Here is a 57,671-nt window from a genome sequence, read left to right on the forward strand (position 1 = left end):
TACCGGCGTTATCTGGACTTCTCGGCCATCGAAGCGCTGCGCACCATGAAGCAGCTGATCCAGCAGGAAGTCCGGCGCAAGGGCATGGCCGACAACATCAAACTCGGTTCGGGCGGTATCCGTGAAGTGGAGTTCATCGCCCAGGCGTTCCAGCTGATTCACGGCGGCCGCGACTTGAGCTTGCAGCAGCGCCCTCTATTAAAAGTACTGAGCACACTGGAAGGGCAGGGCTATCTGCCGCCAGCGGTGATCAGCGAACTGCGTGAAGGTTACGAATTCCTGCGTTACACCGAGCACGCGATCCAGGCGATTGCCGACCGTCAGACCCAAATGCTGCCGGATGGTGAGCAGGATCAGGCGCGTATTGCGTTCATGCTCGGTTTCGCCGACTGGGAAGCCTTCCACGAAAAACTGATGTTCTGGCGTGGCCGCGTGGCTTGGCACTTCGCTCAGGTGATCGCCGATCCCGACGAAGAGGAAGGTGCCGAAAGCGAAGTGGTGGTGGGCGGAGAATGGTTGCCGCTGTGGGAAGAGGCCCAGGATGAAGAAGCCGCCTGCCGTCAATTGGAAGAGGGTGGTTTCGCCGATGCGCCGAAGGCGCTGAAGGCGTTGGCCGGTCTGCGCGGCAGTCCGCAACTGCGCGCCATGCAGCGACTGGGGCGCGAACGTCTCGATGCCTTTATTCCGCGTTTGCTGGCCCAGGCCGTTGAGCACGCCAACCCGGACCTGGTGCTGGAGCGAGTGCTGCCACTGGTGGAAGCGGTGGCGCGTCGTTCGGCGTACCTCGTCTTGCTGACCGAAAATCCCGGTGCGTTGCGGCGCTTGCTGACCTTGTGCGCCGCCAGCCCGTGGATCGCTGAACAAATCACGCGCTTCCCGCTGTTGCTCGACGAGTTGCTCAACGAAGGCCGACTGTTCAAGCCGCCGTTGGCGCCGGAACTGGCCGCCGAACTGCGCGAGCGTTTGACGCGCATTCCCGAAGACGATCTGGAGCAGCAAATGGAAGCCCTGCGCCATTTCAAACTGGCGCACCGCTTGCGGGTCGCCGCTTCGGAAATCGCCGGCAGCCTGCCGCTGATGAAGGTCAGCGACTACCTGACGTGGCTTGCCGAAGCGATCCTCGAACAAGTGATGGCCCTGGCCTGGCGGCAAACGGTGGCCAAGTACGGTTCGCCGATGCGCCCCGACGGGACCGTGTGCGATCCCGGCTTCATTATTGTCGGTTATGGGAAAGTCGGTGGCCTGGAACTCGGGCATGGTTCGGACCTGGACCTGGTGTTCATCCACGACGGCGATCCGCAGGCGGAAACCGATGGGCCCAAGCCTATCGATGGCGCGCAATTCTTCACCCGTCTGGGCCAGCGCATCATTCACTTGCTGACGGCGCAGACCAACTCCGGCCAGTTGTATGAAGTGGACATGCGCCTGCGACCGTCCGGGGCATCGGGTCTTTTGGTGAGTTCGCTGGGGGCGTTTGCGCGCTATCAAGAAAGTGAAGCATGGACATGGGAACATCAGGCCTTGGTACGGGCGCGGGTGTTGGTGGGCAGTCAGGATGTCGGCCAGGCGTTCGAGAAAGTCCGCGCCGCGGTACTGGGCAAGCCGCGTGACTTGCCGACCCTGCGTCAGGAGGTCAGCGAGATGCGCGCCAAAATGCGCGAGAACCTCGGCAGCAAGGGCACCGCAGCCGGAACCGGTGCCAATGCCTTCGAAGCCGCGGCGCCCTTCGACCTCAAGCAGGACGCCGGAGGTATCGTCGATATTGAATTTATGGTGCAATACGCGGCCCTGGCGTGGTCGCAAACGCACCCGCCATTGCTGCGCTGGACAGATAACATCCGCATTCTGGAAGAGCTGGAGCACGAAGGGTTGTTGCCCGTCGAAGATGCCAGTCTGCTACGTGAAGCTTATAAAGCTTACCGCTCCGCTGCCCACCGGCAGGCCTTGCAGAAGGACGCCGGCGTCATACCGGGTGATCAGTTCGCGGACGAGCGGCGGCAGGTCATGCGGATCTGGCGTGAGTTGGGGTTAAGCTGAAACGGGATATTTGATACGCCAATATCCCCTGTAGGAGCGAGCTTTTGTGGCGAGGGAGCTTGCTCCCGCTGGAGCGCGAAGCGCTCCCAAATCAGCTTGTGCGGTCAGTCAGATGAGAATGCGGTGGCAGGTTTTGGGGCTGCTGCGCAGCCCAGCGGGAGCAAGCTCCCTCGCCACAGGATTTATGCTGACTGACGTGATTGTGTATTGAATTGATCCGATGAGCCCCAGCCGGCTCGTCCAAATGACCTGGCGGTTCACCCCCCGCAGGTGCTGGATTTTCGAGGCGGGGAGGCGTAGGCCTCCCCGGTTCGTTTATGGAAACCACATGAAAATTCTGATCGTTGGGCCCAGTTGGGTCGGTGACATGGTGATGGCGCAGACACTCTTTCAGTGTCTCAAACAGCGCCACCCGCAATGCGAAATCGACGTGCTGGCCCCCGAGTGGAGCCGGCCGATTCTTGAGCGCATGCCCGAAGTTCGCCAGGCCTTGAGCTTCCCGCTCGGCCATGGCGCACTCGAATTAGCCACGCGTCGGCGCATCGGCAAATCCCTGGCCGGTCAGTACGATCAGGCGATCCTGTTGCCAAACTCCTTGAAATCGGCGCTGGTGCCGTTCTTTGCTGGCATCCCGAAACGCACCGGCTGGCGTGGCGAGTTCCGTTACGGCCTGCTTAATGATGTGCGCACGCTGGACAAAGACCGTTATCCGCTGATGATCGAGCGCTTTATGGCGCTCGCTTTCGAGCCAGGTGTCGAGCTGCCAACACCGTACCCGCGCCCGACGCTGCAAATCGACCCGGTCACCCGCGAGGCGGCACTGGCCAAGTTCGGCTTGACCCTCGATCGCCCGGTGTTGGTGCTGTGCCCCGGCGCCGAGTTCGGCGAATCCAAGCGCTGGCCGTCCGAGCATTACGCGAAAGTGGCGGAAGCGAAAATTCGCGAGGGCTGGCAAGTCTGGCTGTTCGGTTCGAAAAACGACCACGCCGTGGGCGAAGACATCCGCGCGCGGCTGATTCCCGGCCTGCGTGAAGAGTCGGTCAACCTCAGCGGCGGCACCTCGCTGGCCGAAGCCATCGACCTGATGTCCTGCGCCGATGCGGTGGTGTCCAACGATTCCGGCCTGATGCACGTCGCCGCCGCGCTGAACCGCCCGCTGGTTGCGGTCTACGGTTCGACGTCGCCAGGTTTCACGCCGCCGCTGGCCGAGCACGTCGAAGTCGTTCGCCTGGGCATCGAGTGCAGCCCGTGCTTCGATCGCACCTGCCGTTTCGGCCATTACAACTGCTTGCGCCAACTGATGCCGCAAGCGGTGAACGAAGCCTTGCAGCGGTTGCAGGGCACTGTGGTCGAGGTCAAATAGTTTGCGCGTTCTGTTGATCAAGACTTCATCGCTGGGCGACGTGATTCACGCGTTGCCGGCGCTGACCGACGCGGCGCGGGCCATTCCCGGCATTCAGTTCGACTGGGTGGTGGAAGAGGGCTTCGCCGAAATCCCGAGCTGGCACCCGGCCGTGGGCAAGGTGATTCCGGTGGCGATCCGTCGCTGGCGCAAGAACATCTGGCAAACCATCAAGAGTGGTGAGTGGAAACGCTTCAAGCAAAGCATTCGCGCCACAAAATACGATCTGGTGATCGACGCTCAGGGGCTTCTGAAAAGTGCCTGGCTGACCCGTTACGTCAAAGCGCCGGTGGCCGGGTTCGACAAGAGTTCGGCCCGCGAACCGATCGCGGCACGCTTCTACGATCGGCGTCTGGCGGTTGCCCGTGGTCAGCACGCAGTGGAGCGGGTTCGTCAGTTGTTCGCCATCGCGCTGGGCTATGACTTGCCCAAAGGCCTGGGCGATTACGGTTTGAGCGTCGAGCGTCTGGTCGAGTTGCCGCGCAAGAATCCCTACGTGCTGTTTTTGCACGGCACTACCTGGGACACCAAACACTGGCCCGAAGCCTACTGGCGCGAGCTGACCGAGCGTGTCGGTTATCTCGGTGTGGGCGTGAAACTGCCGTGGGGCAATCCGGCGGAGAAGGCCCGTGCCGAGCGCATTGCGGCAGGCTTCAAGCACGCCGAAGTCCTGCCGAAGCTGAACCTGGCCGGTGTCGGCAAGGTGCTGGCAGGCGCACAGGCCTGCGTCGCGGTGGACACCGGCCTCGGTCATCTGGCCGCCGCGCTGGACGTGCCGACACTGTCACTGTTCGGCCCGACCAATCCGGGGCTGACCGGCGCCTACGGCAAATCGCAGATCCACCTGGCCAGCGATTTCCCTTGCGCGCCATGCCTGCAAAAGAAATGCACCTATCAACCGACGGCCGAAGATGCCCGTCAGTTTGACCTGAAGCGCGAGTGGCCCCTGTGCTTCACGCGTCTGAATCCCGAGCGTGTCGCCAGCCGACTGAGCACGTTGTTACTGGCTGAGGAGCTGCGCTGATGCAATTGGCATTTGTCCTGTACAAATACTTTCCGTTTGGTGGTTTGCAGCGCGATTTCATGCGCATTGCTCTGGAGTGCCAGAAGCGCGGCCATCAGATTCGCGTCTACACGCTGATCTGGGAAGGCGACGTGCCGCCGGGCTTCGAAGTGCTGGTGGCGCCGGTCAAGGCGTTCTTCAATCATCGACGCAACGAAAAGCTCAGCGAGTGGATGGAAGCGGACCTGGCCAAGCGCCCGGTCGACCGCCTGATTGGCTTCAACAAGATGCCGGGCCTGGACGTCTACTACGCTGCCGACGGCTGTTTCGAAGACAAGGCGCAGAACCTGCGCAATTCGCTGTACCGTCGCTGGGGCCGCTATCGTCACTTCGCCGAGTACGAGCGGGCGGTGTTCGCCAAGGACGCCAAGACTGAAGTCCTGATGATTTCCGAAGTCCAGCAGCCGCTGTTCATCAAACATTACGACACCCCGCTGGAGCGCTTCCACTTGCTGCCACCGGGTATCGCCCAGGACCGTCGCCGGCCGGCGGATGCCGACGAAATTCGCGCCGGTTTCCGTGCCGAATTCAGCCTGAAGGACGATGAGCTGTTGCTGGTTCAGATCGGCTCCGGGTTCAAGACCAAGGGCGTGGATCGAAGCCTCAAGGCGTTGGCGGCATTGCCCGCTGATCTGAAGAAACGCACTCGCCTGTTTGTAATTGGCCAGGACGACCCCAAATTATTCCAGATGCAGAGTGCGACGCTGGGGCTGGGCGACAACGTGACGTTCCTTAAAGGGCGCAGCGATATCCCGCGTTTCCTGCTGGGTGCCGACCTGTTGATTCATCCGGCGTACAACGAAAACACCGGCACCGTTCTGCTTGAAGCCTTGGTCGCCGGGTTGCCGGTGCTGGTGAGCGCGGTCTGCGGTTACGCGCATTACATCGCCGAGGCTGACGCTGGCCTGGTGCTGGATGAACCTTTCGAGCAGACGCAACTGACACAGTACCTGACCGGCATGTTGAATGACGCTCAGGCACGGGCGGCCTGGAGCCGCAATGGTCTGGCCTTCGCCGAGACGGCCGACCTCTACAGCATGCCGCAACACGCGGCCGATGTGATTCTGGCGGAGCAGGCTAAATGAAGTTGATGCTGGCTGAACCGTTCAAGAGCCTCTGGGCTGGACGCGACCCCTTCGCCGAAGTCGAGGGCTTGCAGGGCGAGGTGTACCGCGAGCTTGAAGCGCGCCGAACCCTGCGTACCGAGGTGAACGGTCGCGGGTTTTTCGTGAAGATCCACCGTGGCATCGGCTGGGGTGAAATCTTCAAGAACCTGCTCACCGCCAAGCTGCCGGTACTCGGCGCAGGCCAGGAGTGGAAGGCCATTCAGCGCTTGCAGGAAGCCGGCGTGCCGACCATGACCGCGGTCGCTTACGGTGAAAAGGGCAGCAATCCCGCCGATCAGCATTCGTTCATCGTCACCGAAGAACTGGCGCCAACCGTCAGTCTTGAAGATTTCAGCATCAACTGGATCAAGCAACCGCCGGAGCCAACGCTCAAGCGTGCGCTGATCGCCGAAGTCGCACGCATGACCGGCATGATGCACCGCGCTGGCGTCAATCACCGCGACTGCTACATCTGCCACTTCCTGCTGCACACCGATAAACCGGTGACCGCCGATGATTTCAAACTCTCGGTGATCGACCTGCATCGCGCCCAGACCCGTCCGGCGATCACCCAGCGCTGGCGCAACAAAGACCTGGCGGCGCTGTACTTTTCCGCACTGGACATCGGCCTGACCCGGCGCGACAAGCTGCGCTTCCTCAAGGGCTATTTCCAGCGACCGCTGCGGCAGATCCTGGGCGAAGAAGCCGGATTGCTGAACTGGCTCGAAGGCAAGGCGAACAAGCTCTACGACCGAAAACAGCGATACGGGGATGCGCTCTGATGTCCGGTTGGAGACTGGAACCGGCTTACAGCGATCTGGCAGTGGACTTCGGCAGCCTTGAAGCGGTGTTCTCGCTTCAGGGTGAGCGACTGACCCGCGATCCGCTGTCCGAGGTCATCCGCGTGCGGCGCAATGGCGTCAATTACTATGTCAAACGCTACGTGGGCGCCGGCAAGGGGTTGCGTCGCTATATCGGCAAACCCCGAGTGAAAATGGAATGGCAAAACCTCAAGCGCTTCGCCAAGTGGGGCATTCCCACCGCTGAAGTGGTGGCGTGGGGGCTCGAGCGACGCGGCGCGGCGTACGATCGCGGTGCGATGATTACCCGCGAATTACCCAATACCGAAGACCTGTCGGCATTGGCCGAACGGCGCGATCCCAAACTGGCGGATCGCGCCTGGGTCGACGCCGTCAGCCGCCAGCTGGCCCAGTACACCCGAACCATGCATGACCGTCGTTTCACCCATAACGATCTGAAGTGGCGCAACCTGCTGATCGACGATCAGGCCCGACTGTTCCTGATCGATTGCCCCAATGGTGATTTCTGGCGGGGTTTCTGGCTCAATTACCGCATTACCAAGGACCTGGCATGCCTGGACAAGGTCGCCAAGTATCAGCTGTCAGCGACCCAGCGCCTGCGTTTCTACCTGCAATACCGCAACCGGACCCGGCTCAATGCAGCCGATAAAAAGCGCATCCGGCACGTGGTGAGATTTTTCGAGGGACGCGAATGATTGATTTCCTGGCGGCTGAAGATCGTGCGCTGCTTGAACGGCATGGTCTTGGCACGTTCGATGCGCTCTGGGGCAAGCAACTCGACGCGGTGGATGAGCCCAATACCGGGCGCGGAGGCTGGAGTAGCGTGTTTCGGCTGGACCTGGAAGGTCAGGGTTTCTACCTGAAACGCCAGAGCAATTACATGACCCGCACGTTGCGCGCACCGTTCGGCGAACCAAGCTTCGCCCACGAATTTCGTAACATCCTGCGCTATCAGAAAATGGGCATCCCGGCGATGCAAGCGGCGTTCTACGGCGAGCGAAAGGTTGATGGAGAGGTCCGGGCGATCCTGTTGACCCGCGCGCTGGATGGCTGGAGCGATCTGGATTCGCTGTTGCAGCGCTGGACGGACCTGAGCACGCAACAGCATTCGCACATCCTCAAGGCCTGCGGTGTACTGGCGCGGCAACTGCACGCAGCGCGTCAGGTGCATGGTTGCTTCTACCCCAAGCACATTTTTCTGAAAACAACCGGCAGCGGCTATCAGGCTCAGTTGATTGATCTGGAAAAGACCCGGCCGTTACTTTACGGGCAGCGTGACCGGGTCAAGGACCTGGAACCGCTGACACGCCGCGCCCCTCAATGGGACGAGTCTCAGTTGCGTGAATTGCTCGCCGCTTATCTGGATCAAGGCCAGGAAAGTGCTCTGATCGATAGCTGGTTGCAGCGCCTGATGGCACGCCGTAGTCACAAAGGGGCGCATTGATGCGTTTGTCTGAACTGAAAACCGCTGGCCGTCTCCCGGCCCTGCCACTGACTGTGTCACTGGCCGACGCCGCTGGCCCCGCCGATCTGCAACTGTTGAGCTTGCTGCGGGTGTTGCCGGGGCAGCGCTATGTCGGTGCCGGCGTCTGGCGTGGCCGGCCGGTGCTGGCCAAGTTGCTGGTCGGCACCAGGGCGGCGCGGCATTTTCAGCGCGAGCTGGATGGCGTTCGCTTGCTTGCCGCCCAAGGGTTGACCACGCCGCAGTTGCTGGCCGATGGCCTGGAAGAAGGCGAGGGTGGCTGGCTGTTGTTCGAGTTTCTGGAGCGAGCCGAAAGCCTGGGCGATACCTGGACGCAGGTTGAGCGCCAGCCCGTACTGTCCGATGGGCAAGGGGCGGTACTGGCCGAGGCTTTGGGCGCGATCGGGCAAATGCACCGCAAAGGCCTGTGGCAGGAAGACCTGCATCTGGACAATCTGTTGCGTCAGGGCGGTCGTCTGTACTTGATCGACGGCGGTGGTATCTGCTCGGAAACGCCGGGCCAGCCGCTTTCACGGCAGAAAGTCCTGGAAAACCTCGGTGTGTTTTTCGCGCAGTTGCCCAAAACGCTGGAGCCGTTCACCGAAGAGTTGCTGGTGTATTACCTGCTCAGTAACGGCGAACACGCCTTGCCCATGGAAGCGTTGCAGAAGCAGATCGACAAGGTTCGCCAATGGCGCCTCAAGGACTACCTGGTCAAGGTTGGCCGCGAATGCACGCTGTTCAGTGTGCAGCGCGATGCGTTCGGCTTGCGGGCGATTCGTCGCGAGGAAGAGGCGGCCATGTTGCCGGTGCTGGAGCAGGCCGATGCCTTGCTCGATCAGGGGCACCTGTACAAGACCGGCGGCGCAGCGAGTGTCGGCAAGGTCGAAGTGGATGGCCGCACGCTGGTGATCAAACGCTACAACATCAAAGGGTTTGCTCACTGGCTCAAACGCTTCTGGCGCCCGAGCCGCGCCTGGCATTCCTGGCGCGAAGGCAATCGCCTGGCGTTCCTCGGGATCGCCACGCCCAAACCGCTGGCGATGCTGGAAAAGCGTTATCTGTGGTTGCGCAGCCGGGCTTATTTGATCACCGAGTATTTGCCCGGGCCGGACATCATCGAGCGCTTCGCGCCGTATGTTGAGCGTGGCGATGCACCTGAGTCCGAGTTGGCCGCGCTGGATCATCTGTTTGCCGAGCTGATTCGCGAACGTATCAGTCATGGCGACTTCAAGGGTCACAACCTGTTCTGGCAGGGGGATCGCTGGGCGCTGATCGATCTCGACTCAATGTGTCAGCACAGCTCCGTCGGCAGCTTTGCCCCGGCCTATGCACGGGATCGCGCGCGGTTTATGCGCAATTGGGCCGAAAGCAGTGCGCTGTATCAGAAAATCAATCAGCGTTTGCCCAAGGATGCTTTCAGCGCTGCCTGAATAGGGCCGAGAGCGGCGACAAGCGCTTGGGATCCGTCCTACATCAACTTCAGAAGCCATGAACTGTGGCTGAAATCGCCACGATGCTAGCTTGCCTGACGTTCTCGGAGGGCAGGCTGTGACGATAAAAATGGCGGTTTCATCAGGTGTTCTATCACTGGCTTTGGGCGGATGCGGGACGGCGGCGACGGTCTTGCAGGATGACGCTGAGGCGGCGCAGGACCTGCGCAGGCAAAAGACCTATTGCCAGTCCATTCCCCGGGTCTATAGCGGCCTCGCTTACGACTTCTGCGTGCTGAACGCACCGCCTGACCCCACAGGTTTCCTCGTTCCGCTCATTCTGGTGGACCTCGCCCTGTCAGGTGCGCTGGATACCGTTGTCTTGCCGTACACGATCTATCGGCAGGGCGTGGACGGAAACCTCTCGATTTACTGGCGGCCGTCCCGTGGATAAGCACCGGTTAGACCATCGCTTCGGTGCTTGCCGCTTGCAGCTAGAGGTTTGCCACTGCTTTTAAGTTATAATCCCGCCCTTTAGCTGTCTCTCGCCCATTGCGAGGGCACATTAATTTTTGAGGCGCTTGTCGCCTGCACGCAGACTTAAGAGGCTAGACCCCTGTGGCATTGACGATTCTTGGCCTGTCCGGCGCCCTTAGCCATGATCCTTCCGCAGCCTTGTACATCGACGGCAAGCTGGTCGCGGCGGCTGAAGAAGAGCGCTTCGTACGCGATAAACATGCAAAGAACCGCATGCCCTACGAATCGGCGAAGTTCTGCCTGGAACAGGCCGGTATCAAACCTTCCGACGTTGACGTGGTAGCGATCCCGTTCGCTCCGATCAGCCTGTTCGGCAAGGCCCGCTGGCAGTACGCCAAGCGTTACTGGTACGCCCCGGACCGTGCCCTCGACGCGATCCTGATGGGCAACCGTCGCTACAAGCGCTATCGCAACAAGATCGTCTGGTGCCTGGAGCAATTGGGTTTTGATCCGAAGAAGATCAAGATCGAGCCGGTCGAACACCACCTGGCCCACGCCTCCAGCGCTTATCACTGCTCCGGTTTCAAAGAGAAAACCGCGATCCTGGGCATCGACGGCAAGGGCGAGTACGCCACGACCTTCTTCGGTTACGGCGAAAACGGCAAGATCCACAAGATCAAGGAATTCTTCGATCCGGACTCCCTCGGCGGCCTGTACGGCGCGATCACCGAGTTCCTCGGTTTCGACATGCTCGACGGTGAGTTCAAGGTCATGGGCATGGCGCCGTACGGTGACGCCAGCAAATACGATTTCTCACGCCTGGCTTCGTTCGAAAACGGCGAGCTGGTAATCAACACCGACTACGCCAACGTCATCGGCCTGCGTCGCTACAAAGAGAAGGGCAAGGGTTACTACTTCTCGCCGAAGCTGATCGAGTGGCTGGGTCCAAAGCGCGAAGGCGACATCGCCGACGAGCCGTACATCCACTACGCCGCCAGCATTCAAGCGCTGTTCGAAAAAATTTCGCTGCAGATGATCGACCACTACCTGGGCGACGTGCTCAAGGAAACCGGCAAACTGGCCTATGCCGGTGGCTGTGCGTTGAACGTCAAGCTGAACCAGAAAATCATTGCCCGCGACGACGTCAAAGAGCTGTTTGTGCAGCCTGCATCCGGCGATGCCGGTACCGCAGTCGGCGCCGCCGCCTATGTGTCCCACGCCCGTGGCGTTCCGGTCGAGAAGATGGAACACGTCTACCTCGGTCCGTCGTACAGCAACGAAGACGTGATCGCAGCCTGCGCCCGTCATGCCGACAAGCCGAGCTGGCGCAAACTCGACAACATGCCTGAGCAGATAGCCAAAATCATGGTCGATGGCAACCCGGTGGCCTGGTTCCAGGGCCGCATGGAGTTCGGTCCGCGTGCATTGGGTGGTCGTTCGATCATTGGTTGCCCGAGCATTCCCGGCGTGGCCGACCGCATCAACCACCAGATCAAGTTCCGTGAGCGCTGGAGGCCTTTCTGCCCGTCGATGCTCGACACCGTGGCGTCGCAGATGATCAAGATCGATCACCCGGCCCCGTTCATGACGTTCACCTTCGAAGTGGCGGAAGAGTGGAAAACCCGCGTGCCGGAAGTCGTCCACGAAGACGGCACTTCCCGTGCCCAGGTGCTCAAGCGCGAATACAACCCGCGCTACTACGACATGATGAAAGCGCTGGAAGTGCTGACCGGTAACGGTGTGTCGCTGAACACCTCGCTCAACCGTCGCGGCGAGCCGATGATCTGCTCACCGACCGATGCGCTGAACATGTTCTTCGGTTCGGATCTACAGTATCTGATCATGGAAGACATCCTGGTGGTTAAAGAGGGCGCAAACGCCTATGACACGCTCGGCTGAACGCCATGTATTGCAGTTCTGCCACGGCTATGACGGCCCGTTTCTGGACTGCGCCCGGCAGTACGCCAGCCTGTTCGCGGGGACCGGTTATCGGGTGACCACGGTGTTTCTCACCGGGGTCGCCGATGCCGATGTCGCCGAGGGCTGCGCTTCCGATGAAGTGCTGTTCATGGAGTACAGCTCCAAGGCCATTCGTGGCCTGAAGCTGGGCGCCATCGGTGATCTGCGCAAGATCGCCGCTTCGCGCAACTTCAGTTTCTGCATCGCTCACCGCTTCAAACCGATCTATATCGCCTTGCTCGGCACGTCGTTGCCGGTAATTGGCGTGCACCACGCGTTTGACGATTACAAACGCGGCAGTCGCAAGCTGTTCGCGCACCTCTTGCGCAAACGCTTGAGCTTGATCGGCGTGTCCGATGCCGTGCGCGACGACATGCGCAGCTGCCTGCCGAAATGGCCGGCGTCGCGTATTCAGACGTTGTACAACCGAATTGATGTGGATGCCTTGCAGGCGACCCAGGTGTCGGCTCGTGAGGCCCGTGAAACCCTTGGCCTGGCGGCGGACGCCTGGATTGTCGGCAACGTCGGACGCCTGCATCCGGACAAGGATCAGGCCACGTTGCTGGACGGATTTGCCGAAGCATTACCGGGGTTGCCGGCCAATAGCCAACTGGTGATCCTCGGTTCAGGGCGGCTGGAAGAGGATCTCAAGGCGCAGGCCCGTGAGCTTGGCATGGGTGATCGGGTGCTGTTTCTCGGTCAGGTCCCCGATGCACGTCGCTATTTTAGTGCCTTTGATGTGTTTGCCCTGAGTTCCGACCACGAACCGTTCGGCATGGTGTTGCTGGAAGCCATGGCTGCCGGTGTACCGTTGCTGGCCACTGCGTGCGGTGGGGCCAGGGAAGTGGTCGAAGGCGTCGGCATTCTGTTTCCGCTGGGCGATGCCAAACACCTGGCTCAAGGTCTGCAGCATCTGGCCGCAATGGACGAGCATCAGCGTCGCCAGTGTGCCGAGCTGATGCTCGAGCGCTTGCGCGAGCGCTTCTCTGACCGTGCGGTTCGCGATGCATTCTGGCACTTGCCCCACGTTACCGAACTGGCACAGAGGGGCTGATGCTCAACCGATTTCAAGGCTGGCGTGAACGTGGCTGGGCGGTCGTCGACGCTTCGGTTTACAGCCAAACCTGGCAGCGATATGGCGGCAGCGTCGCAACGCACCCTGTTGTGGTCGAACGTTTGGCGAAACTGGCCGGCATCCCGGTGCGTTACCTGGCCTGGATGCAGGACGGTGACGTCAAGGCAGCCATTGCGACCTGGGGCCGCGACCTCGCCTTGTCCAAGGACGTACTCAAGCGCCATGGCAAGAAAGGGCTGTTCGACCTGGGGAATGCCGAGATCATTCTTCCGGCAGCGGCTGATGCCCAAGCGCCTTTGCGTCATCGCGCACGCTATTTGTCAGCGCTGAACGAAGGGCGTTTCACCGGTATCAAGTTGCAGGCCGAACAGTTGGCCATGGCCCGCACACCGGAAGAGCTGTCCAAGAAATTTCGCTACAACCAGCGCCGTGAATTGCGTTTGCTGGAAGAGGCGGGTGGTGTGGTGCGACCGGTATCCGAATTCTCCAGCAGCGAACTGGCCGCGATTTATTGCGATCTGTTCCAGCGCCGCTGGGGTTTCCCGGCGACTGGTGCCGAACGCATGGCCGAGGTCATCGAGTTGCTGCGTGAGTTGCTGATCGGCTCGGTGATTTTCCTCAACGATGCACCGATTGCGATTCAACTGGTGTACCGCGTCGAGACGCCGCAGTGGATCAGTGTCGAGTACATCAATGGCGGCGTTGATCCCGAAACCCGCGAGTTCAGCCCCGGCAGCGTATTGAGTTTCCTCAACACGCAAAGCGCCTGGGAACATGCCCGTGCGCAGGACAAACCGTTGCGCTTTTCCTTTGGTCGCGCCGACCGTGAATACAAGGACCGCTGGTGCAACCCCGTGCCGGTCTTCACCGTATGAGCCAGGTCATGAGCCGCAAACAACAATTGCTCAAGCGCCATCGGCGCAATAAACGCATTGGCCTGATGATTGCGCTGGTGCTGTTGGCTGTTATTGGCACATTGGTCGCGTGGTGGGTGCCGCTGGTGCTCGCGGTGCTGGGCTGGATCGCCCACGAGGCCTGGTTTGCCGACCATTTGTTCTACTCGCCCGCTGACGATTACGACTACAGCTTCCCGCCTTACACGCCACAGCCCAAGGTCCACTTGAGCGGCGAACATCTGCGGCTGGACGACGGTGTCATGCTGGTCGAGGATGCGACGCTGGTGTTGGCGTTGCGCATCAAAAGCACTTGGCTGGGACGCTTCCTCGATCCGGTGGTCGAGTTGTCCGGGGGCGATAACCCGGATCGGCAAACCTTCGAGCGTGGTGTGAACGGCCTGCGTTATCTCAATCTCAGTGGTCAGGCGCAGACGCTGTCACAAGGTGACTTGCGTCTGCGTGGGCGTTTTTGTCGATTGCTAGGCGAACCCGTGTTGTGGGCCTTCGAGCATCCGGATTACCGTCGTCAGCGAGTGATGGTCATCGCACCTCATGCCGATGATGCGGAGCTGGCGGCCTACGGCCTGTACAGTCAGGCAGATGAAGCCTGGATCGTCACGTTGACGGCCGGTGAAATTGAAGCCGAACACTATCGGCAGATGGGGCTTGATGGGGTCGAGGCTGCACGGTTGAAGGGTTCGCTGCGCGCCTGGGACAGTGTCAGTGTGCCGTTGTGGGGAGGGGTGCCCCAACAACGCTGTATCCAGCTGGGGTATTTCTGTCTGCAATTACCCTTGATGCAGAGCGAGCCAGGCGAAGCCGTTGTGTCCCGCGAGGCACAGCTTGGTGATACGCGTTTTTTCCGGCAGTTCAATCCATTCGCCCTGGGCAGTGATGCTGATGGTGTCCCTTCCTGGAACAATCTGCTGGGTGACCTGAGCGAGCTGATCGAGCGTATTCAGCCCCAGGTCATTGTTTTGCCACATCCGCGTTTCGACCCGCATCCGGACCATATCTGCTCCCAGCAGGCCGTCATGCAGGCGCTGAGCGCTACTGTCTGGCAGCCCGGAACACTGTTGCACTATGCCAATCACTTGCATGACAACGATCGTTGGCCAATGGGTGACGCTGGCACGGGTGTGGCGTTGCCGCCGCAGCTCAATGCTGATGAGCCCTTGCGGCCATGGGCACCCAGCCTGTCGATGGAGCATCAGTGGAGTAAAGCAATGTCGTTGGGCATGATGCATGACCTCCAACCTCCACTTTCCCTCAAGCGACTTCTTCGGCGGTGTATTCAACGTTGCCTTGCAGGCCGTCGCTGGCCGGCTTTTGGTGAAAACGAGTTTTTCCGTAAAACAGTGCGACGCCATGAGCTGTTCTGGGTCCAAGAGCAGCCTGGCAAGCAAGAGAGAAGCTAATTGAAAGTCCTGTTTCTGGTGCAGAAAGAGCAACGAGCGATCCTCGATCGACTGTACGACGGTATCGCCGAGTCCTGCGATTGCGACAAGCGTGAGCTGAGCAGTGCCGAGCAGGACGACTTGCGTGGGTATTTCCGCAAGCATGTCGATGTGTCTCTTTACGATCGAATCGTGTTTTTTCTGCGCTTCAAAAAAGAAATCAGACAGGTGCGGTTCATCCAGACACTGCCGAATCTGGTTATCCTTGAACACGACGCGTATCAGAATTACATCCCGTGCAAATACACCGGAAAATTCAGTGCTCATTACCGCAAATTGCCGTGGGCGCGGGTGATCAGCTCGGGATACATGGTCAGCCAGCGTTTGTGTGACGAAGGTTTTGATGCCCATTTCGTACCCAAGGGTTACGACCAGTCGCTGCTGCAAAACCGTCAGCGTGAGCGTGATATCGAGCTGGGTTTCGTCGGCAGTCTCAACAGCGTTGCCTATGCCGGGCGCAAAGCCATGCTCGAATCGGTGGCCGAGGTCGAAAACCTGTTGATCACGCGCACCAAGTCGGGCGAGGAATACTGCGAAACGTTGAGCCGGATCCGTTGTTTTGTCAGTGCCGACGTTGGCATGGGCGAGTACATGATCAAGAACTTCGAAGCCATGGCCTGCGGTTGTGTGTTGTTTGCTTACGACCAAGGGGAAGAAGAGAATCGCGCCCTGGGTTTTGTCGATATGCAAAACATTGTGCTTTATCGAACGCGCGAGGAAATTCGCGAAAAACTGGCGTTGTTGCGTGAGTCACCGCAGCTGACCGAGACCATTTCGGCGGCTGGCCAAACCCTGGTAGAGCAGCGTTACACGTTCCGTGCGGTAGGGCATGCAATTGTCGAAGCGATGCGGGAGCCGCTGCGCGAGCGAGCTGCGCTGAGCTGGAAAGAAAAATTACGCTTATCGCTGGGGCTGTAAAGCCTGGCGATTCAACAATAAAGAGTGCGGTGTAAACACATGCTGTTCAGCGAGACTAGCGATATTTCGGTTGTTATCACCAGTTGCGGCCGCTTCGACCTGTTGAAGCGAACCCTCGAAACCTTCGACCGGTACAACACGGCCCCCATCCGTAAGGTCTTCATTACCGAGGACTCTGGTGACAGTGCCGTCGAAGCTTGTATTCCGGAACATTGGAGGGCGCATACCCAGTTTTTCATCAACAATCCGCGTCTGGGTCAGTTGAAGTCGATTGATGCCGCTTATGCCCAAGTGCAGACGTCCTGGATTTTCCATTGTGAAGATGACTGGGATTTCTATCGCGAAGGGTTTATCGAAGAATCCCAGTGCCTGCTGGAGGAAGATCCGCAGGCGCTACAGGTTTGGCTGCGCAGCTTCAATCATGACCTCATGGTTCACAGCCCTTACGTGTTCCTGAACGAGCGCAAGATCAGCCAAGGCATTCCTTTTTACGTATTGGGTTCACACAAGGTGGACTGGCAGGGCTTTTCCTTTAACCCTGGGTTGCGGCGGCGTGCAGACTATCTGCTCCATGCACCGTATTCCGCGTTTTCCGGAGAAAAAGACCTGTCGCGCCTGTATGCCGCGCAAAATCGCTATGCGCTGATCCTGGAAAACGACGCGGTGTTGCACACCGGCTTCGGCGGGCACGTGGAAGTTCCAGAGGAACGCGTGAACAAATTGCGACGCAAGCGCCTCGATCGATTCAAACTGGTCGCGGTCCTTGTTTTCGGCCTGATAGCAGGTTGGGTGCTTCATGGGGTTTAACGGTGTAAAGCTGCAAAAGCTCACCATGACGAAGTATTTCGGAATAGCGCTCTGTCTGTTTCTGGGGAGTTACATAGCGGGCTGGTCTTCGAAGTGGACCAACAATCTGTTCTACGGCCTGATCGTAGTGCCGGGGCTGGTGTTCCTGATCAAGGAACGAGGTGCAGGTTTGTTCAGGCAGCCGCTCGCACTGGGGTGGCTGGCTTTTACGCTATGGTTTCTGGTGCCGGCGACTATTGCCGGGCACATTCAGTTTTTCAAGCACATCTTCTACGTGATGATGTTCGTCATGGTGGTCGGTGCCTTCAGTGATCCACAGTTTTTTCGTAGCCCGACGTTTGTCCGTGGACAGTTCTGGCTCCTGGCGTTGTACATCTTCAGTTGCGCGTTCTATAGCTGGATCACTGGCGAGTACCCGTTCGGGTCTCGGGTCGCGCTGCTGCCGGCACGCCTGGAGAATGTGATCTACGCCAGTATCTGGCTACTGTGTGCGCTGGCGCTGGCAGTGCCTTACTGGGTCAGGACGCATCGATGGATCGAGAGTGCATTGGCGGTTGTTTTATCGATCTTCGCAGTGACCTTTGTATTGCAGACGCGTACGGCGTTGGTTGGGGTGGCGTTCCTGTTGGGCGTATGGCTGCTTTACGGTCTTTACCGCAAGCCGCGGCAGGTTGGCTGTGCGCTTGCGATCAGCTTGGCGGTGATCGGTGTGCTGTTTCTGATAGTGCACCAAGAAGCCTGGTACCAGTCGCTGTGGACTCGCGGCGATTCCTATCGCATTGAGCTCTTTCACATCATGGTAGGCGAGTGGCGGAACTGCGGCTGGATGCTTGGCTGCGGTGTCACCTTCCACACCAGCCAGTTACTGGGCGGCTGGATGCCGATTCAGCATCCGCACAACATTTATGTGGCGTTGGGTTTGTACAGCGGCGCGGTGGCGCTGGTGCTGTTTCTCGGGCTGATGACCGCCTCGCTTTGGCAGGCCTGGCGTCTGCGTGACGCCTGGGGAATGTTTCTGGCATGTGCGCTGGTCATGCTGAACTTCGATGGCAGTTTGCTGATCGGAAACCCTGACGAGTTGTGGCCATTGGTGTTGTTGCCTGCAGCAATGATCCTCGGGCGAGGATTGCAGGCGCAGCGTAACGGGGCGGCATGACGCTGACCTTCGCCTCCTCGTTGGGGGCGAAGGGGGCAGGTTATTTTTGCAGGGCGCTGCTCAGCTCTTCCGGGGAGCAGGTGCTCTGGGTCTGGGCATAATGTTGCATGAAGATCTCCCCCTGTCTGTCGAGCAACCATTGCCGATCCTGGGGGTAGCGCACCATATGCTTGAAATTGCGCAATCGCAGTCCCTTACGCAACGGACGGCGATAAACTTGCAGGTCGGCAATGTCGATCAGGCCCAACTGATGTTCAGGCGTGAGCACGATGTTGCCCAGATGCGCTGACCGGAAATAGATCCCGCGTTCATGCAAGGTGGCCATGAAGGTCCCTAGCTTGCCGCGTAACGGATCTGCGTCATTTTGGGTGTCGAGCAGCTGGCGCAAGGTCTGGCCCGGCAGCGGATCGTAATGCACGGCATCACGTTCGATACTCGCAATGCGGTAGACCTGACGGATCGACGGGCAGGGAATCTGTCGCTCACGTAGCGCAATGCAATTATCGGCAAAGCGTTTTGCATACGGATACCAGGCCGCTGACGTCAGCAGGCGCTTGCGACGAAACAGCTTGAGAATCGAGCCGTCTGTCAGCCGCAAAACCTTATCCCCCGAACCATCGGCTTCAAGGACTTGCGCTCCCTCGCGCAGGGCAAGGTATCGACTGTAATCAAGGGCTTGCATCTATACTCCGGGACGACGCCATGAGGCATGGATAGCCGGCCATGTTACCGCAGCTCAGCGACTAAAGTGGCCTGTGTTACAATCGCGGGCTCTTTTCTCACACAACGGGTTCACATGACCAGCCCTGATTCGCCTGCGCCGTCGAGCTTGAAAATTTACCTGCGCCTGCTGTCGTATGTGCGCCCGTACTGGGGCATGTTTTCGATCAGTATCGTCGGCTTTGTGATTTTTGCGTCGACGCAGCCGATGCTGGCGGGGATTCTCAAATACTTCGTCGATGGTCTGAGCAACCCTGAAGCAGTGCTTTTCCCAACGGTTCCCTATCTGCAGGATTTGCAGCTGCTGATGGCCGTACCCTTGCTGATCATTCTGATCGCCGCGTGGCAAGGTCTCGGGTCATTTCTGGGTAACTACTACCTGGCGAGGGTTTCGTTGGGCTTGGTCCATGACCTGCGCGTCGAGTTGTTCAACAACTTGTTGGTCCTGCCAAATCGTTATTTCGATACCCATAATTCCGGACACCTGATTTCGCGTATCACCTTCAACGTGACCATGGTGACCGGTGCCGCTACCGATGCCATTAAAGTGGTCATTCGTGAAGGCCTGACGGTGGTCTTCCTGTTTGGTTATCTGCTGTGGATGAACTGGAAGCTGACCTTGGTGATGCTGGCGATCCTGCCGTTGATCGCGGTCATGGTGAGCAGTACCAGCAAGAAATTTCGCAAGCAGAGCAAGAAAATCCAGGTGGCCATGGGTGACGTGACTCATGTGGCGTCCGAGACCATTCAAGGCTATCGCGTAGTGCGCAGCTTCGGTGGTGAAAGCTACGAGCAGCAACGCTTTGCCGCCGCCAGCCAGGGCAATACCGACAAGCAATTGCGCATGACCAAGACCGGGGCGGTCTATACGCCGATGCTGCAATTGGTGATTTACTCCGCCATGGCCGTGCTGATGTTCCTGGTGCTGTTCCTGCGCGGTGATGCTACCGCCGGTGATCTGGTGGCCTATATCACTGCCGCCGGTCTGTTGCCCAAGCCGATCCGCCAGCTCTCGGAGGTCAGTTCGACCATTCAGAAGGGCGTTGCCGGGGCCGAGAGCATTTTCGAGCAACTGGACGTTGAACCGGAAATTGACAACGGCACGGTTGAACGTGATCGCGTCAGCGGCCACCTGCTGGTACGCAACCTCAGCTTCACGTACCCGGGGACCGAGCGTGAAGTGTTGAAGAACATCAACTTCTCGGCGGCACCGGGACAGATGGTCGCGTTGGTCGGGCGTTCCGGCAGCGGCAAGTCGACCCTCGCCAGCCTGATTCCACGTTTTTACCATCACGAGTCCGGGGAAATCCTGCTCGATGATGTTGAGATCGAGGACTATCGCCTGCGCAATCTGCGTCGGCATGTGGCGCAAGTCACGCAGCATGTCACCCTGTTCAACGACACCATTGCCAACAACATCGCTTACGGTGACTTGGCCGGCGCCCCTCGTGCCGACATCGAAAAGGCCGCCACGGATGCGTTCGCCATGGACTTCATTTCGCAGATGCCCCAAGGCCTGGACACCCAGGTCGGTGAAAATGGCGTGCTGCTGTCTGGAGGCCAGCGTCAGCGTCTGGCGATCGCCCGGGCGCTGTTGAAAAATGCGCCGCTGCTGATCCTCGACGAAGCGACGTCGGCACTCGACACCGAATCCGAGCGCCACATTCAGGCGGCGTTGGACCAGGTCATGAAGGGTCGCACCACGCTGGTGATCGCTCACCGCTTGTCGACCATCGAGAAGGCTGACCTGATCCTGGTGATGGATCAGGGCCAGATCGTCGAGCGAGGCACTCACACGCAGTTGCTGGCCCAAAACGGCTATTACTCGCGCCTGCATGCGATGGGCCTCGACACGCCGGCCGAAGACATCGCCTGACCCCGATAGCGTCAGGGTGAGCCGGGCTCACCCTGACGTCGCTTTTTGGCTTGTTCTTTGCTCAAAAAACGACCAATAAAGCCCGGCAAATCATCCCGTTGCAGCCGTCGCACAAGCCGATGCCAACCCTGTGTTAATATCGCGCCCCTGTTCATTTTGTATGTGGGTTGCTCCATGAAGTTGTCCATGCCGCGATTCGATCAAGCCCCTGTCTTGGTGGTCGGCGATGTCATGCTCGACCGTTACTGGCATGGTGGTACCTCACGGATTTCTCCTGAGGCACCGGTGCCGGTGGTCAAGGTCGATCACATCGAGGACCGCCCGGGCGGTGCCGCCAACGTTGCCTTGAACATTGCCGCGCTCGGCGCGCCAGCCTCGCTGGTCGGTGTGACCGGCGACGATGAAGCTGCCAACAGCCTGGTCAATAGCCTCAACGGCGCAGGTGTGCGGGCCATATTCCAGCGCATCGCGCACCAGCCGACCATCGTCAAGCTGCGGGTCATGAGTCGTCACCAGCAACTGCTGCGTATCGATTTCGAAGAACCGTTCGCCACCGATGCCCTGGCATTGGCGGCGCAGGTCGATGAGTTGCTCGAAGGCATCAAGGTGCTGGTCCTGTCCGACTACGGCAAAGGCGCGTTGAAAAACCATCAGGCGTTGATCCAGGCCGCGCGTGCCCGTGGCATTCCGGTCCTGGCCGATCCCAAGGGCAAGGATTTTTCGATCTACCGTGGCGCGAGCCTGATAACGCCGAACCTCAGCGAATTCGAAACCATCGTCGGTGGTTGCGCCGATGAGCATGAGCTGGTGAACAAGGGCGCGCAGTTGATGCACGACCTGGATCTGGGGGCCTTGCTGGTGACCCGTGGCGAGCACGGCATGACCCTGCTGCGTCCCGATCACCCGGCACTGCACCTGCCCGCCCGTGCCCGTGAAGTGTTCGACGTGACCGGTGCCGGTGATACGGTGATTTCCACCCTGGCGGCCGCGATTGCTGCGGGTGAAGAGCTGCCCCACGCGGTGGCCCTGGCCAATCTGGCGGCGGGCATCGTGGTCGGCAAACTGGGTACGGCGGCCATCAGTGCGCCAGAACTGCGTCGCGCGATTCAGCGTGAGGAAGGTTCCGAACGCGGTGTGCTGGGGCTTGAACAACTGCTGCTGGCCGTTGACGATGCTCGCGCGCATAACGAGCGGATCGTCTTCACCAATGGTTGCTTCGACATCCTGCATGCCGGCCACGTGACCTACCTTGAGCAGGCGCGAGCGCAAGGCGATCGCCTGATTGTTGCGATCAACGACGATGCGTCGGTCAGCCGCCTCAAAGGGCCGGGTCGTCCGATCAACAGCGTCGACCGGCGCATGGCTGTGCTGGCAGGGCTGGGTGCTGTGGACTGGGTGATCAGTTTCTCGGAGGGCACCCCGGAAAACCTGCTGAGCGCGGTCAAGCCGGATGTACTGGTCAAGGGTGGCGATTACGGGATCGACCAAGTGGTCGGTGCAGACATCGTCACCGCTTACGGTGGCACCGTGAAGGTGCTGGGTCTGGTGGAAAACAGCTCGACCACGGCGATTGTCGAGAAGATCCGCAAGTCCGAGTGACGCAATCTATGTAGGAGCTGGCTTGCCAGCGATGGTCGTTAACGATGACGCGTATCTGCTGAGAAAACGCGGCGTCCTTGAATCCTTCGCTGGCACGCCTGCTCCTACGAGGTTGTGCGTACACCCGTCGGAGCTGCAGCAGTTTGCTTTCAGGAACTGACTTTTTTACGCGGAACGATTTTTTTCAGCAGCAATTTGGCCTTGCCGCGTAACCGCGCCAGACCAGAATCCTTCCTCGGCGGGGTCAGACCTTGCTGACTCACCCAATCCTTCCAGCGAATTCGCTCATCGTGAACCAGCCAGCCTTCCTGCCGGGCAAAACTTTCGGCCAGGTAAAGTCCGCGCGTGCTGGCCGGGTACAGCTGATCTTTTTTCAGGGTGAAGAGCTCGGCCGTGGGGTGACCGTCCTTCAAGGGCATCAGGTACAGGTCAGGGCGTTTGCGATCGAGGCGGGCGACGAGTTGATCGCCTTCCAGCCTTTCGTCGACGTGAAACAGGCTCAAGGATTTGGCTTCCTTGGGGACATCCAGGCGCAAGTCGTAAATCAGTTGCAACGATGCTGTCGGCAAATGCACGTAGGCCCGCGGTCGTTCGATCAACATCAGATTGGCGCAACGCACCGGCCGCGCGGAACCGGACAGCGGCGTCAGGCGAAACGGCAAGGCTTCGCGGTAATGCAGGGCGGCGGAATAGGGCGCCGGCAACCACGTTTCATTGAAACGACCACCGAGCCAGCCTTCAGGGGTTTCCAGCAGGCATTCCTCGGCAACTTCCTGAATCGCCGTGTGCAACGGCAGGTTCAGCTCATGGGCCGGTACATAGCCGGAGATCAACTTGAGGACCACGTCGCCGCGGTCCTGCCGACGCTGGCGAACCAGCACCCAATAGTCGCGATTCTGCCAATGCAGCGTCAGACGCACCGAAACCCCGAGGTTGGCCAGTTCCAGGGCAAACTTTTCGCTGTCGCCAACCGTCACGGGGCGGCGCCGTTGCAGGGTCTGGGAGAAGTTCAGCGGCCTCCCGACGCTTTGGTAAGTCAGGCCTTCGGGGGTCGCTTCGACGAATAACGGCAGGGTCTTGAAGTTGCTCGGGTTCTTTCTTATGAGCGTGCGCGGCATGTCGGCTCCTGCTTAAGGCCGCGTGGGGCGGCATCAGTTGCTACGTAGGACCTGGGCAACGGTCGCGACGTTGTGGGCGAGGTGCAGCGGATTGATGGTCCCGACAATAGCACTGGCCACACCCGGATGATCAAACAACAGCTCGAAACTGGCGCGCACCGGATCCACACCCGGACTCAGGCAGACATGACCGCTGGCCAAGGCTTTCTTGACCAGAATGGCTTTGCCGTGTGCAGCAGCATAGTCAATCACGGCCTTCTCGTTTTGTTCGTTCAGATTGTAGGTGACCATCGCGCAGTCACCTTGTTCCAGAGCTTTCAAGCCACCTTCGACGGTTTTGCCGGAAAAACCAAAACCACGAATTTTGCCTTCGGCCTTGAGTTCGGCGAGGGTCTGGTAGGCCTCGCAATCATTGAGAATTGCCAGGTCGTTGCCGTCGGAATGCACCAGCACCAGATCGATGAAATCCGTTTCCAGGCGTTGCAGGCTGCGTTCCACCGACAGGCGTGTGTGAGCGGCGCTGAAATCGTGGCGGGACTGACCGTCGGCAAATTCTTCACCGACCTTGCTGACAATTACCCAATCCTGACGCTGGCCGCGCAGCAATGGGCCCAGGCGTTCTTCACTGCGACCATAGGCCGGGGCGGTGTCGATCAGGTTGATGCCCAGGTCGCGTGCGAGTTTGAGCAGCATACGTGCTTCATCGTCGTCGGGGATCTGGAAGCCATTGGGGTACTTCACCCCTTGATCCCGACCCAGTTTCACCGTGCCCAAGCCCAGCGGCGACACCCGCAGGCCGGTGCTGCCCAGCGGGCGATGCAGGTCGTGCAATGTCGGTTGGCTCATGGCAGCAGTTGCTCCCACGCCGGGACGCCCATCGGCGGCTTTGGCAGCTCAGGCAGCGGTTCCGGGTGGCTTGGCTGGATGCCATCGCGGGTCAGACTGGTCATCACGCGGTCAGCGAAGTCTGGCGCCAGGGCCAGCTTGGTTGGCCAGCCGACCAGCAAACGCCCCTCTTCGGCGACGAATGCGTTGTCGGGTCGGACAAGGCCCGATTGCAGCGGTTCGGCGCGATCCACGCGCAAAGTCGCCCATTGCACCGTGCTCAAGTCGATCCATGGCAGCAACTGGCCGATTTCTTTCTGTGCCGTGGCGATTTGTTCGGCAGGCTCTCGGGCCACACCCTCGGCTTCGGCGATGTCGCCTCCGAGGTACCAGACCCATTGGCCATCCGCTGCCGGGTGCGTGGTCACGGTGATGCGTGGTTTGGTGCCGCCACCCAGGCAGTGGGCATACAGCGGTTTGAGGCTCGGGCCTTTGGCGATGATCATGTGCAACGGCCGACGCTGCATGGCCGGCCGGCTCAACCCCAGCGCTTCAAGCAGTGCCGCCGTACCAGCGCCGGCGCTCAGGACGATGCGCTGGGCGCGGATTTCGCGGTCATCCACTTTCAGGCCGACCAGCACGCCGCCATCCAGCAGCGGTTCGATCGTCTGCCCGGCGAGCAGGCCGTCACCGGCCAGATCGGCCAGGCGCTGGATCAGGCTCGGCACGTCGATCACCAGTTCCGCCAAGCGATAGACCTTGCCCTTGAAGCGCTTGTCTTGCAGGGCGGGCGGCAATTGGTCGCCCTTGACCTGATCGACGCGACCGCGCACGGCTTTGCTGGCAAAGAAACTGGTGAGGTTGCCGGCGAGGGTGCCGGGGGACCAGAGGTAGTGGGCTTCGGACAACAGGCGCACGCCGGACAGGTCCAGTTCACCGTCACCGGCCAGGGCTTCGCGCCAGCGACGCGGCATGTCGGCAATGGCTTCCGAAGCGCCGGTCAGCGCGCCATGCAAGGCGTACTTGGCGCCACCGTGGATGATGCCTTGGGACTTCACGCTCTGCCCGCCGCCGAGGCTGGAGTTCTCCACCAGCACGGTCGAAAAGCCTTCGCGGCGCAGGCGTGCATTAAGCCAGAGGCCGGCGACACCAGCGCCGACAATCAGAACGTCGGTGGAAATAACGGATGGCATTCGGCGACCTCAGTGTTCAAGACGAGGGCGCAGTATACAAGGCATCTTCAGGATGCAGGTGAGCCTGTAGGAGCCGGCTTGCTGGCGATCCGGCCAACGCGGTGTGCCGGATGCACCGCTATCGCCAGCAAGCCGGCTCCTACAGCGTGTCAGTGTCCGGCAGTTTTGGAGAAGAGTTGAATGACGACGACGCCCAGCACAATCAACGCCATCCCCAGCATCGCCGGCACATCCAGTTTCTGCCCGTAGATAAACAGCGCCGCGACGCTGACCATCACGATGCCCATGCCGGCCCACACCGCGTATGCCACGCCCACCGGCACGCTGCGCACCACCAGCGTGAGCATCCAGAACGCAATGCCGTAGCCGACGATCACCAGCAGCAGTGGCAATGGCGTGCTGAAGCCTTTGACGGCTTTCATCGAAACAGTGGCAATCACTTCGGCGCAGATGGCTATGGCCAGGTAGTAGTAAGCGGTCATGGGTCAATCCTCGTGTGAAGTGTTGCTTTCTGAGCTCGGCATTCTAGTGATTCTCCAGATGCGGTAAAGTCATTACCTATCTGCTATAGAGATGGGTCAGTCCATGAACATGCAATGGAATCTGGAACAGCTGCGGTTGTTCGTCAGCGTCGCGGAACAACGTTCGTTTTCCGCCGTGGCGCGGGATCAGCGCAAGGCGCAGTCGGCAGTCAGCAGCGCGATTGCGTTGCTGGAGGAAGACCTCGGCGTCAGCCTGTTTGATCGTAGCAGTGGCCGTCAGCCGAAGCTCACCGAAGCCGGCGCTGGATTATTGGAGGAAGCACGGGAAGTGCTGCGCCAGTGCGAACGCCTCAATGGCCGGGCACTGGCGATGATGCGCGGTCAGGAAGCGCGCCTGCGCCTGGCCCAGGATGAGGCGATGCCTTATCAGCCGATCATTGAAAGCTTCGAGGCTCTGGCGGAAAAGTTTCCCAGCCTTGAAGTGCAATTGACCAGCGCCGCTCAAGGCGATGTCGCGCGCAAACTGGTGGAGCGTCGCGCCGATCTCGGTTTGTTGTTCTACCACGACCAGATTCCCGAAGCCCTGGAACGTCGCGTGCTCGGCAGCGTGGAGATGGTCACCGTGTGCGGTGTTGATCATCCGCTGGCGAAGCAAGGGCGAATCGACTGCCAGCAGTTGGCGCAGCACCGACAGTTGTTGATGTCGACCCAGTCCAGCGTTTATCCGGGCAGTGAACCGGCCAGCCCGCAAGTCTGGCGTGCCGACAGTTTTTATGTGATGGCTGAATGGTTGGTGCGCGGCCTCGGCTGGGCCTGGCTGCCGCGCCACGTGGTGCAGTACCCGACCTATCAGAACCAGATGGTCGAACTGGCCAGCGAATGGACGCCGCCAGCCTTGGTCGTTGAGCTGGTCTGGCGCCGGGACGAACCGCTGGGGCCGGCCGCTCGCTGGCTCGCCGAACGTTTTGCCGTGCACTTGCAGGCGATCGGCGAGAAAAGCCGATAAACTCCGGCGCCATGAATAGAACTCTCTACACCGCGCTGTTTTATCTGGGGCTGCCATTGGTAGCGATTCGGCTGTGGCTGCGGGCGCGCAAGGCGCCGGCATATGCAAAGCGCATCGGCGAGCGTTTCTCGTATGGCCTGCCGGCGATGCAGTCGGGCGGCATTTGGGTGCACGCGGTGTCGGTGGGCGAAAGCATCGCCGCGGCGCCGATGATCCGCGCGTTGTTGGAGCGCTATCCAGCGTTGCCGATCACCGTGACTTGCATGACCCCGACCGGGTCGGAACGCATCCAGGCGTTGTTCGCCAATGAGCCGCGCATCCAGCACTGCTATTTGCCCTACGACTTGCCGTGCGCTGCCCGGCGTTTCCTTGATCGGGTCCAGCCAAAATTGGCGGTGATCATGGAAACCGAACTGTGGCCCAACCATATCCATCAATGTGCCAAGCGCGGGATTCCGGTGGCGCTGGCCAATGCGCGGCTGTCCGAGCGATCCGCCAAGGGCTACGGTCGTTTCCACAAATTGACCCAGCCGATGCTCGCCGAAATGAGCCTGTTCGCGGTGCAGACCGAAGCCGAAGCACAACGCTTCCGTGACCTGGGTGCCCGGCCCGAAACCGTCGACGTCACGGGCTCGATCAAGTTCGACCTGACCATCGATCCGCAACTGCTTCAGCGTGCCGGCGAGTTGCGTGGGCAATGGCAAGCCCTGGAGCGTCCGGTGTGGATCGCCGCCAGTACGCACGAAGGTGAAGATGAAGTGGTGCTGGCGGCCCATCGCCAGTTGTTGGCCAATCATCCCGATGCCTTGCTGATTCTGGTGCCGCGTCATCCGGAACGCTTCAATTCGGTGTACGCGTTGTGTCAGCAGCAAGGGTTCGCCACGGTCCGTCGTTCCGCGGGGGACGCGGTCGACGCAGGCACGTCGGTGTTGTTGGGCGACACCATGGGCGAGTTGCTGTTTCTCTATGCGCTGGCCGACAGTGCGTTCGTCGGCGGCAGCCTGGTGCCCAACGGCGGGCATAACCTGCTGGAGCCGGCGGCATTGGCCAAACCGGTGTTGAGCGGGCCGCATCTGTTCAACTTCCTGGAAATCGCCGCGCAATTGCGCAGCGCCGGGGCGTTGCAGGAAGTGGAGGATGCAGAAGGCCTGGCACTGGCGGTACAGCGTCTGTTTGAGTTGCCGCGGGATGCACAGCGGATGGCTGAGGCGGGATTGAAAGTGATGCGCACCAACCAGGGCGCGTTGCAGCGTTTGCTGGATGGGTTGGGGCGGTTGATCGACAGATCTTGAGCCTGATGGTGATCCTTTGTGGCGAGGGGGCTTGCCCCCGTTCGGCTGCGAAGCAGTCGTAATTCCTGCGGCTGCGGTGCCGCAGAAAAATGCTATTGCAGATTTTGGGGCCGCTTCGCGACCCAACGGGGGCAAGCCCCCTCGCCACAGGAATGACTTTTACTGGCCAGGTCGCGCTTTCAACTGCTCTTCTGCCGCCTTGGCCAGATCCGGTGGCAGGAAATCCTTGTCCGGGTTGTAGTTGGGATTGAGCCAGCGTGCCAGGTCTTGCAGATCCCCTGGGTTCAACGTGCCGGCCTGTTGCTTGAGGCGCAGGTTGTCGAGGATGTAGTCGTAGCGGGTGTTGTTGTAGTCGCGTACCGACGTGTAGAGCTGACGCTGTGCATCCAGCACGTCGACGATGTTTCGTGTACCCACCTGATAACCGATTTCGGTCGCTTCCACCGCGCTCTGGTTGGAAATGATCGATTGCTTGCGCGCCTGTACCTGCTCGACGTCGGTATTCACCGCGCGGTGCAGGTCGCGGGTGTTTTCCACGATGCTACGGCGCAGGGATTCGCGTTGTTGTTCGGTCTGGTCCAGTTGCGCATACGACTGACGGACCTGGGAGTTGACCAGTCCACCGCTGTAGATCGGGATGTTCAGTTGCAGGCCCACGGTCGTTTGCTCGACGTTGCCGCCGTAGGGTTGGCCCAAGGGGACCGGGTTGCTGAAGCCCAGCGCATCGTTGTCGCCTTTCTCGTACTGCGCGATGGCGTCGAGGGTAGGCGCGTGGCCGGACTTGCGTTGCTTGATGGTTTGTTCGGCGGCACTGACGGCGTAGTTGCTGGCCAGCAGGTTCAGGTTCTGGCGAGCTGCGGTTTCGACCCAGGCTTTGGCGTCATTTGGCGCCGGTGGCAGGATCGGCAGGTTATGGCTGATACCCTGAATCGATTTGTACTGACGGTTGGTCAGGGTGACCAGGGCTTCGAAAGCATCATCCACCTGACGCTGCGCGACGATCCGGTTGGCGCGTGCGGTGTCGTAGCTGGCTTGCGAGTTCAGCACGTCGGTCTTGTCCGACAGGCCGACGTCAAAGCGTTCCTTGGACTGATCGAGCTGGCGTTTGAACGCGGCTTCTTCGGCCTTGTTCGAGGCCAGGTTATCCTGGCTGCGCAGCACGTTGAAATAGCTGTCGGCGGATTGCAGGATCAGGTTTTGCTGGGTCGCCGAGAGTTGCAGGGCAGCCTGTTCATTTACATCCTTGGCGGCCTGGAACTGGAACCAGCGATCAGCGCGGAACAGTGGCTGCGCCAGGGTGGCCTGGTAGGAATGAGCGTTGCGGTTGGCCGTGGACGAAGGCTGATCGAGCGCCGTTCGCACACTGGAAACATTGGCGCCGCCCGAAAGGTTGGGCAGCAGCCCGGCGCGGGCCTGCGGGACGATTTCCTTTTGCGCGCCATATTGAGCGATGGCAGCGGCGAGGTCGGCGTTGTTGTCCACCGCTTCCTGATAAACGCTGACCAGGTCCGTCTTGGTCGATAAGGGCGCTTCTGCTGCCCAGACCATTCCGTTGGACGCACAAGACACGGCAAGGGCCAGTGAGAGTTTGCGCAGCATAGACGATCCCTAGATTAAATATTACACGGGTAATTTGAACGCCAAGGCTAAGGCGCGGTTCGCACCGCGTCAATGCGCAGCTTGGCGTAGCGAGTGTAGTTGCGCATGAGGGCGGCAACAATCCTGGTTCGGCGTGTTATTGCGCCATTCATCATGGTATTTGCAACGGGGTTGGCGTTCTTTGCCGGTTGTGTCTAGACTGGCCGGGTTCTTGTCGGGGTGCCTTGCTATGAGGCTGAGATCGAATAATTTCGGATCCCGTTGAACCTGATCAGGTTAGCGCCTGCGTAGGGAACAAGATTTCTCGTCACCCGGCGAGTCCTCTTGTGCTTCGTCCGGGATGTTGTTCGACAATCGAACACCCCTCGAGCACTGAGCACAGCACAGCTGGTATCTCCAGCGCCCGTGCGTCCATTCGTTTACAGGTTCGCTCCGACAAAAATCCACTGCCTGGATGTGTGTCTGGAGAGCCCGTGATGACTACAAAAGCAAAAATCGCCACCAACCTGAGTGACTCGGCCAAGGTCGATCAGCAATCGGTGCAGCCGTTTACCCGCTCGCAAAAAATCTATGTTCAGGGCACTCGCCCGGACATCCTCGTGCCGATGCGCGAAATCAGCCTTGATGTGACGCCGACCGACTTCGGCGGCGAGGTCAATGCACCGGTCGTGGTGTACGACACCTCGGGCCCGTACACCGATCCCAATGTCATCATTGATGTGCGCAAAGGCCTGGCCGACGTGCGTTCGCCATGGATCGAGTCCCGCGGCGACACCGAGCGCCTGAGCGGTCTGAGCTCGAACTTCGGCCAGGAACGCCTCGCTGATGCCGAGCTGACCAAGCTGCGCTTCGCCCACGTCAACAACCCGCGCCGCGCCAAGCCGGGTGCCAACGTCAGCCAGATGCACTACGCGCGCCAGGGCATCATCACCGCCGAGATGGAATACGTCGCCATCCGCGAAAACATGAAGCTGGAAGTGGCCCGCGCTGCCGGCCTGCTGGACCAGCAACACGCCGGCCACAGCTTCGGTGCCAGCGTGCCGAAAATCATTACCCCTGAATTTGTCCGTGACGAAATCGCCCGTGGCCGCGCGATCATTCCGGCCAACATCAACCACACCGAACTGGAACCGATGATCATCGGCCGTAACTTCCTGGTGAAGATCAACGGCAACATCGGCAACAGCGCTCTGGGTTCGTCCATTGAAGAAGAAGTGGCGAAACTGACCTGGGGCATTCGCTGGGGTTCGGACACGGTCATGGACCTGTCCACCGGCAAACACATCCACGAAACCCGCGAGTGGATCATCCGTAACTCGCCGGTGCCGATCGGTACCGTGCCGATCTACCAGGCCCTGGAAAAAGTCGGCGGTGCGGCCGAAGACCTGACCTGGGAACTGTTCCGCGACACGCTGATCGAGCAGGCCGAGCAGGGCGTCGACTACTTCACCATCCACGCCGGCGTGCTGTTGCGCTACGTGCCGATGACCGCCAAGCGTGTGACCGGCATCGTCTCCCGTGGCGGTTCGATCATGGCCAAGTGGTGCCTGGCGCACCACAAAGAGAACTTCCTCTATACCCATTTCGAAGACATCTGCGAAATCATGAAGGCCTACGACGTCAGCTTCTCGCTGGGCGATGGCCTGCGTCCGGGCTCGATTGCCGACGCCAACGACGAAGCGCAGTTCGGCGAGCTGGAAACCCTCGGCGAGCTGACCAAGATTGCGTGGAAGCATGACGTGCAGTGCATGATCGAAGGCCCTGGCCACGTGCCGATGCAGTTGATCAAAGAGAACATGGACAAGCAGCTGGAATGCTGTGACGAGGCGCCGTTCTACACCCTCGGCCCGCTGACCACCGACATCGCGCCGGGCTACGACCACATCACCTCCGGCATTGGTGCGGCGATGATCGGCTGGTTCGGTTGCGCCATGCTTTGCTACGTCACGCCGAAGGAACACTTGGGCCTGCCGAACAAGGATGACGTGAAGACCGGCATCATCACCTACAAGATTGCCGCCCACGCCGCCGATCTGGCGAAGGGGCATCCGGGCGCGCAAATCCGCGACAATGCCTTGAGCAAGGCGCGTTTCGAATTCCGTTGGGAAGACCAGTTCAACCTGGGCCTCGATCCGGACACCGCCCGCTCGTATCACGATGAGACGCTGCCGAAGGATTCGGCCAAGGTCGCGCACTTCTGTTCCATGTGCGGGCCGAAATTCTGCTCGATGAAAATCACCCAGGAAGTCCGCGAATACGCGGCCAACCAGCGGATCGAAGCGGTCGACGTGGAGGTCGCCCAAGGCATGGCCGAACAGGCCGAGCGCTTCAAGCAGGAAGGCAGTCAGCTTTACCAGAAAGTTTGATGCCAACTGTAGGAGCCGGCTTGCTGGCGATTGCGGCGCCTCTGATGCACCGCGTCGCCTTTGATCCTGGCAAGCCAGCTCCTACAGGACTGTGCAGACCACAACAACAAATGTCCCTCTGAGATAACACCCTTGAGCATTCAACCCAGCACTTACTCCCCCGATATCGCGGTGCCGAGCGACAAACGCGTCTTCGGCGGGCGCGATCTGTTTTCCCTGTGGTTCTCCCTCGGCATCGGCCTGATGGTCCTGCAGACCGGCGCATTGCTCGCGCCGGGCCTTGGCCTGTCCGGCTCGTTGCTGGCAATTTTCCTCGGCACGCTGGTTGGCGTTCTGCTGTTGGCCGCGGTTGGCGTGATCGGCAGCGACACAGGCCTGTCGTCGATGGCGGCGCTCAAACTCAGCCTCGGGACCAAAGGTGCGAGCCTGCCGGCGGTGCTGAACCTGCTGCAACTGATCGGTTGGGGCTCGTTCGAAATCATCGTCATGCGCGATGCGGCCAGCCTGCTGGGTGCAAAGGCGTTCAGCGACGGTAGCTTGCTGTCTAATCCGATCATGTGGACGCTGTTCTTCGGTGCGCTGGCGACTCTGTTGGCGGTGAGCGGTCCGTTGACGTTCGTGCGCCAGATCCTGCGTAAATGGGGCATCTGGCTGCTGCTGGCCGCGTGTGTCTGGCTGACCTGGAACCTGTTCGCCAAGGCCGATCTGGCCACGTTGTGGGCTCAGGCCGGTGATGGTTCGATGCCGTTCGCCGTGGGCTTCGACATCGCGATTGCCATGCCGCTGTCGTGGTTGCCATTGATTGCCGACTACTCGCGTTTCGGCAAACGGGCGAAAAACGTCTTCGGCGGCACGGCCATCGGCTTCTTTATCGGGAATTTCTGGCTGATGAGCCTGGGCGTGGCCTACACCCTGGCGTTTGCGCCGAGTGGTGAAGTCAATGCGTTGCTGTTGGCGCTGGCGGGTGCCGGCCTGGGGATTCCGTTGCTGCTGATTCTGCTGGATGAGTCGGAAAACGCCTTTGCCGATATTCATTCGGCGGCGGTGTCGAGCGGGATTCTGTTGCGCTTGAAAGTCGAGCACCTGGCGTTGGTCATCGGTGTGATCTGCACCTTGATCGCCTTGCTGGCGCCATTGGCCCAGTACCAGAACTTCCTGCTGTTGATCGGTTCGGTGTTTGCGCCGTTGTTCGGCGTGGTGCTGGTGGATCACTTCATCCTGCGCAAACGCAGTGGCCAGGTGGCGTCAGCCGCGTTGCGCTGGCCGGCGCTGCTCGCCTGGCTGGGCGGGGTCAGCACCTATCATCTGCTGGCCAACCTGTATCCGGACGTCGGCGCAACCCTGCCGGCGTTGGTCCTGGCAGGGTTGCTGCAACTCGTGCTGGGCCGGGCCTTCAGTTACGGCCGGGAAACAGCTCGGGCTTGATGATGCCGTTGAGGCGAGGGTAGGGGATCTTCAGTTCGACATGGCCCAGCGCGTAAGGCGCGATGCTGCTGGTTTCGTACTTGAGGATCACCCCGCCATAGGTCAGCGCCACGTTCTGGGTTTTCTGGAACGGCCAGCTCTTCACGAACTCCGGTTCCTGATCGAGCTTGGTGCTGATCAACCAGCTGTTGTGCGCGACCTGCGCCGCTTTCCAGAACGCGTCTTCCTGACCCGGAACCAGCATGTCCGACAGCGTCAGCACTTTCTGCTGCTGGCGTGAATAGTTGATGAAGCCGCGACCCGGCGTGCCATGGGCACCGCCTGTGTCCAGGTAGCTGGACAATTCGATGATCACCAAGCCGTCATGCTGCTCACGTACTTTCGCTTGCAGGTAGATGCTGTTGCGCGGACCGGCGGTGCGCAAAAACTGTTCGCGATAGGCCGCCAGCGTCGGTGCTACCGGCGCGTCGGGCGAGGTGCGGGTCATCTGCAACAGGCGCTTTTCGACGATGCCGTCCAGCGCAGGCTCGTCCGGAAAGTGCAGGGTGTCGATGTTGACCAGCGGGCAATCCGCGTTGGCGCAACCCGGTTGCAGTTGTTCCGACGCGTCGCGGGTAGTTTCCAGCGGCGCCCGGTAGTTGGGTTGGAACAGGCTCTGGCAGGCGCCCAGGGTCAGGGCGATGGCGGCCACGGAGGCAGTTTTGAAAAGCGACATGGACGTCCTTTCTGAAACAAGGGAAGACAAAAAGTTACCGCTTCGACTCTAAACGAAGCAGTCAGTTCGCCACTAAGCTAATTAGAGTGGGTTTCTCCCTCACCGTCCATCCCGATGACGGTAAAGGGGCTGCATCAAACGTCACGGGCGCGTTAGGATGGCGCGAAGTCGAGGCTCCAGGAAAAAAAGGAACCTCGTATAGGATTGCAGCAAGAGGATAGTCATGACCGATTTCACCACCGCCATTCCGACCGCCGTAGAGATCGTTCGGCGCGAAAAGTGCTTCGAGGGCTTCTACAAACTCGACCGCGTGCACTTGCGCCACGAATTGTTCGCCGGGGGCATGAGTCGGGAAATCAATCGTGAATTGTTCGTACGCCACGATGCGGTGTGCATGCTGCCGTACGATCCACAGCGTGACGAAGTGGTGTTGATCGAGCAGTTCCGCGTCGGCGCCCTGGGCAAGACCGAAAACCCTTGGCTGATCGAATTGGTCGCTGGTCTGATCGACAAGGATGAACAACCGGAAGAAGTTGCTCACCGCGAAGCGCAGGAGGAAGCTGGGCTTGAAATCGGGGCGCTCTGGCCGATGACCAAATACTTTCCATCGCCGGGCGGCAGCAACGAATTCGTGCATCTATACCTGGGGCGTTGCGACACCACCGGCGTTGGCGGCCTGCATGGGCTGGAGGAAGAGGCAGAAGATATCCGCGTCACGGTCTGGGCCTTCGAAGATGCTCTGCAAGCCGTACGCGACGGACGTATTGCCAACGCGGCCACCATCATTGCCTTGCAATGGCTGGCTTTGAACCGCGTTGAAGTGAGGGGGTTATGGTCGTAAACAAGCTGCGCGATCGCTATCGGGTAGACCTGGCAGGGCTGCAAGCGTCCTGCGAGGCCAACTATGCACGCCTGATGCGACTGCTGCCGGACATGCGCAGCGAGCCGGCCGCCAGGCGCATCGCCGTGACCCATGGCGACCAGATGCTTGGCGTCCTGGCGCTGGAAGTGCTGCAGGTCTGTCCCTACACCACCACCTTGCAAGTGCGGCAGGAGCACAGTCTGCCGTGGCTGCCGGTGCCGCAACTGGAAGTGCAGGTCTATCATGATGCCTGCATGGCCGAAGTGGTCAGCGCCGAACATGCACGACGCTTTCGCGGCATCTATCCTTACCCGAACGCCTCGATGCATCAGCCGGACGAAAAGGCCCAGCTGAATATGTTTCTGGGCGAATGGCTGAGCCATTGCCTGGCGCTGGGGCATGAGTACGAAGTGGTACGGTAACTCTGATCAGCAGTTGTGAACTGCGTCAGGTTCACAGATTTCCTCTTTCGATCGTCCCCCAGCATAATTGCGCCACCTATCCATTCCCGTGATCACGTCCTGGGAGATTACCTTGCCGAGCGTATCTACCTTGACCACCGCCGATCCGGCGCTGCTGGTGCAACTCTCCGACAGTCATCTGTTCGCCGAAGCGGACGGGACGTTGTTGGGCATGAACACCCGCGACAGCCTGCAAAAGGTCATTGAGCTGGTGCGCACGCAACAGCCGCGAGTCGATTTGATCATCGCCAGCGGTGATCTGTCCCAGGACGGTACGCTGGAGTCTTACCAGCAGTTTCGCGACATGACGCGCCAGCTCGATACCCCGGCGCGCTGGATCCCCGGCAATCACGATGAGCCGCTGATCATGGCCGAAGCGGCGGTGCAGAGCGCTTTGCTCGAACCGGTGGTGGATATCGGCAACTGGCGCATTACATTGCTCGATTCGGCGGTGCCGGGTTCGGTGCCGGGGTATTTGCAGGATGAACAGTTGCAGTTGCTGGCCCGTTCGTTGAGCGAAGCGCCCGAGCGTCATCATCTGGTGTGTTTCCATCATCATCCGGTGTCCATCGGCTGCGCCTGGATGGAGCCGATAGGCTTGCGCAATCCCGACGCGTTGTTTGCCGTGCTGGACCGTTTTGAGCAGGTGCGTGCCGTGTTGTGGGGGCATGTGCATCAGGAAATCGATCAGTTGCGCAACGGCGTGCGCTTGATCGCCTCGCCGTCGACCTGCATTCAGTTCGAGCCCCGGAGCGAGGATTTCAAAGTCGGGGAGCAGGCGCCGGGTTATCGCTGGCTGCGTTTGCTACCCGATGGGCGGCTGGAAACCGGGGTGGAACGGGTGACCGGGTTCGCATTTACCGTGGATTACGGCTCCAACGGCTACTGACAACGCCATTCCGCCGTAGGAGCTGCCGAAGGCTGCGATCTTTTGATTTCGTTTTATAAATGCAAGATCAAAAGATCGCAGCCTCGTTGCACTCGACAGCTCCTACAGTAAACTCCGCTTCTTTAGCCGACGCTCAGGGAGCTCAAATGTCCGGTTCGATCCTTTATATCCACGGCTTCAACAGCTCGCCATTGTCGAAAAAGGCCTGCCAGTTGATCTCTGTGATGGAGCGTCTGGGCCTGAGCGATCATCTGCGTGTGCCGGCCTTGCATCACCATCCCCGCGAGGCTATTGGCCAGCTGGAACAAGCGATTGCCGAGCTGGGTCGGCCGCTGCTGGTCGGCAGCTCGCTCGGCGGCTACTATGCGACTCACTTGGCCGAACGCCTTGGCCTGAAGGCATTGTTGATCAACCCAGCCGTCAGCCCGCACAAACTGTTCGACGGGTATCTGGGGACGCAGAAAAACCTGTATACCGATGAAGCCTGGGAACTGACCCACGACCACGTGACGGCCCTGGCCGAGCTGGAAGTGCCGGCCCCCCAGGACTCGCAGCGCTATCAGGTATGGTTGCAGACCGCTGACGAAACGCTGGACTATCGCCTCGCCCAGCAGTATTACCGGGCCTGCGCCTTGCGCATCCAGGCCGGTGGCGACCATAGTTTCCAGGGTTTTGCCGCGCAATTGCCGGCCATGTTGAGCTTTGCCGGTATCGGCGCAGATTTGTATCAGGCCATTGATTTCACCACATTGTGATTCATTGCCTTTTTTCGCAGATTTCCTTTTTCACTGAACACTGACGACGAGACCCCATGGCCACTCCCAGCGCTAGCTCTTATAACGCAGACGCCATCGAAGTCCTCTCGGGCCTCGACCCGGTGCGCAAACGCCCCGGCATGTACACCGACACCAGTCGGCCGAACCACCTTGCCCAGGAAGTCATCGACAACAGCGTCGACGAAGCCTTGGCCGGGCATGCCAAATCGGTACAGGTCATTCTGCATGCCGACCACTCCCTGGAAGTCAGCGACGATGGTCGCGGCATGCCGGTGGACATTCACCCCGAAGAAGGTGTTTCGGGCGTAGAGCTGATCCTCACCAAACTCCACGCGGGCGGCAAGTTTTCCAACAAGAACTACCAGTTCTCCGGCGGTTTGCACGGGGTAGGTATTTCGGTGGTCAACGCCTTGTCGACCGAAGTCCGGGTACGCGTCAAGCGTGACGGCAACGAATACCAGATGACCTTTGCCGATGGCTACAAGGCCACCGAGCTGGAAATCGTCGGCACCGTCGGCAAGCGCAACACCGGGACCAGCGTGTTCTTCGCGCCGGACCCGAAATACTTCGATTCACCGAAATTCTCCATCAGTCGCCTCAAGCACGTGCTCAAGGCCAAGGCCGTTCTGTGCCCGGGGTTGCTGGTCAGTTTTGAAGACAAGGCCACCGGCGAGAAAGTCGAATGGCATTACGAAGACGGCCTGCGCTCCTATCTGGTCGACGCGGTCACCGAATTCGAGCGCCTGCCGGACGAACCGTTCTGCGGTGCTTTTGCAGGTAACAAGGAAGCCGTGGACTGGGCGCTGCTGTGGTTGCCGGAAGGCGGCGACGCGGTGCAGGAAAGCTACGTCAACCTGATCCCGACCGCCCAGGGCGGTACTCACGTCAACGGCCTGCGCCAAGGCCTGCTCGACGCCATGCGCGAATTCTGCGAGTTCCGCAGTCTGCTGCCGCGGGGCGTGAAGCTGGCGCCGGAAGACGTCTGGGAGCGCATCGCCTTCGTCCTGTCGATGAAGATGCAGGAACCGCAATTCTCCGGCCAGACCAAAGAGCGCCTGTCGTCCCGTGAAGCGGCGGCGTTCGTCTCCGGTGTGGTCAAGGATGCGTTCAGCCTGTGGCTCAACACCAACCCTGAAACCGGGATGCTCCTGGCGGAACTGGCGATCAACAACGCCGGCCGTCGCCTGAAGGCCAGCAAGAAGGTCGAGCGCAAACGCGTCACCCAAGGGCCGGCGCTGCCGGGCAAACTGGCTGACTGCGCCGGGCAGGACCCGATGCGTTCCGAGCTGTTCCTGGTGGAAGGTGACTCCGCCGGCGGTTCGGCCAAGCAGGCGCGGGACAAAGAGTTTCAGGCGATCCTGCCGTTGCGCGGCAAGATCCTGAACACCTGGGAAGTTGACGGCAGCGAAGTACTGGCCAGCCAGGAAGTGCACAACATCGCCGTGGCCATCGGTGTCGACCCGGGCGCGGCGGACATCAGCCAGCTGCGCTACGGCAAGATCTGCATCCTCGCCGACGCCGACTCCGACGGTCTGCACATCGCCACGTTGCTGTGTGCGTTGTTCGTCCAGCATTTCCGCGCGCTGGTGGATGCCGGTCACGTCTACGTCGCCATGCCGCCGCTGTACCGCATCGACTTGGGCAAAGAGATCTATTACGCCCTCGACGAAGCCGAGCGCGACGGCATCCTCGACCGACTGGTGGCCGAGAAGAAACGCGGCAAGCCGCAGGTCACCCGATTCAAAGGCCTGGGTGAAATGAACCCGCCGCAACTGCGTGAAACCACCATGGATCCAAACACCCGGCGCCTGGTGCAACTGACGCTGGATGATTTCGAAGCGACCTCGGAAATGATGGACATGCTGCTGGCGAAGAAACGCGCCGGCGACCGCAAGAGCTGGCTCGAATCCAAGGGCAACCTCGCCGAGGTGCTGGGCTGATGCGTCTGGGCTTTGCCCTGGCCTGTGCATTGCTGCTGACCTCGAACACGGTGTCTGCCGAGCCGGCACCGGAGTTGCGCCTGTTGTCCGGGCATGTCGTCGATGGCATGCGCGGCGGCAACCTCTCGGGGCTGGCCCGTTGTGGCGATGAATTGTGGACGGTGTCCGATCGCGATGACGATCAGATTTACCGTCTCGATACTCGCGAGAGCGTCTGGAAGGCCGAAGCCGTGGCTATCGATATGCCGACGGTGCCTGAAAGCGGTTTGCCGTGGGGACTGAAGTCCCGCGTCTGGGGAGCGTCGTTCATACGTGGCGGCGATCTGGATTTCGAGGGCATCACGTGCGACAGCGTGGGCAATCGCTACGTGGTCAGCGAAGGTCATGCCGCGGTGCTGCAAATACCGCTCGTCGGGCCTGCAACCTGGTTGAAGATTTCGCCTCTGATGGTGCGCGAAGCGCGGGCCAGTGGTCTGTTACTGAACTTTAATGCCTTGTTCGAAGGGATTGCGATCAATCCGGCCGGTGATCAATTGTGGCTGGCGGCCGAGCGCGAACGCCGCGGTTTGTTGCTGATCAAGCGTCAGCAAACGGTCTGGGACTGCGATGGGGGCTGCGTGCTGTTGAGTGAAGGCGGTGTGGAAATGCAGCCGGAGCAATTCCCAAACGCCAGAGCGGTTTCCCGGGATTTTGCCGATGTTTCGCTGTTCAACGGCAAACTGTTCACGCTTGAGCGCAATGCCTACCAGATCTGTCGCCGTGATGCGCAGACGGCCAAGGTCGAGCGCTGCTGGTCGTACGCCGCCGAGTTACTGCGCAAAGAACGCCGTTACCCACAGAACTATGGACTTGAAGAGGGGCTGATCGTGGAGGCCGATGGCGCCTGGATCGGTGTCGATAACAACAATGGTGACCGCGCCGATGGCGAGGGACGGCCGGTCGTCTGGCGCTTTGCCGCGCCGGACGGTGGCTGGAGCGCCAAGCCATGAGTCAGCAAACGCCGGGGCGGCGCGCCGGTCGGGTGTTGATGATTTTGGCGTGGTGCGCTGGGTTGTTTCTGGCCACGCGATTTTTCGGCCAGTGGGAAGCGCGTCAGCAAAACCCGAACGTGGTGGTCAGCTCGGAGCAGGGCGCGGGTTTCGTAGAAGTGAAACTGGTCAGCAACGTGCAGGGGCATTTCGTCGCCAGCGGCCAGATCAACGGCCAGCCAGTGGAGTTCATGCTCGACACCGGCGCGACCGATGTGTCGATTCCGGCGGACCTGGCCAAACGATTGAAGCTGGAAGAAGGTTTTGGGGTAACCCTGAGCACGGCCAATGGCCTGAGCCAGGGCTATCGCACCCGTATCGAACGCCTGCAACTGGGTGACATTGTGCTGCGCGATGTGCGCGCACTGGTGGCGCCGGGGCTGCATGGCGATCAGGTGTTGCTCGGCATGAGCGCACTGAACAAACTTGAATTTACCCAGCGCGGTGGCACCATGCTGTTGCGCCAGACAACGAACCGATGAGGCCCGCATGAGCGACTCCCTTGATCTCAGCCTGGACGGTGTAGAACGCCGGTCACTGGCTGACTTCACCGAAAATGCCTACCTCAACTACTCCATGTACGTGATCATGGACCGAGCCTTGCCGCATATCGGCGACGGCCTGAAACCGGTACAGCGCCGCATCATTTATGCGATGAGCGAGTTGGGGCTGGACGCTGATTCCAAGCACAAAAAATCGGCGCGTACCGTCGGTGACGTGCTCGGCAAGTTTCACCCCCACGGCGACTCGGCCTGCTACGAAGCGATGGTGCTGATGGCCCAGCCGTTCAGCTACCGCTACACGCTGGTCGACGGCCAGGGTAACTGGGGTGCGCCGGACGATCCCAAGTCTTTCGCCGCCATGCGTTACACCGAAGCGCGGCTGTCGCGCTATTCCGAAGTGCTGCTCAGCGAGTTGGGCCAGGGCACGGCGGACTGGGGGCCGAACTTCGACGGTACGCTCGACGAGCCATTGGTGTTGCCGGCACGTTTGCCGAATATCCTGCTCAACGGCACCACCGGTATCGCCGTGGGCATGGCCACCGACGTGCCGCCACACAACCTGCGCGAAGTCGCCACGGCGTGCGTGCGTTTGCTCGATGAGCCAAAAGCCACGGTCGAACAGCTCTGTGAACACATTCAGGGCCCGGATTACCCGACCGAAGCGGAAATCATCACCCCGCGCGCCGATCTGCTGAAAATGTATGAAACCGGCAAGGGCTCGGTGCGCATGCGCGCCGTGTATCACATCGAAGACGGCGACATCATCGTTACCGCGCTACCGCATCAGGTTTCGGGCGCCAAGGTGCTGGAACAGATCGCGGCAATGATGCAGGCCAAGCCGTCCAAGGCCCCGCAAATCGCCGACCTGCGCGACGAATCCGACCACGAGAACCCATGCCGGATCGTGATCATTCCGGGCGCCCGCAAGAATTTTGACCACGACGCGCTGATGCAGCACCTGTTCGCCAGCACCGAGCTGGAGTCGAGCTACCGGGTCAACGTCAACATCATCGGCCTGGATGGCAAGCCGCAGCTGAAAAACCTGCGTGCGTTGCTGGTCGAATGGCTGGAATTCCGGGTTCAGACCGTTCGTCGTCGCCTGCAATTCCGCCTCGACAAGGTCGAGCGTCGTCTGCACCTGTTGGACGGCTTGTTGATCGCTTACCTCAACCTGGATGAAGTGATTCACATCATTCGTACCGAGGAGCATCCGAAAGCTGCGCTGATCGCGCGTTTCGCCCTGAGCGAAATCCAGGCCGACTACATCCTCGACACCCGTCTGCGTCAGTTGGCGCGACTGGAAGAAATGAAGCTGCGCGCCGAACAGGATGAACTGCTCAAGGAACAAGCCAAGCTGCAAGCCCTGCTGAGCAGCGAAGCCAAACTGAAGAAACTGGTGCGTAGCGAGCTGATCAAGGACGCTGAAACCTACGGCGATGACCGTCGTTCGCCTATCGTCGAGCGTACAGAGGCCAAGGCCCTGACCGAGCACGATCTGCTGCCGAACGAAAAAGTCACCGTCGTGCTGTCGGAAAAAGGCTGGATTCGCTCTGCCAAAGGGCATGAAATCGACGCCACCGGGCTTTCCTACAAGGCAGGGGACGGCTTCAAGGCCCTGGCGGCCGGGCGTTCCAACCAGTTTGCGGTGTTTATCGACTCCACCGGGCGCAGTTATTCGGTGGCCGCGCACACCTTGCCGTCGGCCCGTGGCCAGGGCGAACCGCTGACCGGTCGCTTGACGCCGCCGCCAGGTGCGACGTTCGAGTGCGTGTTGATGCCCGAGGACGATGCGCTGTACGTGATCGCATCCGACGCCGGTTACGGTTTCGTGGTCAAGGGTGAAGACCTGCAAGCCAAGAACAAGGCGGGCAAGGCGCTGTTGAGCCTGCCGAACAACGCCAAAGTGATCCTGCCGCGTCCGGTGGCCGACCGCGAGCAGAACTGGCTCGCCTCGGTGACGACCGAAGGTCGCCTGCTGATCTTCAAGATCAGCGACCTGCCACAATTAGGTAAGGGCAAAGGCAACAAGATCATCGGGATTTCCGGTGAGCGCGTGGCCAGTCGCGAAGAGTATGTGACGGACATCGCCGTGATCCCGGACGGTGCAACGCTGGTGTTGCAGGCCGGGAAACGTACCTTGTCCTTGAAGGCGGACGACCTCGAACACTACAAAGGTGAGCGTGGGCGTCGGGGTAACAAGCTGCCGCGGGGCTTCCAGAGGGTAGATGCGCTGCTCGTCGAAAACCTCAATTAAGCGTCCTAGAGCGCCAGGTCTACGATTTAACGCGTAGATCGGCGCTTTCGCGCTGGAGTCGGAGCGCATATTCACGGATGATATGCCCTTTCAAGCGCCGGCGTGGCCGCGCGTTCTTCATATTTATTGAGTATTTTCACTGTGATCAGCCTTGTGGCGATCACCTGGATGGGACGATGACTGCTCTGCGCCTTCCTTTTTTTCTGATGCTCGCCGGCTTTTTTGGCCTGACGGGCTGCAGCGTTCACCAGCCGGTGTCGCTGTATCAACTGGACAGCGGAAGTCCGGTTCAGCCTGCGCAAAGCGCAGGCATGGCTGTTTTGTTGGGCCCGGTCACCGTGGCCGACTATCTGCAACGCGAAACCCTGTTGCAGCGTCAGCCAGATGGCAGCCTGCAAGCCGCGACCGACGGTCGTTGGGCGGGCAGCCTGTCTTCGGACATTGATCAGCTGTTGTTGCGTCGGGTCGCCGGTAATCTGGACAGCCAACGCGTGGTGTTGGCCCCGGCAACCGCTGGCTTCACCCCGGATGTTCAAGTATTGCTGACCATCACGCGCCTGGACTCGGGTGAAAAGCAGCCGGCGATCCTTGATGCGCAATGGCGCCTGATCGACCGACGTGGACAGGTGCGTGACAACCGCATCATTCATCTGCAGGAACAGCACGCCGGTACCACGGCCGCACAGGTTCACGCTCAGGGTGTGTTGTTGCAGAAACTGGCCGAACAGCTGTCGACGGCGCTCAAGCCGCTGGCCAACCAGCCACCGATCGCCGAAGCGCCGCGTAAAGCAGCCGCCAAGCCTGCTACGCCAGCAGCAGGGCAGGAAAAACAGCCGAAAATCCCGATGGCTTCGCCGATCCGGACCGATATGGAAGTGTTCCGCTTCTAAGACTGGATCGAGTCAAACCAAAGCCCGCCTTGTGCGGGCTTTGTTGTTTCTGCGGGATGGAGCGCTCTAGTGCCTGTCCTGGCCTCATCGCTGGCAAGCCAGCTCCTACGAGGAATGCGTACACCTGCAGGAGCTGGCTTGCCAGCGATGAGGCCGGCACAGGCAACAAAAAAGCCCGCAGGTGATCGCTCATCTGCGGGCTTCAATGTTTAAAAGGCTAAATCGCAGCCTTCGGCAGCTCCTGCGGCTTACGCCCGACGCTCATGCATCCGCGCCAGTTGCCGCTCCAGCATCGACGGATAAGGCTCCATCAAGCGCTCCACGCAGCAGGCGCCCTCAGGGCTGGCAATCGGGCGGATCCGTGCACGCTGGCGGATCAGCGCGTCATCACTGATCTTGCGCTCAACCAGCAACAGGTTGCGGCTGTGCTGAGACAGGGCCAGTGCGTCCTGAGCGGGGTCGGTCAGCAGCAGGTCGATCTGGCTCAGGCCGAACAGTTCGTCGCCGAGGGTCAAGCCCAGCTGCAATTGCAGGGTGATGCCGCTGTCGGCGACTTCGATCTGCAACTGATGGCCCAGTGCGCGCAATAGCTCGCCGCAGCAGATCGCGTTGGTCAGGTAGTCGTCGCCGCTGTCTTCGGTGTGGAACAGCATCAAGGTGCTGCCGTCGTTCAAGGTCTGCACTTCGCCTTGATACAGCGAAGCGGCCTGGTCCAGGCAGTCACGGTAGCGTTTGAGCAGTTCTTCCAGTCGAGTGCGCGGCAAGCGTCGCAGTTGTTCCTGGGAGCCCAGTTGCACGGCCAGTACGGCGCTGTGCTGCGGCACGTTGGATGCCGCGGGTTTGGCGACAGGTTTTGCTGCGCTGTCTGGCGAATCATCGAGCAAGTCGGCAAAGGCATCGTCGTCATCGTCTTCAACGGTGCTGACAACGCGTCGTGGCGCAGCCTTCATCGCGGCCATCGGACGGCTTTCATCGAAGCTCGGATCGCGCAGGTTACGCACTTCGAACTCGGGCTCGGCATCGTCGTAATCGCCGTCATCAAGCTCGGGTTCAGGTTCCGGCTCGGCGGGTTCCGGTGCGAAACTGGCGTGCAGCTGGCGCGCCAGGTCACCGATCTCGTCATTACGTTCGGTGGCCGGGGTGTGTTCATCGATATTGCGCAGCCATACCCGCAGTTGCAGCAGCGGCGTGGAGAGGTAGCGGCCCATGCGCAGGCTCAAGGCCAGGGACAAGGCCAGCAGGATCGCGCTCAGAATGCCCATGCTTTGCAGGCTGATGGTCATCGGCTGCTGGAACTGATCCATGTCCAGGCTGATGCGCAGTTGCCCGGCGGTCACGTCCTGGAAGGTGATCTTGCTCTGGTAGATGCCCTCGGCTTCGCCCAGCAGGCCATGTTTTGGACGCTGACCGGCTTCGGCGAGGATGCGGTTATCCATGCTGTAGATGGCAGCGTGGGCCACCAGCTTGTTCTTGGTCAGGTTGTTGAGCAGCACGTTGAGGCTGAGGATGTCATTGGACACCAACAGCTCGGTGGCCGAGGTGGCCGTCTGCGTCGTCAGGCTTTCGCCCAGCGCATCCGCCTGCTCGTGCATGGCCTGCTTGAACTGCAAACCCATCACACCGGCATAGATGACCAGGGCCAGGGCGACCAGGATCACGTTATGGCTGGCAATGCGTAATGCAATCGGTACACGGCGATGGCGCAGTGCCCGGAAGATCAGCAGAAAGAAGTTATCGGTTTTTACTGGCGTAGGCCGGTTCACTTGAGCTCGGCTCTTTGTCCGTGAAGTTGACGCGCAGTATAGCGACAGGCCCTAGGCCGTCAAAGCGCTCACGGTGCCCGATGGTCACTGAAAGTGGGTAGAATGCGGTTTTTTTCCACCTGCGGGGGTGCGCCTTGCGCGAAATCGTCCTGATAAACATCACGGGAGTCGACCGTCCGGGTCTGACTGCGGCCATTACCGGCGTTCTGGCCCAGGGTGGTGTGAACATTCTCGACATCGGTCAGGCGGTGATCCACGACACCTTGTCGTTCGGCATCCTGGTCGAAATTCCCGACACCGAACAAGGCAAGTCCGTGCTCAAGGACATCCTGTTCAAAGGCTATGAGCTCGACCAACAGGTGCGTTTCACGCCGGTGTCCGAAGAGGATTACCAGCAGTGGGTCGGCAATCAGGGCAAAAAACGCCACATCGTGACCCTGTTGACCCGCAAGGTAACGGCCGGTCAGTTGCAGGCCGTGAGTTCGATCACCGCCAAATATGGCCTGAACATCGACCACATCGATCGTCTGTCCGGGCGCATGCCGCTGGACACGCCGGCCGACAAGGGCAAGGGCTGCATCGAGTTTTCCGTGCGTGGCGAAGCGGCTGACCCGCAGGCGTTGCGGGCCGAATTCCTCAGCGTTGCTCAAGAATTGAACGTCGACATCGCCTTCCAGGAGGATTCGCTGTTCCGTCGTAACCGTCGTCTGGCGGTGTTCGACATGGATTCGACCCTGATCGAAGCCGAAGTCATCGATGAACTGGCCAAAGCGGCAGGTGTCGGCGACAAGGTCTCGGAAATCACCGAACGGGCGATGGCCGGTGAACTGGACTTCCGCGCCAGCTTCAAAGAGCGCCTGGCCTTGCTCAAAGGGCTGGACGTCAATGTGCTCGACTCTATCGGTGCCTCGTTGCGCCTGACCGAAGGTGCCGAAACCCTGTTCGCCGAACTCAAGCGCCTGGGTTACAAAACAGCGATCTTGTCGGGCGGCTTCACCTACTTCGCCAAGCAATTGCAGGCCAAGCTGGGGATCGACTATGTGTTCGCCAACGAACTGGAAGTGGTCGACGGCAAAGTCACCGGTGTCGCCATTGAGCCGATTGTCGATGCGCAGCGTAAAGCTGATTTGCTGAAAGAACTGGCACACAAGGAAGGGTTGCGTCTGGAGCAGACCATTGCGGTCGGTGACGGTGCGAACGATCTGCCGATGCTGGCGATTGCCGGGTTGGGTGTGGCGTTCCGTGCCAAGCCGCTGGTCAAGCAGTCGGCGAAACAGGCGATCTCCACCCTTGGGCTGGATGGCGTGCTGTATCTGCTGGGCTTCCGCGATCGCGACGGCCAGCTGTAACACGTAAATCCACTGTAGGAGCCGGCTTGCTGGCGATGGCGTCCTCAATGGCCCCATCGCCAGCAAGCCGGCTCCTACAGGTTTAGCGCATGGGTTTATGCTTTTGGCGAGCCCATGCCTTGGCCCATCTGCACCGCAGTGCCAGCGGTCATGTCTTCAGCCCACTTCACTTGATCCGGCCCGAACAGTACGACAGCGGTTGAACCCAACTTGAAACGACCCAGCTCTGCACCCTTTTCCAAATGGATCGGCGCGCGGGCGGCTTCGTCGTAGCGGAAGGTTTTCAGCTCGCGCTTCGGCGGCGTCACCAGGCCGGCCCACACGGTTTCGATCGAGGCAACGATCATCGCACCCACCAGCACCACGGCCATCGGCCCGCGCTCGGTGTCGAAAATGCACGCCACGCGCTCGTTGCGGGCGAACAGTTCCGGGACGTTTTCAGCCGTGGTCTGGTTGACCGAGAACAGGCGGCCAGGGATGTAGACCATCTCGCGCAGGGTGCCGGCCAGCGGCATGTGCACGCGATGGTAGTCCTTCGGCGACAGGTAGATAGTCGCGAAATCACCGCCCATGAACGGCGCAGCATTGGCGGTATCGCCACCCAGCAGTTCCAGCACGCTGAAGCTGTGGCCCTTGGCCTGGAACACGCGACCGTGTTCGATCGGGCCCAGTTGGCTGATGGCGCCATCGGCCGGGCTGAGGATTGCGCCCGGTGTTTCGTCCAGTGGGCGCGCACCGTCTTTCAAGGCGCGGGTGAAAAACGCATTGAAGTGCTCGTAGGCAGTCAGGTCTTCGACCAGTGCCTGGGACATGTCCACCTGATAACGCTTGGCGAACCATGCAGTGAAGGCATTTTTGAACCAGCGAACACGGCATTCGGCGATGCAGCCGGCCAGTCGCGAAAGCAAGTTGTGGGGCAGCAGGTACTGACTGAGGATAAACAGACGCTTGTTCATTAACGGTCCTTAAAAATCTTAAATTTCTACCGGGGTGTCGGGGTGGTTGCCCCATTCGCCCCAAGAGCCGGCGTAGCCCTTGACCCGCGGATAACCGAGAGCCTTGGCCACCAGATAGGTGAAGCCAGAACGGTGGTGAGTCTGGCAGTGGGTAATCACTTCTTTGTCTTTGCTGATCCCGAGCTGTTCGAGAATCTGCGGCATGTCGGTGCGGATGCGCAGTTGGCGTGCCTGATCCATGCCGGCGGTCCATTCGAAATTGACCGCGCCGGGGATGTGCCCGCCCTTTGCTGCGAGGACTTTCTCGCCGGAATACTCCAGCGGCCCGCGTGCGTCCCAGATCGCCAGGTCGGTGGCGCCGAGTCGGCTTTGCAGGTATTCGCGGGTAGCGGTGGGTTCGTCGTGCAGGGTCAATGCAACCGGACCGCCAACGGGTGCCGGGACCTGGATCGACATAGGCAAACCTTCTGCCAGCCAGGCAGTCAGGCCACCGTCGACATAGTGGTATTTGCTGTGGCCGATGACATCCAGCAGCCAGATAAACCGCCCGGCCCAACCGCCGCCTTCGTCGTCATAAACAACGTAGACCGCATCGCGATTGTGCCCCAGCTCACCAAACAGGGCTTCCAGCGCCGCGTGCGGTGGCATCAGGCCCGGCGCGGGTGGCTGGCCGAGTTGCGTACGCTTGGGGTCGACAAAGCGCGCACCGGGAATATGCCCTTCGGTGTAGCGCGCACTGCTGGTCAGGTCCACCAGGATCAGTTCGCGGGAGTCGAGGCGAGGGAGCAAGTCGCTCGGTTCGATCACCAGCGGCAAGCCAGAGAAGTCAGACATGTGAGGTCTCCAGAGCACAAAAGGGAGGATTGTAACGCAGCTTATTGGCCACGGTGGCTAAAGCTGTGCAGCGCTTTTTCAATGCATTGCGCGGTTTTGCCGAAGGCCTGGACGGTGGTTTCCGAAAACGGCCCGCCACCCTGGTCTGCCACGACAATCATGATCACCCGACCATTATTGACCAGCGAACGCAGCAGCAAGTGTTCACCGCCGAAATGCGCGCGCAGGTTGCTGGGCAATAAGGCTGAAAATTGTGCATTGTTGACCGGTGTCAGGCGCACTTGGGCCTGCTGTGCGAGCAATCGTTGCAGCAGGTTGCTCTGACTGACCACAAAATTCAGTCCGGCCGCTTCTTTTGGTAAGCCTGCCGTCTGATGGACCCGTAAATTGGCGTGGGTGCGGTCGGCCATCAGGATCATCACCCGACGCATGCCGCAAGCCTGCAGGGCATCCCGTGCGGCGATGGTCAGGTGCATGGCATTGGTAAAGCGACTGGGCTCGACCAGCAGTTCGGCGCATTGTTTGCGCCACTTTGCCAGGTCTTCGGCGCTGGGTGCCGCCGCCGGCAGCAAACCGGCGTGGACACGGTTCGTGCCCCACGGCCAGATCAGCGATTCGGCGGGATGCCAGAGGTCGGGCATCGAGTGATGGCGGGCGCTGTTGGCGGCCTGTTGGTGCAGCTGCTGCTGAACCTCGTCCATCGGCATCTGCAGGTAGAGACTGGTCAGGTATTGCCAGCGTTCACTGTGCGGGCTGTCCCAGGCGTGTTGCGCCGACAGCGCCAGACCATTGGCCAGCAATACGGTGTTGGCCGGCTGATTGAGCCAGCGGCGCAGGGTCGGATCGTCATCGAGGCGGTTTTGCTGGCGCAGTGGATGCTCACTGTCACGGGCGATACGCAGAACTTTCACCAGCTCCCGCTGCTCGGTCAGCAACAGCCGATAGCCCTGCTGGACCCAGATCGGCAGGCGCCAGACTTCGACCAGCGCCTGGCCGATTTCCAGCAGGCGCACGCCAAACAGCTGTTTCTCGACGATAGGTGCCGACTCGCCTTTGTGGATGACCCGCAGCTCCCATTCCTCGAGCAACTTAGGGTGCGTCAGCGCCAGGGGCCACAGCGGCGACAGAAACAGCAGGCTGCCCCAATGAATGTCCTGCCACAGCCGCGCCAGGCGACTGGAAAAAAAACCGTTGGCCTGTTGCGTGGCGTGCTGGCTGATCATCTGCACCTGACGCAAGGCCTTCGGGATCTCGGATGGCGGCAGGGTGGGCAGGCGTTCGAGCAGTTCTTCGGTGCGTTTCAAACCGAGGCGGTTGATGGCGACTTCGAGGTTTTCTGCCGGCTCGGTCATGCTGCCATGGGTATGCCGGTTGGCTTCGCGAATCACGCTCAGGGCCAGGGCCGGGCTGTCCTGCATCAGGTCGGCAATGTCACGCAGCGAACGGCGATCATCGTTGATGGCCCTGCACACAAGGTCATGGCTGGCTTGCGGAACGGGCAGGCGCACACCATCGAGAAGCTTGACCCAGCCTTCAAGTGTCGTCGGTTTTGGTGTTGGAACGTTCGTTTCGTTAGCCATGATTGAAGGCGATCATCGTCAACATTCCCTAAGCCCGGAGTGGGTCAAATTGGCTTTTCGCCTGAACTGGCTATAGTCTGGCGCAGTTTTGCCGATAAGTAGAAGAAGAGATTTTTTAACTTCCGAATATGACCTTGAACCCGACTCAGTAAGTATCTCCTACCTATGGCTAAAATTATCGGCATCATCGTCGTATTCGCGAGCGTGCTCGGCGGATACGTGCTCTCCCACGGCAAGATTGCCGCCCTGATTCAGCCTTTCGAGGTCATGATTATCGGCGGTGCAGCCCTCGGCGCATTTCTGCAAGCCAACCCCGGCTACATGACGATGCACGTGCTCAAGAAGTCCCTGAGCATGTTCAGTTCGCGTTTCACCCACGCCTTCTATCTTGAAGTGCTGGGCCTGATCTACGAGATCCTCAACAAGAGTCGCCGCGAAGGCATGATGGCCATCGAGGGCGACATCGAAGATGCCGCCGCGAGCCCGATCTTCGCCAAGTACCCAACGGTCCTCAAGGACGAGCGCATGACCGCGTTCATCTGCGATTACCTGCGCATCATGTCCTCCGGCAACATGGCGCCCCATGAGCTGGAAGGCCTGTTCGACATGGAGTTGTACAGCCTCAAGGAAGACCTGGAGCACCCGTCCCATGCGGTGAACGGCATCGCCGACGCCATGCCTGGTTTCGGTATCGTTGCGGCGGTACTGGGTATCGTGGTGACCATGGCTTCGCTGGGCGAAGGCGACCAGAAATCCATCGGCCTGCACGTGGGTGCGGCCCTGGTCGGTACCTTCTTCGGTATTCTCGCCGCCTACGGTTTCTTCGGTCCGCTGGCCCATTCCCTGGCCCACGATGCCAAGGAAGAACTGAACGTCTACGAAGCCATCAAGGCCTCGCTGGTGGCTTCGGCTTCCGGCATGCCGCCATCGCTGGCCGTGGAATTCGGGCGCAAGGTGCTGTACCCGGCGCACCGTCCAAGCTTCGCCGAGCTGGAACAAGCGGTTCGCGGTCGATAGTGCTTTGTTTCGCAAATACGTTCCTTTTTTGGCGAGTGACTGTTGTTGCCAGACAAGGCGCCGCGACGAGTCATAGCCCGCTATGGCGAGGAGCGGCAACGCCGTATGGCGACAACAGGCACCGTCAAAAAGGAACAGTATTTGTGAGACAGAGCACTCTGTATGGAAAATAATCAGCCGATAATCATCAAGCGCGTCAAGCGCATCGCCGGCGGGCATCACGGGGGCGCCTGGAAAATCGCCTTCGCCGACTTTGCCACGGCGATGATGGCGTTCTTCCTGGTGTTGTGGCTGCTGTCCACCGCCACGCCGGAACAGAAGATCGCCATCGCCGGTTATTTCAAGGACCCGATCGGCTTTTCCGAAAGCGGTACGCCTTACATTATCGATCTGGGTGGCTCGCCGACCCTGGCGCCGGAAAACACCCTCAACCCCGAGGTGAAGTCCCAACCTCAGCCGGACAAAGTCACCGTCGACGCCGAACAGGTCGAAGGCATGGCCGAAATGGTCGAGAGGGAGCGCCTCGAATTGTTGCTGCAAGAGTTGCAGAACAAGGTCGAGGAGAATCCTCAGCTGCAGAAATTCAAGGACCAGATCCTGTTCGAGATCACCCAGGACGGCCTGCGTATCCAGATCATGGATGCGGAAAATCGTCCGATGTTCGACTCTGGCTCCGCTCGCTTGAAACCGTATTTCGAAGACATCCTGCTGGCCATGGCCGACACCATCAAAGCGGTGCCGAACAAAATCAGTATCAGCGGTCACACCGATGCCAAGCCGTACACCGGGACCGGTGATTTCGGTAACTGGGAACTGTCGGCCAACCGCGCCAACGCCGCACGCCGTGCGCTGGTCGCGGGCAGTTATCCGGATGCGCAAGTGGCGCGGGTGGTCGGTTATGCCTCGTCGGCGTTGTTTGACCGCGAGAATCCGTTCAACCCGGTCAACCGCCGAATCGACATCGTGGTGCTGACCAAGAAAGCCCAGCGTGCCATCGAAGGCTCGCAAGGGACGGAACCGGCACCCAAGGCGCCGCAAGGTTCGGCTGCCCCAGGCGCAGCGCCGGCCACGCCCGTCGACCCGAACGCGTTGCCCGCGGACAAGCAGCCGTTACCGGCTCATGAAGTGCGAGAGCGTCTGAACCTGTTTGATGATCCGGCACCGAAGTCGGGTGAACCGCCCAAGCAGTAGTCCACAAAGAAGCCGACAGCGATGTCGGCTTTTTTGTGCGTTTTGTCCTGGTTTGGAGGTCGCTTCATTGTAGGAGCCGGCTTGCTGGCGATGGATTCAAGTGCGCCAAGTGAATTCAGGCAACACGCGTTACCGTTAACGACCATCGCCAGCAGGCCGGCTCCTACAATGTTGGGCGAGAGTAAATCCAGCCTTTCAAGGCAAGAGGATGGACCTGCACGTCAGAAGCCACGAAAAATTCTGGACTTGAGATCCGTATGGAATCGATCGGCATTCGTCCTGTTGACGCTATACACCGACTCACTGCCGGTCACCGAATCCAGTGACATCGAGCGCTTGAGCGTCGATTCGTTGCGATAAGCATCAATAAAGAACTCGATATCCCTTTCGTTTTTCAGTTTCGGCCATTTGTCCAGGTACAGCGGTAGCTCTGTCGGGCCGGTCTTGTACGAGCCGCTATGCCGATCGCGACTGTGTCGACCAATCCGCCACTAAAAAAGGAAGCGTCCTACATACAAGCTGTTTCGTTAGCGACTTAATTGCCGCCTTTGGGTTTCGCCAGGAGCATGGACGTGCAGGTCCTGGGGCGACTACGGGTTGCTTATGCCGCAGGAAGTTTGTTAATGGAACTGACAAAAATATTCTCGCCACAGAACCGGCGTCTGATCAGGTTCACCTCCCCGCTCAAAGACCAGCAAGCACTGCTGCTCGAGCAATTTTCCGGTGCCGAGGGTCTGTCAACCCTGTTCAGTTTCGAGTTGTCGCTACTCAGTCAGGATGCCCGGCTGGAACTCAAGTCATTGATCGGGCAACCGGCGTCACTCGAGATTGAGTTGGCGAGTGGCGAGGCACGTTACATTCATGGCTACATCAGTCGATTCAGCCTGCACAGCAGTGACGGTGGCCTGGCCTACTATTCGGCCACCTTGAGCCCCTGGCTGTGGATGCTGTCGCGACGCTTCGACTCGCGGATCTTTCAAGAGCAAACCATCGAAGACATTCTGCGCACGGTGTTCGCCAACTATGGCGTGCTGCCCAGGTTTGAGTTCCGTCTGGAGCAGCCGCTCAAGTCGCACAGCTACATCACGCAATACCGCGAGAGCGATCTGGATTTCGTCTTGCGCCTGCTGGAGCGTGAGGGTCTGTTTTTCTACTTCGATCATACGAAGGACGAACACCGCCTGATCATCACCGACCACTCACGCAACCTTGAGGCGCTGGCCCGGCAACCGCGGATCCGCTACCACAGCGCCTCGGTCACCGAGACCGCCGATTCGATCACTCAATGGAGCAGCCATCGGGTTTTGCAGTCCGGCGGGATGGCCATCCAGACCTTCGACTACCGGCAACCGCGCAATCCGCTGCCGGTGAGCATGCCCAGCCTCAACGCCCAAGGTGAGGTGCCAGCCTACGAAATCTACGACTTTCCCGGTCACTACAGCCACGGGATGCCCGAAGATGGCGAAGCGCTGGTGCGTCATCGACTCGAAGCCCTGGAGGTACAGAGCAAGAAGTTTGAGGGCGCCAGTAACTGTCGCGCCATGCTGCCCGGCTATACCTTCGAACTGACCCAGCACTTCGATCACGATGGTGATCCCGTGGATGATCGCCATTTCCTCCTGCTCAAGGTGGAGCATCGAGGCGGCAACAACTACCTGACGGATCAACCGGCGAGTTACGACAACAACTTCGTCTGCATCCGCCACAAAATTGCGTATCGCCCACCGATCATGACGCCGCGACCGACGATTTCCGGCCCGCTCACCGCCATTGTGGTGGGCCCGGAAGGCGAGGAGGTGTTTACCGACGAGCTGGCGCGCGTGCAGGTGCGCTTTCATTGGCAGCGGGGGCAGGACCCTGCCCAAGGCACGACCTGGCTCAGGGTCGCCATGCCCAGTGCTGGCTCCGGTTTTGGTCATCAGTTTTTGCCACGCATCGGTCAGGAAGTGCTGGTCACGTTCCTCGGCGGCGACATCGACCGCCCCCTGGTGACGTCGGTGCTCTACAACGCCGACCATTTTCCGCCGCACTTCAGTAACGCCACGGGCTTGCCGGGCAATCGAACCTTATCGGGGGTCCGGACCCGGGAACATCAGGGCAAGGGCTTCAACGAATTACTCTTCGACGATACACCCGGTGCGCTGCGCGCCCGGCTGGGCACGACCCATCAGGCCACGGCGCTGAATCTGGGCAAGCTCGTCACGCCGCGAACCGATGGGCAGGCCCAGGCACGCGGTCAGGGCGCTGAACTACGCAGCGATGCCGCGATTGCCCTGCGGGCGGCCCAAGGGATGTTGTTGACCACCTACGTTCGCCACGATGCCCAGGGCTCACAGCTGGACCGTGAGGAACTGCTCAAGCTCTTGGCCGAGTGCGGCGAGCTGTTCCAGTCCCTCGGCCAGACCGCCGCCGCCCGTGGCAGCCGGCAAGTCGACCCCCAAGGCATCGAGGCGTTGCGCCAGTCCTTGAACCAATGGCCTGCCCCTGCCAGCGACAGTCCGGGTGAGCCGGTGGTCGCGGTGGCAGCTCAAGCCGGTATCGCCAGCGCCACGCCACGTTCGCAGGTGCATTACGCCGGTGAAAACCATGACACCACCGCCCAGGATCACCTGCAGTTGACCAGCGGCGCGGCCATGCGCCTGCAAGCCGGCAAAGGGATCAGCGCCTTCGCCCAGGACGAGGGCATCAGCGCCATCGCCAATCGCGGCAAGGTGCTGCTGCAAGCCCAGGACGACGACATGGTGCTCAACGCGCAAAAGAGCCTGCACCTGTCGGCGGCCGAAGGCGAGGTGCTCGTCACCGCCCCCACCATCCGCCTGGTGGCCGATGACGGCAGCTACATCAGGATCGGTGGCGGGGTCGAGATTGGCACGCAGGGCAAGGCCATTGTGCATGCCAGCGAGCATGACTGGGTGGGGCCGAAAACCGACAGTGCCTCGTTGCCTACGTTCGGTCGAGACCCCGCCGCGCAACGCCTGGTCATTCATTACCCCGGCCACGGCGACGACAGCGCCCGACTGGCGGCCGGGCATGCTTACCAAATCAAACTGGAGGACGGCAGCACGGTGCAAGGATTGACGGACTCAAGCGGACTGACGGAGCGGGTAGAGCGCGAGCTGATGCATCAGGCGCAAGCATCGGCGTTGCGTGGCAAAGAGCAGAACGGTGGCGACCAATGAGCAGCGAAGATATGTACTGCGTGGCGCAACTCACCACCCGCCTGATGCCCAACTGCAACACCGAGCGCAAAATGGAAGTGCCCGCCGACCTGCCGGGCGTGGTGATCTTCCTGCACGGCGTGAATGACCCCGGGGCGTCGTATGAGTCGGTGGAAACCGGGTTGTGTCAGGGGGTGAATGAGCGGCTGGATCGACCGGATCTGAAGGCGGGGCGGTATGGCACTAAATTCCACAAGGCCAAGGAAGCGCCTCGGGAAACGTGGAAAGATAAAGAGAAGCAAATACTCGATGACCCTGACACTTATCTTTATCAGCGCGACACGGACGATCCCAAAACCCGCAGTCTGATGATCCCGTTCTACTGGGGCTATCGCGCCGCACCGGAACACGTTAAGCGTGATGACGCCGGTGATCCGTTCAGGATGCGCAACCAGTTTCAGGATATCCGGGGCAATCGCCTGGACCGCCACTTTGCCAAGGCCGGTGGTTTTTTTGTCAATGCCACCAACAACCTGCAAGAGATGTATGGCGAGGGCTTCAAGGCCAACCGGAAAACCGGCATGGTCGAATTTGCCAAGCCGAACAATTTCCTGCTCTTCGCCAATGCGCCGCTGCGGCATTACTTTGTGCTGGCTGCTCACCGTCTGGCAATGCTGGTCAGTGAGATTCGCCGCGTCTCTCCCGATGAAACCATCACCATCATGGGCCATAGCCAAGGCACCCTGATCGCGTTACTGGCGCAGGCCCTGTTGGTGGACAAGGGGCAGCGCTGCGCCGACACCCTGATTCTCGTGGACACGCCTTACAGCGTGCTGCCCAAGGTCACCCCCCAAGACCATGACACCCTCGCCACCCTGATTGGTATCGTCACGGCGGTCACGCAAACGCCCCATGCCCAGCCAGCGTTATCCGCGCTCAGGGAAGCCAAAACCTATGGCGGTCGCAGCGGCCCTCGATGGTCACCGACGCAAGGGATCCGCCAGGACAAACTCGGCCACCTCACCGTGTTCCCCGAACGCGACAATCGCGGCAAGGTGTACCTGTATTTTTGCCCGGACGACACCACCGTGGCCCTGGACGACGTGCAAGGCATCGGCACCTACGGTGTGCCGGATGCAACGCCGGATGGCCGACCGGCGATGATGGCTCTGCAATCTTTGGGCTTTTATCAGCGGCTGTGGACCAAGCGTCATCGTGACGGCGATCCGGTGCTGGTGGGCAAGCCGCCACAACCGGAATTCATCCGCGCACCGGGTGAACACCGCTACCCGGGCGCGTCCTTTGTCACCGGGGTGGCCTCGCAAGCGCCGATAGCCAAGGGGCAGGAACGCCTGATCAATGCCGAGGCCCTGCACCCGCCCCATGCGCCGCAGATGTTCGGTGGCGAAGCGATAATCGGCAGCCCGACCACCGCAGGCCTGGACAAACCGGATGATGTTGCCAAGAGCATTGCGCTGGGCAAAGACGCCGCGACCTTTTTGTGGATAAAAATGCCCGCCGAGTATGACGCCCCGAACACCACGCAGCAGGAGGCGTTAGCTCGTTTTAACGGGCTATCCGACGATCCGGAGGACCATACGCGCGCCGTACGAAAAGGCGCGGCCTGCTCCAGTTTCAGCTCTTGTCACGAGCGCGAGGAGACCCCGCGAGAGGCCCGGGCGCGCATGGAACATGACCAGGGGACCTGGGGCGCCAACTCCTACCACTCGGCGATCCTGCGCAGCCCGGAAAACCAGCGTTGGGTCACGGCGATGGACATTGCGATTGGCCAGGCGCAGTGCCTCGATGACCCGGCCATGCGCGAGGTGTTGGTGGCGATTGCGGATTGGAAGATGGATGAAGTGCAATACAGGATAGTTAATAAACTGCCGGGGTGGTCGCGGCTTAGTGCTGAGGCTCAGGCGCTAGTGAAGT

At 60.3% G+C, this 57,671-nt stretch carries 47 protein-coding genes, 1 pseudogene and 1 riboswitch (2 of these 49 cut by a window edge); of the genes and pseudogenes, 36 read left to right on the forward strand and 12 right to left on the reverse strand.

Translation table 11 applies throughout. The annotated features are described in order from the left end of the window. The 16 genes from glnE to CKW15_RS17415 form a co-directional block, all read left to right on the forward strand. Positions 1–2,037, forward strand: partial view of a bifunctional [glutamate--ammonia ligase]-adenylyl-L-tyrosine phosphorylase/[glutamate--ammonia-ligase] adenylyltransferase gene (glnE, locus tag CKW15_RS17340; protein ID WP_095152483.1) — the 3' portion only. Its footprint begins 903 nt before the window's first position; only the last 2,037 of its 2,940 coding nucleotides appear in the window; the start codon falls outside the window, past its left edge; it ends in the stop codon at positions 2,035–2,037. A gap of 328 nt (positions 2,038–2,365) precedes the next feature. Further along, positions 2,366–3,400: a lipopolysaccharide heptosyltransferase II gene (gene waaF, locus CKW15_RS17345; RefSeq protein ID WP_095056418.1), complete on the forward strand. Its 1,035-nt coding sequence runs from the start codon at positions 2,366–2,368 to the stop codon at positions 3,398–3,400. A gap of 1 nt (position 3,401) precedes the next feature. Beyond that, positions 3,402–4,463 (forward strand): lipopolysaccharide heptosyltransferase I, encoded by a 1,062-nt coding sequence (waaC, locus tag CKW15_RS17350; RefSeq protein ID WP_095152484.1) that lies wholly within the window; start codon positions 3,402–3,404, stop codon positions 4,461–4,463. Further along, positions 4,463–5,587 carry a glycosyltransferase family 4 protein gene (locus tag CKW15_RS17355; protein ID WP_095056416.1) on the forward strand — a complete coding sequence of 375 codons (1,125 nt, stop codon included), beginning with the start codon at positions 4,463–4,465 and terminating at the stop codon, positions 5,585–5,587. The genes waaC and CKW15_RS17355 overlap by 1 nt, the downstream gene beginning before the upstream one ends. Then, positions 5,584–6,390: a lipopolysaccharide core heptose(I) kinase RfaP gene (rfaP, locus tag CKW15_RS17360; RefSeq protein ID WP_095056415.1), complete on the forward strand. Its 807-nt coding sequence runs from the start codon at positions 5,584–5,586 to the stop codon at positions 6,388–6,390. Before CKW15_RS17355 ends, rfaP begins: the two co-directional genes overlap by 4 nt. After that, the gene (locus CKW15_RS17365; RefSeq protein WP_095056414.1) at positions 6,390–7,124 is read left to right on the forward strand and encodes a lipopolysaccharide kinase InaA family protein; all 735 of its coding nucleotides are present in this window, start codon (positions 6,390–6,392) and stop codon (positions 7,122–7,124) included. The genes rfaP and CKW15_RS17365 overlap by 1 nt, the downstream gene beginning before the upstream one ends. Further along, on the forward strand, positions 7,121–7,873 hold the full coding sequence (locus CKW15_RS17370; protein ID WP_095056413.1) for a lipopolysaccharide kinase InaA family protein: 753 nt from the start codon (positions 7,121–7,123) through the stop codon (positions 7,871–7,873). Before CKW15_RS17365 ends, CKW15_RS17370 begins: the two co-directional genes overlap by 4 nt. Beyond that, complete coding sequence (locus CKW15_RS17375) at positions 7,873–9,324, forward strand: lipopolysaccharide kinase InaA family protein (RefSeq protein WP_095152485.1); 1,452 nt, start codon at positions 7,873–7,875, stop codon at positions 9,322–9,324. Before CKW15_RS17370 ends, CKW15_RS17375 begins: the two co-directional genes overlap by 1 nt. Before the next feature lie 118 nt (positions 9,325–9,442). Next, entirely contained in the window at positions 9,443–9,778 is a 336-nt protein-coding gene (locus CKW15_RS17380) for a YceK/YidQ family lipoprotein (protein WP_095152486.1), read from the forward strand. A 164-nt stretch (positions 9,779–9,942) separates the two neighbouring features. Then, positions 9,943–11,700: a carbamoyltransferase gene (locus CKW15_RS17385; RefSeq protein WP_095152487.1), complete on the forward strand. Its 1,758-nt coding sequence runs from the start codon at positions 9,943–9,945 to the stop codon at positions 11,698–11,700. After that, positions 11,684–12,814: a glycosyltransferase gene (locus CKW15_RS17390; RefSeq protein ID WP_095056410.1), complete on the forward strand. Its 1,131-nt coding sequence runs from the start codon at positions 11,684–11,686 to the stop codon at positions 12,812–12,814. Before CKW15_RS17385 ends, CKW15_RS17390 begins: the two co-directional genes overlap by 17 nt. Then, complete coding sequence (locus tag CKW15_RS17395) at positions 12,814–13,710, forward strand: antimicrobial resistance protein Mig-14 (RefSeq protein WP_095056409.1); 897 nt, start codon at positions 12,814–12,816, stop codon at positions 13,708–13,710. Before CKW15_RS17390 ends, CKW15_RS17395 begins: the two co-directional genes overlap by 1 nt. A gap of 8 nt (positions 13,711–13,718) precedes the next feature. Beyond that, positions 13,719–15,149 (forward strand): PIG-L deacetylase family protein, encoded by a 1,431-nt coding sequence (locus tag CKW15_RS17400; protein ID WP_095152507.1) that lies wholly within the window; start codon positions 13,719–13,721, stop codon positions 15,147–15,149. Beyond that, positions 15,150–16,106: a glycosyltransferase gene (locus CKW15_RS17405; RefSeq protein ID WP_095152488.1), complete on the forward strand. Its 957-nt coding sequence runs from the start codon at positions 15,150–15,152 to the stop codon at positions 16,104–16,106. 39 nt (positions 16,107–16,145) lie between these two features. Next, positions 16,146–16,913, forward strand: coding sequence for a glycosyltransferase family A protein (locus CKW15_RS17410; protein WP_095056407.1), 768 nt, complete (start codon positions 16,146–16,148; stop codon positions 16,911–16,913). Continuing rightward, a complete protein-coding gene (locus tag CKW15_RS17415) occupies positions 16,903–18,069 on the forward strand; it encodes a hypothetical protein (RefSeq protein ID WP_095152489.1) in 1,167 nt (388 codons plus the stop codon). Before CKW15_RS17410 ends, CKW15_RS17415 begins: the two co-directional genes overlap by 11 nt. A gap of 40 nt (positions 18,070–18,109) precedes the next feature. On the opposite strand, the gene CKW15_RS17420 is transcribed toward CKW15_RS17415, so the two are convergent. Further along, positions 18,110–18,751, reverse strand: a complete 642-nt coding sequence (locus CKW15_RS17420) for a toluene tolerance protein (RefSeq protein WP_095056405.1) — start codon at positions 18,749–18,751, stop codon at positions 18,110–18,112. A 114-nt stretch (positions 18,752–18,865) separates the two neighbouring features. On the opposite strand from CKW15_RS17420, the gene msbA reads away from it, so the two are divergent. Beyond that, entirely contained in the window at positions 18,866–20,665 is a 1,800-nt protein-coding gene (msbA, locus tag CKW15_RS17425; protein WP_177408767.1) for a lipid A export permease/ATP-binding protein MsbA, read from the forward strand. Between the two features lie 174 nt (positions 20,666–20,839). Then, positions 20,840–22,264 (forward strand): bifunctional D-glycero-beta-D-manno-heptose-7-phosphate kinase/D-glycero-beta-D-manno-heptose 1-phosphate adenylyltransferase HldE, encoded by a 1,425-nt coding sequence (gene hldE, locus CKW15_RS17430; protein ID WP_095056403.1) that lies wholly within the window; start codon positions 20,840–20,842, stop codon positions 22,262–22,264. A 149-nt stretch (positions 22,265–22,413) separates the two neighbouring features. Here the strand turns inward: hldE and CKW15_RS17435 are convergent, their stop codons facing one another. The 4 genes from CKW15_RS17435 to CKW15_RS17450 form a co-directional block, all read right to left on the reverse strand. Further along, entirely contained in the window at positions 22,414–23,382 is a 969-nt protein-coding gene (locus CKW15_RS17435; protein ID WP_095056402.1) for a metal ABC transporter ATPase, read from the reverse strand. Between the two features lie 33 nt (positions 23,383–23,415). Next, positions 23,416–24,228 (reverse strand): aldo/keto reductase, encoded by an 813-nt coding sequence (locus CKW15_RS17440; RefSeq protein ID WP_095056401.1) that lies wholly within the window; start codon positions 24,226–24,228, stop codon positions 23,416–23,418. Then, positions 24,225–25,400, reverse strand: a complete 1,176-nt coding sequence (locus tag CKW15_RS17445) for an FAD-binding oxidoreductase (RefSeq protein WP_095152490.1) — start codon at positions 25,398–25,400, stop codon at positions 24,225–24,227. Before CKW15_RS17445 ends, CKW15_RS17440 begins: the two co-directional genes overlap by 4 nt. 149 nt (positions 25,401–25,549) lie before the next feature. Beyond that, positions 25,550–25,882: a multidrug efflux SMR transporter gene (locus CKW15_RS17450; RefSeq protein WP_008004867.1), complete on the reverse strand. Its 333-nt coding sequence runs from the start codon at positions 25,880–25,882 to the stop codon at positions 25,550–25,552. Positions 25,883–25,985: 103 nt separating this feature from the next. Here CKW15_RS17450 and CKW15_RS17455 point away from each other — a divergent pair, with 103 nt between their 5' ends. Together CKW15_RS17455 and waaA are read left to right on the forward strand one after the other, a co-directional pair. Beyond that, the gene (locus tag CKW15_RS17455; RefSeq protein WP_177408766.1) at positions 25,986–26,888 is read left to right on the forward strand and encodes a LysR family transcriptional regulator; all 903 of its coding nucleotides are present in this window, start codon (positions 25,986–25,988) and stop codon (positions 26,886–26,888) included. 11 nt (positions 26,889–26,899) lie between these two features. After that, positions 26,900–28,180, forward strand: a complete 1,281-nt coding sequence (gene waaA / locus CKW15_RS17460; RefSeq protein WP_095152491.1) for a lipid IV(A) 3-deoxy-D-manno-octulosonic acid transferase — start codon at positions 26,900–26,902, stop codon at positions 28,178–28,180. 159 nt (positions 28,181–28,339) lie between these two features. On the opposite strand, the gene CKW15_RS17465 is transcribed toward waaA, so the two are convergent. Further along, positions 28,340–29,779: a TolC family outer membrane protein gene (locus CKW15_RS17465; RefSeq protein ID WP_095056398.1), complete on the reverse strand. Its 1,440-nt coding sequence runs from the start codon at positions 29,777–29,779 to the stop codon at positions 28,340–28,342. 205 nt (positions 29,780–29,984) lie between these two features. Continuing rightward, positions 29,985–30,090: riboswitch (TPP riboswitch) on the forward strand. A gap of 165 nt (positions 30,091–30,255) precedes the next feature. Between CKW15_RS17465 and thiC the strand changes: the two genes are divergently transcribed. Together thiC and cytX are read left to right on the forward strand one after the other, a co-directional pair. Further along, on the forward strand, positions 30,256–32,145 hold the full coding sequence (gene thiC / locus CKW15_RS17470) for a phosphomethylpyrimidine synthase ThiC (protein ID WP_095152492.1): 1,890 nt from the start codon (positions 30,256–30,258) through the stop codon (positions 32,143–32,145). A gap of 132 nt (positions 32,146–32,277) precedes the next feature. Next, positions 32,278–33,570, forward strand: a complete 1,293-nt coding sequence (cytX, locus tag CKW15_RS17475; protein WP_095152493.1) for a putative hydroxymethylpyrimidine transporter CytX — start codon at positions 32,278–32,280, stop codon at positions 33,568–33,570. On the opposite strand, the gene CKW15_RS17480 is transcribed toward cytX, so the two are convergent. Further along, complete coding sequence (locus CKW15_RS17480; RefSeq protein WP_095056395.1) at positions 33,539–34,285, reverse strand: RsiV family protein; 747 nt, start codon at positions 34,283–34,285, stop codon at positions 33,539–33,541. The genes cytX and CKW15_RS17480 overlap by 32 nt on opposite strands. A 223-nt stretch (positions 34,286–34,508) precedes the next feature. Here CKW15_RS17480 and CKW15_RS17485 point away from each other — a divergent pair, with 223 nt between their 5' ends. From CKW15_RS17485 to CKW15_RS17525, 9 genes are all read left to right on the forward strand, one after another. After that, on the forward strand, positions 34,509–35,126 hold the full coding sequence (locus tag CKW15_RS17485; protein ID WP_095056394.1) for an NUDIX domain-containing protein: 618 nt from the start codon (positions 34,509–34,511) through the stop codon (positions 35,124–35,126). Beyond that, a complete protein-coding gene (locus CKW15_RS17490) occupies positions 35,117–35,569 on the forward strand; it encodes a DUF1249 domain-containing protein (RefSeq protein WP_045061863.1) in 453 nt (150 codons plus the stop codon). The genes CKW15_RS17485 and CKW15_RS17490 overlap by 10 nt, the downstream gene beginning before the upstream one ends. 112 nt (positions 35,570–35,681) lie before the next feature. Then, entirely contained in the window at positions 35,682–36,497 is an 816-nt protein-coding gene (gene cpdA, locus CKW15_RS17495; protein ID WP_095152494.1) for a 3',5'-cyclic-AMP phosphodiesterase, read from the forward strand. A 146-nt stretch (positions 36,498–36,643) separates the two neighbouring features. Beyond that, entirely contained in the window at positions 36,644–37,252 is a 609-nt protein-coding gene (locus CKW15_RS17500) for a YqiA/YcfP family alpha/beta fold hydrolase (RefSeq protein ID WP_095152495.1), read from the forward strand. 56 nt (positions 37,253–37,308) lie between these two features. Beyond that, the gene (gene parE, locus CKW15_RS17505) at positions 37,309–39,213 is read left to right on the forward strand and encodes a DNA topoisomerase IV subunit B (protein ID WP_095152496.1); all 1,905 of its coding nucleotides are present in this window, start codon (positions 37,309–37,311) and stop codon (positions 39,211–39,213) included. Then, complete coding sequence (locus tag CKW15_RS17510) at positions 39,213–40,202, forward strand: esterase-like activity of phytase family protein (protein WP_095152497.1); 990 nt, start codon at positions 39,213–39,215, stop codon at positions 40,200–40,202. Before parE ends, CKW15_RS17510 begins: the two co-directional genes overlap by 1 nt. Continuing rightward, the gene (locus CKW15_RS17515; RefSeq protein WP_095056389.1) at positions 40,199–40,723 is read left to right on the forward strand and encodes a TIGR02281 family clan AA aspartic protease; all 525 of its coding nucleotides are present in this window, start codon (positions 40,199–40,201) and stop codon (positions 40,721–40,723) included. The genes CKW15_RS17510 and CKW15_RS17515 overlap by 4 nt, the downstream gene beginning before the upstream one ends. A 7-nt stretch (positions 40,724–40,730) precedes the next feature. Continuing rightward, on the forward strand, positions 40,731–42,998 hold the full coding sequence (gene parC / locus CKW15_RS17520) for a DNA topoisomerase IV subunit A (RefSeq protein WP_095056388.1): 2,268 nt from the start codon (positions 40,731–40,733) through the stop codon (positions 42,996–42,998). 176 nt (positions 42,999–43,174) lie between these two features. Further along, positions 43,175–43,888 (forward strand): membrane integrity-associated transporter subunit PqiC, encoded by a 714-nt coding sequence (locus CKW15_RS17525; RefSeq protein WP_095056387.1) that lies wholly within the window; start codon positions 43,175–43,177, stop codon positions 43,886–43,888. 248 nt (positions 43,889–44,136) lie between these two features. On the opposite strand, the gene CKW15_RS17530 is transcribed toward CKW15_RS17525, so the two are convergent. Further along, positions 44,137–45,651 carry an AhpA/YtjB family protein gene (locus CKW15_RS17530; protein ID WP_095152498.1) on the reverse strand — a complete coding sequence of 505 codons (1,515 nt, stop codon included), beginning with the start codon at positions 45,649–45,651 and terminating at the stop codon, positions 44,137–44,139. 134 nt (positions 45,652–45,785) lie between these two features. On the opposite strand from CKW15_RS17530, the gene serB reads away from it, so the two are divergent. After that, positions 45,786–47,000 (forward strand): phosphoserine phosphatase SerB, encoded by a 1,215-nt coding sequence (gene serB / locus CKW15_RS17535; RefSeq protein WP_095056385.1) that lies wholly within the window; start codon positions 45,786–45,788, stop codon positions 46,998–47,000. A gap of 95 nt (positions 47,001–47,095) precedes the next feature. Here serB and asd read toward each other — a convergent pair whose 3' ends face one another. Genes asd through CKW15_RS17550 form a run of 3 tightly spaced genes read right to left on the reverse strand, consistent with a single transcriptional unit; the run spans position 47,096 to position 50,370 of the window. After that, positions 47,096–47,956 (reverse strand): archaetidylserine decarboxylase, encoded by an 861-nt coding sequence (asd, locus tag CKW15_RS17540; RefSeq protein WP_095056384.1) that lies wholly within the window; start codon positions 47,954–47,956, stop codon positions 47,096–47,098. A gap of 18 nt (positions 47,957–47,974) precedes the next feature. Then, positions 47,975–48,790 carry a rhodanese-like domain-containing protein gene (locus tag CKW15_RS17545; protein ID WP_095152499.1) on the reverse strand — a complete coding sequence of 272 codons (816 nt, stop codon included), beginning with the start codon at positions 48,788–48,790 and terminating at the stop codon, positions 47,975–47,977. 41 nt (positions 48,791–48,831) lie between these two features. Beyond that, complete coding sequence (locus CKW15_RS17550) at positions 48,832–50,370, reverse strand: HDOD domain-containing protein (protein WP_095152500.1); 1,539 nt, start codon at positions 50,368–50,370, stop codon at positions 48,832–48,834. A gap of 165 nt (positions 50,371–50,535) precedes the next feature. Between CKW15_RS17550 and motA the strand changes: the two genes are divergently transcribed. Then, positions 50,536–51,387, forward strand: coding sequence for a flagellar motor stator protein MotA (gene motA / locus CKW15_RS17555; RefSeq protein WP_095056381.1), 852 nt, complete (start codon positions 50,536–50,538; stop codon positions 51,385–51,387). Positions 51,388–51,549: 162 nt separating this feature from the next. After that, positions 51,550–52,578 carry a flagellar motor protein MotB gene (gene motB, locus CKW15_RS17565; protein ID WP_095152501.1) on the forward strand — a complete coding sequence of 343 codons (1,029 nt, stop codon included), beginning with the start codon at positions 51,550–51,552 and terminating at the stop codon, positions 52,576–52,578. Between the two features lie 221 nt (positions 52,579–52,799). Here the strand turns inward: motB and CKW15_RS29110 are convergent. Next, positions 52,800–53,045, reverse strand: a pseudogene (locus CKW15_RS29110) (molecular chaperone Tir); the annotation flags it as partial. A 156-nt stretch (positions 53,046–53,201) separates the two neighbouring features. On the opposite strand from CKW15_RS29110, the gene CKW15_RS17580 reads away from it, so the two are divergent. Together CKW15_RS17580 and CKW15_RS17585 are read left to right on the forward strand one after the other, a co-directional pair. Then, entirely contained in the window at positions 53,202–55,757 is a 2,556-nt protein-coding gene (locus tag CKW15_RS17580; RefSeq protein ID WP_371856302.1) for a type VI secretion system Vgr family protein, read from the forward strand. Then, a protein-coding gene (locus tag CKW15_RS17585) for a DUF3274 domain-containing protein (RefSeq protein ID WP_095152503.1) crosses the window boundary here: on the forward strand, positions 55,754–57,671 show its 5' portion. Its footprint extends 107 nt past the window's final position; 1,918 of the gene's 2,025 nt are visible here — the first part of the coding sequence; the start codon lies at positions 55,754–55,756; its stop codon lies off the right edge, out of view. The genes CKW15_RS17580 and CKW15_RS17585 overlap by 4 nt, the downstream gene beginning before the upstream one ends.

Origin of the sequence: Pseudomonas sp. Irchel s3b5 (genome assembly GCF_900187435.1) — a bacterium.
GTDB lineage: Bacteria > Pseudomonadota > Gammaproteobacteria > Pseudomonadales > Pseudomonadaceae > Aquipseudomonas.

Bases quoted from the DNA above. Each gene is read 5' to 3' on its own strand.
- CKW15_RS17515 (WP_095056389.1), top strand. From the start codon at position 40,199: ATGAGTCAGCAAACGCCGGGGCGGCGCGCCGGTCGGGTGTTGATGATT.
- CKW15_RS17450 (WP_008004867.1), bottom strand. From the start codon at position 25,882: ATGACCGCTTACTACTACCTGGCCATAGCCATCTGCGCCGAAGTGATT.
- waaF (WP_095056418.1), top strand. From the start codon at position 2,366: ATGAAAATTCTGATCGTTGGGCCCAGTTGGGTCGGTGACATGGTGATG.
- CKW15_RS17480 (WP_095056395.1), bottom strand. From the start codon at position 34,285: ATGTCGCTTTTCAAAACTGCCTCCGTGGCCGCCATCGCCCTGACCCTG.
- CKW15_RS17525 (WP_095056387.1), top strand. From the start codon at position 43,175: ATGACTGCTCTGCGCCTTCCTTTTTTTCTGATGCTCGCCGGCTTTTTT.
- motA (WP_095056381.1), top strand. From the start codon at position 50,536: ATGGCTAAAATTATCGGCATCATCGTCGTATTCGCGAGCGTGCTCGGC.
- CKW15_RS17395 (WP_095056409.1), top strand. From the start codon at position 12,814: ATGCTCAACCGATTTCAAGGCTGGCGTGAACGTGGCTGGGCGGTCGTC.
- CKW15_RS17580 (WP_371856302.1), top strand. From the start codon at position 53,202: ATGGAACTGACAAAAATATTCTCGCCACAGAACCGGCGTCTGATCAGG.
- CKW15_RS17465 (WP_095056398.1), bottom strand. From the start codon at position 29,779: ATGCTGCGCAAACTCTCACTGGCCCTTGCCGTGTCTTGTGCGTCCAAC.
- waaA (WP_095152491.1), top strand. From the start codon at position 26,900: ATGAATAGAACTCTCTACACCGCGCTGTTTTATCTGGGGCTGCCATTG.
- CKW15_RS17375 (WP_095152485.1), top strand. From the start codon at position 7,873: ATGCGTTTGTCTGAACTGAAAACCGCTGGCCGTCTCCCGGCCCTGCCA.
- parE (WP_095152496.1), top strand. From the start codon at position 37,309: ATGGCCACTCCCAGCGCTAGCTCTTATAACGCAGACGCCATCGAAGTC.
- CKW15_RS17365 (WP_095056414.1), top strand. From the start codon at position 6,390: ATGTCCGGTTGGAGACTGGAACCGGCTTACAGCGATCTGGCAGTGGAC.
- CKW15_RS17420 (WP_095056405.1), bottom strand. From the start codon at position 18,751: ATGCAAGCCCTTGATTACAGTCGATACCTTGCCCTGCGCGAGGGAGCG.
- hldE (WP_095056403.1), top strand. From the start codon at position 20,840: ATGAAGTTGTCCATGCCGCGATTCGATCAAGCCCCTGTCTTGGTGGTC.
- CKW15_RS17400 (WP_095152507.1), top strand. From the start codon at position 13,719: ATGAGCCGCAAACAACAATTGCTCAAGCGCCATCGGCGCAATAAACGC.
- CKW15_RS17455 (WP_177408766.1), top strand. From the start codon at position 25,986: ATGAACATGCAATGGAATCTGGAACAGCTGCGGTTGTTCGTCAGCGTC.
- CKW15_RS17545 (WP_095152499.1), bottom strand. From the start codon at position 48,790: ATGTCTGACTTCTCTGGCTTGCCGCTGGTGATCGAACCGAGCGACTTG.
- rfaP (WP_095056415.1), top strand. From the start codon at position 5,584: ATGAAGTTGATGCTGGCTGAACCGTTCAAGAGCCTCTGGGCTGGACGC.
- CKW15_RS17370 (WP_095056413.1), top strand. From the start codon at position 7,121: ATGATTGATTTCCTGGCGGCTGAAGATCGTGCGCTGCTTGAACGGCAT.
- msbA (WP_177408767.1), top strand. From the start codon at position 18,866: ATGACCAGCCCTGATTCGCCTGCGCCGTCGAGCTTGAAAATTTACCTG.
- CKW15_RS17415 (WP_095152489.1), top strand. From the start codon at position 16,903: ATGGGGTTTAACGGTGTAAAGCTGCAAAAGCTCACCATGACGAAGTAT.
- CKW15_RS17355 (WP_095056416.1), top strand. From the start codon at position 4,463: ATGCAATTGGCATTTGTCCTGTACAAATACTTTCCGTTTGGTGGTTTG.
- CKW15_RS17485 (WP_095056394.1), top strand. From the start codon at position 34,509: ATGACCGATTTCACCACCGCCATTCCGACCGCCGTAGAGATCGTTCGG.
- thiC (WP_095152492.1), top strand. From the start codon at position 30,256: ATGACTACAAAAGCAAAAATCGCCACCAACCTGAGTGACTCGGCCAAG.
- asd (WP_095056384.1), bottom strand. From the start codon at position 47,956: ATGAACAAGCGTCTGTTTATCCTCAGTCAGTACCTGCTGCCCCACAAC.
- CKW15_RS17445 (WP_095152490.1), bottom strand. From the start codon at position 25,400: ATGCCATCCGTTATTTCCACCGACGTTCTGATTGTCGGCGCTGGTGTC.
- CKW15_RS17410 (WP_095056407.1), top strand. From the start codon at position 16,146: ATGCTGTTCAGCGAGACTAGCGATATTTCGGTTGTTATCACCAGTTGC.
- CKW15_RS17490 (WP_045061863.1), top strand. From the start codon at position 35,117: ATGGTCGTAAACAAGCTGCGCGATCGCTATCGGGTAGACCTGGCAGGG.
- CKW15_RS17390 (WP_095056410.1), top strand. From the start codon at position 11,684: ATGACACGCTCGGCTGAACGCCATGTATTGCAGTTCTGCCACGGCTAT.
- CKW15_RS17500 (WP_095152495.1), top strand. From the start codon at position 36,644: ATGTCCGGTTCGATCCTTTATATCCACGGCTTCAACAGCTCGCCATTG.
- CKW15_RS17510 (WP_095152497.1), top strand. From the start codon at position 39,213: ATGCGTCTGGGCTTTGCCCTGGCCTGTGCATTGCTGCTGACCTCGAAC.
- CKW15_RS17435 (WP_095056402.1), bottom strand. From the start codon at position 23,382: ATGCCGCGCACGCTCATAAGAAAGAACCCGAGCAACTTCAAGACCCTG.
- CKW15_RS17550 (WP_095152500.1), bottom strand. From the start codon at position 50,370: ATGGCTAACGAAACGAACGTTCCAACACCAAAACCGACGACACTTGAA.
- motB (WP_095152501.1), top strand. From the start codon at position 51,550: ATGGAAAATAATCAGCCGATAATCATCAAGCGCGTCAAGCGCATCGCC.
- parC (WP_095056388.1), top strand. From the start codon at position 40,731: ATGAGCGACTCCCTTGATCTCAGCCTGGACGGTGTAGAACGCCGGTCA.
- CKW15_RS17440 (WP_095056401.1), bottom strand. From the start codon at position 24,228: ATGAGCCAACCGACATTGCACGACCTGCATCGCCCGCTGGGCAGCACC.